This is a genomic window from Streptomyces canus (genome assembly GCF_030815415.1).
GTDB classification, from domain to species: domain Bacteria; phylum Actinomycetota; class Actinomycetes; order Streptomycetales; family Streptomycetaceae; genus Streptomyces; species Streptomyces canus_F.
In genome coordinates, this window is the sequence record NZ_JAUSWW010000001.1 from 7,915,891 (window position 1) to 7,973,178 (window position 57,288).

The following is a 57,288-nucleotide window of genomic DNA, read 5'->3' on the forward strand; positions in this document are numbered from 1 at the left end:
TTGACGGCCGCGGGAGCGGCGCGGCGGGCCCGCCAGCGGTCGCGCAGATCGAAGAGGGCGGTCTCGGCGCGGGTGATGAGGGGCTCGCACCAGGGCAGGGCCAGCAGGATTAGCAGACCCGCAATCCAGCCGAGCAGCACGTCGCTCAGCCAGTGCGTACCGAGATAGACGGTGGAGAGGCCAACGCCCAGAGACGTGACGGCGGAGATCGCGGACAGCCAGCGGCGGGCCCTTGGAGTCGAAGCCAGATAGGCCAGGATCCCCCAGGTCACCACGGCGTTCGCGGTGTGGCCGCTGGGAAATATATCGCCGCCCATACCCATCTCGTTCGCGCCGATGGTGACCGCGTAGTGCGGTCCCAGGCGTCCCATGCCGAGTTTGGCGGCGCCGACAGTGATGTTGAGCAGCAACAGTGAGGTGGCCAGGGTGAGCAGCGGGCGAAGCGTGTGCTGTCGCCAGGCGCGCCAGCCCAACCAAGCCGCGATCATCACCGCGGTGGGGCCACGCTGGCCGAGCACGACGTAGTAGTCCACGAACCAGTGGATCTCCGACCACTGCTGGTACGGCCGGAAGAACATGACCTGCCAGTCCAGCCGGACCAGCCACGAGGTAGTCACCACGGCCCACACGATCGCCAGGTAAAACGCCAGGGTTCCGGCCAGCAGCGCCATCCGGTGCCGACTCATCTTCGGCACATCGATGTGCGCCGGTCGTTCCGGCTCCCTGTCGAGTCTGGCGAACACCCGGTCTAGACGGGTGAGGTTTCGTTCAGTACGCACTCGATCGACGTTACAGCGAGTGAGCTGTACTCCAGCCCGAAGCAGTGCCTTTGTGATGACGATGTAATGTGGCGTGGATCGCAGTCAAGGGTTTATCTCTGCCGTACGAGCTCGCTCGAACTGGATATATTTTACCCCTTTGGTCTCCATCAGGGCTTGTCGTTTTCCATCTTTTATAGAGCTTCACCCGAGCGTCATGTGGATTTTCCTGGGTGATCGCATAGGCGAGTCCAGGCCGGACAGTGGTGGGTGCATTTTTGCCTATTTACCTGGATTTAAGGTAATCACAGTGGCTGTGCCGATGGAGCCATGGGTGGGGATCGTTCGCACGGTGACATCCCGATCGCCGATCAAGCGCTTCAGCGAGGCCGGCCCCGGCTGCAGCCTGCCGCGTTCGAAGATGATGAGGCTGACCCTGATGTTCGTCGGGGGGGTCAGGGCTCGGAATTGGGTGTAAGTCATCGCATCGCAGCCGGAGTACCACCCCATGGTCGGCTCGTAGCCGGTGACGAGGAGGCATGGGTCCTCGCTTCTTAGCGCACGAGCCACTGGCACCGTCGAGTCGTTCAGGCGATTCGGTGACGGCATGGCGCCGTGGGCGATCACCTGGGCGGTACCTGGGATGGTGACTGCGGCCAGCACGGTCACCACCGCGAGCGTCGGCGAGCCCCACTGGGTGGCCAGCTTGGCCAGTCCTGATACCCCGAGCATGGTGAGGAGGATCACCGGAAGGAAGACAAAACGCGGCTCACCATCGGTAGCTACGCCGAGCACTACGAAGATGAGTAACGACGACATCCCAAGAAACACACGTCGGCGATCGTCCATTCCGGAGTTTTCGCCGCCGAGTTGATGACGCAGCCGCTGTGCCGCGCGACCCGCGACCAAGATTCCTACGGTCATGACGACGGCGCCGAGATCGCCCGCCAAACGGTAGGGAAAGATCGCTAGATAGTAAACCAGTCCGTCGCCCATATACGCGCGCTCTGCTTGGTCAGTTGCTGAGAGGATGATCCCCAGAGGCGATCCTGTCGTCTGTGCGGCGTACCAAAAATGAGGGAGAAGTCCGAACAGTAGGACCGTCCCGGCGATTGCGATATGGAGTCGATGAGCAGCCCATGCACGCGGGCCGTAGGAGATCACTGCCGCGACAGCGACGGCCAGTAGATTCCCTACAACTCCGTAGCGCAGATAGAACGCCGCGAGCACGAAGAGGGGAAGCACCAAAAGGGCCTTGGAATTTTCCTTCTCCTGTACCCGGACTACCAAGAAGACGACCACTAGTAGGAGACCAGTGGCTCCTATGTCGTTGAGGTATTCCGGCGTTCGGCGGAGGAACCCAATTCCGCTTAGCAGGAGCAGCAGCACCAGGATGGCTTGTCGTGGAGACAGCCAATTGGAGGCAGCGATGTGGACCGTGGTGAGGGTGAAGAGAAGTAGCACGAGCGCCACGCATCGCAGAGCTCCGACATCGCTGTGCACGGAGAGCGCAATGCGCCCCAGGACGGGGAGGCCAATGGGGCGGTAGATGCCCCAACCTGCGTCGGGCGTGACGTCCAGTAAGGACCGGGCTTTGTTGGCGTATACGGCTTCCTCGTGCGCCATGTGCGGTTCTTTGGGCTGGAACCAGGCCCAGAGGGCTGTGGCAAGGACGAGTATGGCCCCGAAACAGACGCCTGGTGGCATGACGTGCAGTATCTCGGCCACCGGGCGACGGGCATGTGCTCGGAGCCGTCGTCGTGAGAGGAACCAGGCGGGTGCGGCGATGAGCAGAAAGGGCCACGGTTGCCAGCCTGGTAGAAGGTACCCGTAGCCGCCGATGAGTAGAATCTGCTGAATGAAGGAAGCCGTGGTAAATGTCACGGCCAGGATGAATGCAGTGCGAGAGAGTTTAGGTAGTGCCGGTCTGGCCGATTGCTTTGCCCATGGCCTGGTTAATTTGCTGTGCACTGCCCTGGCCCCGATATTTCGCTGCGTACGCGATTCAGTGTTGCCGCTTCGATGCAAGAAGCGGCAACACTGTGCTGCTAGAAAATTCCGCCGACTACTGGATTCCGGCGGGCGATACCGCTATGCGGTCTGCCAGCCGGAGGCGTCATCGCAGTACGCGTCCTCGTTTTCCTTGTGCAGACAGACCCTCACCTTGAGCGTCTTTCCCTCGGGTAGATTGTGCGAACCGCCGTCAGACGCCCGCGCGGTGTCGGTGTTTCCGTTGCCGCCGGCCTGCAGGGTGTACTGGAGGTTTCCGTCAATCCAGACCCACGCTTTTACGCCCCAGCCATCGGCCTCCTGGTCCTTGACGGTCATGATGTCACCGTCGGACACGAAGGAAAGCTTTCCTCCGGGGTCGCCGTCGTCGGTCTGGACCGAGTAGTCGGCAGCAAACGCGTTGGTCGACAGGGAAAGGGCAAGTGCAACGGCTCCGGCGGAGACGCCGAGAATTCTGCGAACCTTCACGAAGTTTCTCCAGTTGTTTGGTTCTTCTTCGTTCAACCTGCGGTCGTAACCGTAATCGATAGGTGAACAAAGTTGCGTGTCCTTTTGCGGGTTGGCCGAAAATGTGGCGTGCCGAATGGAAGCTTTTAGGTGCTTGATTCTGACTGCCCCTAAGAGGGTGCTTGTTGATCTTGTGGCGATATGTCCATGGTGGCTTAAGTCTGCATTTGTTAAATTATGTAGGCCTTGGTATTCCGGAGGGTGAAATCGGAACCTGATGTTCCCGCCGGGCCTCGGCGAGCTGTGAGCTAGGACACGGCAGGGTGGTTGTGGCGAAAGAGACAGGCCACTTCACTCGCGCGCGAACTCGCGTACGCTGACGTGTCACTCGCCTTCGTTGCGCGGGCCGGAGATCACCGCTCCTCTCCGGCCGAGATCACGGGGAGTCCCCACCCCGTGTGCCCGCCGACCGCGAGGGAACATCTGGGAGGTACGTGCATGTCCGGGACGACCACGGCCGCCGCTGCGCTGCGCCGTCGGGCGGCCGGGGCCGGTGCCAACCGCTGGGTCGTCCTCGTCGTCCTCTGTGTGAGCCTGCTGCTGGTCGCGGTCGACGCGACCGTGCTGCACGTGGCGGTCCCCGCCGTCACCGAGGACCTCAAGCCCGGCGCGATAGAACTGCTCTGGATCGTCGATGTCTACCCCCTCGTCTGCGCCTCGCTGCTGATCCTGTTCGGCACGCTCGGCGACCGCGTCGGCCGCAGACGGGTCCTCCTTCTCGGCTACGCCCTGTTCGGCGTCGCCTCCGGCATGGCAGCCCTCGCGGACACCGCCCAGGTGCTGATCGTGGCGCGGGCCCTGCTCGGCGTCGGCGGCGCGATGATCATGCCCGCCACGCTCTCGATCCTCCGCCAGGTCTTCCCCGACCGGCGTGAACGCGCCCTCGCCATCGGCATCTGGAGCGCGGTGGCCGCCGTGGGCGCCGCGGTCGGGCCGCTGCTCGGCGGCTTCCTCCTCGAGCACTTCTGGTGGGGCTCGGTCTTCCTCGTCAATATCCCGCTGATGCTGGTCAGCCTGCCGGTGGGCCGCCTCCTGCTGCCCGAGTCGAAGGGCACCGCCGACGGTCCCTGGGACGTGGTCGGCGCGCTGATGGCCGCGGCCGCACTGTTCGGCCTGGTCCTCGGCGTGAAGCGGCTCGGCAGCGGGGAACTCGACGGGATCACGGTGCTGCCGCTGGTGGTGGGCGCCGTACTGCTGGTGCTCTTCGTACGACGGCAAAGGCGCCGCACACATCCGCTCGTCGACCTGCGGATGTTCTCGCGCCCCGCCTTCAGCACGTCCGTCGGCTGCATCGTGCTGGCCATGCTCGCGCTGGTGGGCCTGGAGCTGATCGCGGCGCAGTATCTGCAACTGGTGCTGGGGCTCTCCCCGCTGGAGACCGGGCTGCGACTGCTGCCGCTCACCATCGCGGCGATGGCCTCCGGGCTCGCCGGCGCCCGGCTGCTGCGGCGCTTCGGACCGCGTCGGATGGTCTGCTTCGGGTTCGTGCTGACGGCGGTCGCCGTCCTGACCCTCATGGCGATGGGCGGTGAGGACAACGCGCCGCTGCTGCTCTTCGGCTTCGTCCTGCTGGGCTTCGGCCTGGAGACCACGCTCTTCGGGGCGTACGAGTCGATGCTGAGCGAGGCGCCGCCGGAGCAGGCGGGCGGGGCAGCGGCGATCGGCGAGACCTCGTACCAGCTGGGCGCCGGCATCGGCATCGCTCTCCTCGGCAGCGTGATGAACGCGGCGTACGCGCCCGGCCTGTCGTCGGTGCAGGGTGTTCCGGCGTCCGACTCGGCCGCGGCGGGACATTCGCTGGGCGAGGCCTACGAGATCGCCGACCGGCTCGGCGGCCCGGCCGGGGAGGCCCTGCGCCGCACCGCGCGGGACTGCTTCGTGCACGGGCTGCATATGACGCTGCTGGTCAGCGCCGGTCTGCTGCTGCTCGGCGCGGCGATGGCGCTGCGGCTGCCGCGGACCATGCGGTGCGAGCCGATGGCGGTCGAGGTGCCCGCACCCCGGGAAGTCGCCGAGGCCCGCGTCTCCGCCTGAGGTACTGGACGTGCGCGACACTGCACCCGTAACGTCGGCCGGAGAGTCGTAACTAGCGCTGCTAGTTTTCAGTTGCCGGAGGGTGCCCCATGTCCGCGTCCGCGAAGCTGCCCCCGTTCGATCCGGCCGACCCGCTCGGCCTCGACGACCTGCTGGACCCGGAGGACCTCGCTGTCCGGGACACCGTGCGGTCGTGGGCGGCGGACCGGGTGCTGCCCCACATCGCCGGGTGGTACGAGAGCGGCGAACTGCCCGGCATCCGTGAACTCGCCCGTGAGCTGGGCGGGATCGGGGCGCTCGGGATGTCGCTCGACGGGTACGGGTGCGCCGGGGCCAGCGCCGTGCAGTACGGGCTCGCCTGTCTGGAGCTGGAGGCCGCCGACTCCGGGATCCGCTCCCTCGTCTCCGTGCAGGGCTCTCTCGCCATGTACGCCGTCCACCGGTTCGGCTCCGAGGAGCAGAAGCAGACCTGGCTGCCGCGGATGGCCGCCGGCGAGGTCATCGGGTGCTTCGGACTGACCGAGCCCGACCACGGGTCCGACCCCGCGGCGATGCGGACCTTCGCCAAGCGGGACGGCGCGGACTGGGTGCTCAACGGGCGCAAGATGTGGATCACCAACGGGTCCGTCGCCGGGGTAGCCGTCGTGTGGGCGCAGACCGACGAGGGGATCCGCGGGTTCGTCGTACCGACCGACGCGGCCGGCTTCTCGGCACCCGAGATCAAGCACAAGTGGTCGCTGCGCGCCTCCGTCACCAGCGAACTCGTCCTCGACGACGTGCGGCTGCCCGCGGACGCGGTGCTGCCGGAGGTCGTCGGGCTCAAGGGGCCGCTCAGCTGTCTGTCGCACGCCCGCTACGGCATCGTCTGGGGTGCGATGGGGGCGGCGCGGTCCTGCTTCGAGGCGGCCGTCGACTACGCGAAGTCGCGGGAGCAGTTCGGGCGGCCCATCGGGGGCTTCCAGCTCACCCAGGCCAAACTCGCCGACATGGCGGTCGAACTGCACAAGGGGATTCTGCTCGCCCACCATCTGGGGCGGCGCATGGACGCCGGGCGCCTGCGTCCCGAGCAGGTCAGCTTCGGCAAGCTGAACAACGTACGGGAGGCGATCGAGATCTGCCGTACGTCGCGCACCATCCTGGGGGCCAACGGGATCTCCCTCGAATATCCCGTCATGCGGCACGCGACCAACCTTGAGTCGGTGCTCACCTACGAGGGCACCGTCGAGATGCATCAGCTGGTACTGGGCAAGGCGCTCACCGGGCTCGACGCCTTCCGGTGAAAACCCTGCGCGGGGGCAGGGCCGGTGAGCGGCCCTGCCTCAGCTCTGGTTGAAGAAGCCGTCCGTGCGGTGCGCGGCCGGGTCGCCGTTCACGATCTCCGTGTTGGCGGGGGTCAGCAGGAACACGCGTGTGGACACGCGCTCGATCGAACCGCGCAGCCCGAAGATCAGGCCCGCGGCGAAGTCGACGACCCGCTTGGCGTCGCCTGCCTCCATGGCGGTGAGGTTCATGATGACGGGCACCCCGTCCCGGAAGAGCTCGCCGATGGCGCGCGCGTCCCGGAAGCTGTCCGGAGTGACCGTGCCGATGCGACGGCCCTTCTCCTCGGCGACGTCCGAGGCCACCTTGACCCGCGGGTCGGTGACCCAGGCATCCCCGGGCTCGGTTCCTTCGGAGTAGCCGTCGTCGTCGTAGTAACGCTCGTCATCGTTGTCGTCAACGAGTCCCAGCCAGGCACTCGCCTTGCGCACCGATCCCATGGACGCCTCCTCTCACAGCGGTCTTTCTCGCTATTACGTATCCCTATGGTCATCCATGATGCGGATGACGCGCCATGTGGATAGACGCCGCGCGGGGGGTTTGTGACGGTACTGGTGCACAGCGCATTCGTCGAGAGCCCGGGTTTCACAAGGGTCGTTCCCCATACGGCTGCTGACTGTGAGTGAAATATGATTCTTCACGGCGTATGGGTGACGACCGGGGCGTACGGGTGAACGGCAGGGTCGATACGATGCCGCCGCTCAATGTCGCACTGACCACGGGGGATCGTCGTGTTCGGAATCGTCAGGCCCTGCCGCCATCGGCTCGGTGAAAGTCTCAAGACCCAGTGGATGGCGCATTTGTGCGGGCTGTGTCTCGCGCTGCGCAAGGATCACGGGCAGTTCGCTCGCATCGTCACCAACTACGACGGCTTGCTCATATCGGTTCTGACGGAGGCTCAGGCCGAGCCGGGGGCTTCGGGGCGTCGTACGGCGGGCCCATGCCCGTTGCGCGGAATGCGCACCGCCTCGGTCGCCGACGGCGAGGGCGCACGGCTCTCGGCCGCCGTCTCGCTGGTGCTCGCCTCCGCCAAGGTCCGTGACCATGTCGCCGACGGAGACGGACTGCTGGCCCGCAGGCCGGTGGCGCTCGCCGCCCGCCGGGTCGCGTCGAGCTGGGGTGCGGCGGGGGCCCGTAGCGGGTCCGCGGTCGGGTTCGACACCGCCGTGCTCGTCGACGCGGTGGACCGGCAGCTCGGCATCGAGACCCTCGCCGGACCCGGGACGCCGATCCTGACCGTCACCGAGCCGACCGAGACGGCCACCGCGGCGGCCTTCGCGCACACCGCGGTCCTCGCCGGGCGGCCGGGCAACGCCGAGCCGCTCGCCGAGGCGGGGCGGCTCTTCGGGCGGCTCGCGCATCTGCTGGACGCCGTGGAGGACCGCGAGACCGACGCCGCGTCCGGGGCGTGGAACCCGCTGACGGCCACCGGGACGCCCCTGGCGGAGGCGCGGCGGCTCGCGGATGACGCGGTGCACGGAATACGGCTCGCGCTGCGGGAAGCCGAGTTCGGCGACCAGAAGCTGGCGCATGTGCTGCTCGTGCATGAGCTGCGGACGTCCGTGGACCGGGTCTTCGGTTCGTCGTCCTGCGGGCACGGGGCCGGGTCGGCCGGGTTGTCGCACCCTTACGCGCCTCCCGGGCCGGGCGGGCCGGGTGTTCCGCCGCCCCCGGAGCCGCCTCGCCGGGACCGGCGTGGGCTGCTCGCGGGGTGTGCGGTGTGGATGGGGCTGGCCTGTACGTGCCAGATGTGTTGCGGGGAGTTCGAGGACCCCTGGAGCGGGCAGCGTCGGGAAGGTCTGTGCAACCAGTGCGACTGCAGCGGGTGCAGTGACTGCTGCAGCTGCTGTGACTGTTGCGGGAACTGTTGCGGGAACTGCTGCGATGGGTGCGACTGCGGATGCGACTGCTGATTCGCCGTAGGGCAAAGGGGGTTATGAAAACGCGAGGTGAGGGGAGGCGCGTGTGAAGGCGGGGGAGGAGAACGTGAAAGGGCGCCCGGGAATCAGGGCGCGCAGGGGGTCAGCTCAACAGGAGGAGGACCACACGCGACCGAAGTCGATGTGGGAGCGCTTGACCAGCCACTGCTGTGGATGCATGGGGCAAGTGGAACAGGCATCCGGTTGTGCGTCAACCGACTTGAGACGTACGGCTCACAGTATGGACAGCCTTGACAGTGCGGGGAAACGCCCCCGTAGTCTCAAGGGGCGGCCCTGCTGAGGGGCTCGGCCGCGATCCGCGCCGCGCGGCGCGCTTGTGTGAAGGCACTCGTCCGAGTTCGAACGACTCGCTGCCACGGAGCCTTCACATGTCCTCCGACACCCTCTCCCCAACCGCCGCCCGCCGGGACCCGGCTGACCGGCACCCTCATCAGGGGCACCTCCGATGACCCGGCACTCGCTGGTGATCGTCGGCGCCGGGCCGCGGGGGGCCGGTCTGATCGAACGGATCGCGGCCAACGCGCCCGAGCTGCACGACGGCTCGGGCCTCGACATCCATCTCGTGGACCCGCATGCGCCGGGTGCCGGGCGCATCTGGCGCGAGGCGCAGTCGCCGCTGCTGTGGATGAACTCGCACGCCGAGGACGTCACCATGTTCACCGACGAGACGGTGGACATGGCCGGGCCGGTGCGTCCCGGACCCACGCTGCACGAGTGGGCCGGCATCGACGGCACCACCTTCGCGGACCGGCAGCTCCAGGGCGGGTATCTGCGGTGGGTGCACGAGCAGGCGGTGGCCGCGCTGCCTCCGTCGGTGCGAGTGCACCATCATCCGCGGCGTGCCCTGCGGGTCAGCGGGTCGCGCGAGGGGCGCCAGCAGGTGTGGCTGGAGGGCCGCCCGGCCCCGCTCCTCGCCGACCTGGTCGTCCTCGCGCTCGGCCACCTCGACGCCGAACTCGACGACGAGCAAGGGTCGTTGGCGACCTACGCGGCGGAGCACGGCCTCGCCCACCTCCCGCCGGACTTCACCGCCGACAGTGACCTGTCCGCGCTCATGCCCGGCTCGCACGTCATCGTCCGCGGCTTCGGTCTCGCCTTCGTCGATCTGATGGTGCTGCTGACGGAGGGGCGGGGCGGACGGTACGAGGGCGACACCTACGTACCGTCCGGACGCGAGCCGGTGCTGTACGTCGGGTCGCGGCGCGGAGTGCCGTACCACTCGAAGATCGGCTACGACTGGACCGGTGAACGGCCGCCGCTGCCCCGGTTCTTCGGACCCGCCGAGGTCGACGAACTGCTCGCCCGGCCTGCGGGGTTCGACTTCCGGCGGGACGTGTGGCCGCTGGTGGAGAAGGAGTTGGGGTTCGCGCACTACCACCGGTTGTTCACGGTGCACGGCGAGCGGACCACGATGTCCTGGGCCGACTTCGAGGAGAAGTACGCGGTCGGCGACCGCACGGATGTCGAGGCCCTCGTGGAGGCCGCCGTGCCCGACCCGGCCGACCGGCTGGACCTGGGCGCGCTGGACCGGCCGCTGGAAGGGGTGCGGTACGGGTCGTTCGAGGAGCTCCAGGAGGGGCTGCGCGGGTATGTCGAGCAGGATCTGAGCCGACGGCACGACCCTTCGTACAGCCAGGACCTGTCGGTCTTCCTCGGACTGCTGTCCGTCTACGGCCAGTTGGTCCGGCTCGGGGGCACCGGGCCCTGGTGGCACGGCTTCTTCAGCTATCTCGCCTCCGGGCCCCCCGGGCCCCGGCTGCGGCAGCTGCAGGCTCTCTCGCGGGCCGGTGTCGTCAGGTTTCTCGGCGCGGACGTCTCGGTGGAGGCCCAGGACGGAGTCTTCCGGGCCACGAGCGCGAGTCTGCCCGGGGTCTTTGTCGAGACGCGCGCGCTGGTCGAGGCGCGATTGCCCGAGCCGACAGTCGGGCGGGCCCGTGACGCCCTGCTGCGCGAGCTGCGGGAGGACGGGGCCGCCGAGACCCCGGACGGGCTGCTCCGGGTGGACCCCGGCGACGGGCGGATCCTGGACCTGGCCGGCCGGCCGCATCCCCGGCGCTTCGCGCTCGGGCCCTTCACCGACGCCCGTACCTCCGGCGCCTTCACCCGGCCCCGCACCGGCGGCCCGGCGTTCCGGCAGAACGACGCCACGGCCAGGGCGGCACTGGGGTTCCTCGCCGCCCTCGCCGGGCGCGCGGCCGCGTGAGCGCTCCGCTGTGCCAGCCGTCTTATCCGCGGGCCGGTGGGGGCTGGTCGCGCCCACGCGGCGGTAGCCGCATATCGACACAGCCTTGCGCCCCTTACGGGGCGCGCCCCCGAATCCCCACGATTACAAGGGATCCCATGTTGCATCTCTCCGCCGCTGTCGACCAGCCGTCGGCCCATGACGCCGGCTCCTACGTCGAACTGGCCCGGCTCGCCGAACACGGTGTCCTCGACTTCGTGACCCTGGACGACACCTTCGCCCGCCCCGGGCTCGACGCGCTCGCCGTCCTGTCCCGGGTGGCCCCGGCCACCGGCCGGATCGGTCTCGTGCCGACCGTCACGACCACCCACACCGAGCCCTTCCACGTCCAGGCGGCCGTCGCGACCCTCGACTGGGTCAGCCGGGGCCGGGCGGGCTGGCGGCTCGACGTGTCGACCACCGAGGGCGAGGCCCGCCTCTTCGGCCGCCGGCACGCCGCCCCCGCCGACGCGCTGTGGCGGGAGGCCGGTGAAGTGGCCGACGTGGCCGCGAAGTTGTGGGACAGCTGGGAGGACGACGCCGAGATACGGGACGAGTCGACCGGCCGTTTCATCGACCGGGACAAGCTGCACCACGTCGACTTCCATGGGACGGAGTTCTCGGTGCGGGGCCCCTCGATCGTGCCGCGCCCTCCGCAGGGCCACCCGGTCCGAGTGGTCGACGCCTCCGAGGGGCAGGCCCGGGACATCGCCGCCCGGTACGCGGACGTGGCCCTCGTACGGTCCGTGAGCGCCGCGCAGACCCGTGCCGTACGGGATCAACTGCGCGCCGCCGCAGTGAGGTTCGGGCGCGACCCCGACGCACTGCGGGTCCTCGCAAGCCTCGTCGTCGACCTCGGCGACGGGGAGCACGCGGCCGAGCCGGGCCACGGCGGGGGTGGCCCCCGGCAGACCGCGCAGGGCCCGCTGTACCGCGGCGGGCCCGTCGACCTCGCGGACCTGATCGCCTCCTGGCACGGGGAGGGCGCCGTCGACGGCTTCCACCTCACGCCCGCCGAGCCACGCCGTGACCTGGAGCGGCTCGTCAACGGCACGGTGGCGCTCCTCCAGCACCGCGGACTGTTCCGCACCTTCTACCCGGGCAGCACGCTCCGGGAGCATCTGGGTCTGGCCCGGCCCGTCAACCAATACGCGGGGGAAGCGTCATGACCGTACGACCGCTCAAACAGATCCGTCTCGCGGCGCACTTCCCGGGCGTCAACAACGCCACCGTCTGGGCCGATCCGCGCTCGCGGTCCCAGATCGAGTTCTCCTCCTTCGAGCACCTGGCCCGCACGGCCGAACGCGGCCTGTTCGACTTCTTCTTCCTCGCCGAGGGGCTGCGGCTGCGCGAGCACAAGGGCCGCATCCACGACCTGGACGTGGTGGGGCGCCCGGAGTCGATCACCGTGCTCAACGCGCTCGCCGCCGTCACGGAGCACCTGGGGCTCGCCGCCACCGTCAACGCGACCTTCAACGAGCCGTACGAACTCGCCCGCAGGCTCGCCACGTTGGACCACCTCAGCGGGGGCCGGGCCGCCTGGAACGTGGTGACCTCCTCCGACTCCTTCACCGGGGAGAACTTCCGGCGCGGCGGCTTCCTCGACCGGGTCGACCGGTACACACGGGCGGCCGAATTCGTCTCCACCGCACGGGAGTTGTGGGACTCCTGGACACCGGACGGGCTGTCCCGGCCGTTCGCCCACCGCGGGCAGCACTTCGACATCGCGGGCGAGTTCACCGTGCCGCGCTCCCCGCAGGGGCATCCGGTCGTCATCCAGGCCGGGGACTCGGACGAGGGACGGGAGTTCGCCGCCGCCACGGCCGATGTGGTCTTCACGCGGCAGGCCTCGCTGGAGGGCGGTCGCGCCTTCTACGCCGATGTGAAGGGGCGCCTGGCGAAATACGGCCGTACCTTCGAGGACCTGAAGATCATGCCGGGGGTCAGTGTCGTCCTCGGCGACACCGCCGCGGAGGCACAGGAGAAGGCCGCCGAGATCCGCCGGCAGCAGACCTCCCCGCAGACCGCGATCCTCACGCTGGAGCAGATCTGGGGCGTCGACCTCTCCTCGTACGACCCGGACGGCCCGCTGCCCGACATCGACCCGGTGGCCGAGCCGACGCTCACCCAGGGCCGGACCCGGCGCGGGAACACCCTAGAGATCGCCGGGAAGTGGAGGGCGCTGTCGAAGGAGAAGGGGCTGTCCATCCGGGAGACCGTGATCGAGGCGGGCGGCAGGCAGTCCTTCGTCGGGACTCCGCAGGCGGTCGCCGCCGAGCTCGACGAGTTCGTGCAGCGCGATGCCGCCGACGGCTTCATCCTCGTCCCGCATCTCACCCCGGCCGGACTCGACGAGTTCGTGGACCGGGTGGTGCCGCTGCTCCAGGAGCGCGGGGTGTTCCGTACCGAGTACAAGGGCACCACGCTCCGCTCCCACCTCGGGCTCTCCGAACCGGTATGGAAGGGTTGATCACATGACGTCGGACGCGTTCGACGAGTGGAAGAAGTGGCATGAACAGCGCGTCGAGACGGTCTCCGCGCCCTACGGACCGCTCTCGCTCACCGGTACGTACTGGCTGGAGGACTTTTCGGACGGGCGGATTCCGGACACTCCCGGGACCTGGTCGGCCGACGGTGACGCGGTGCTGCTCCGGGCCACCGAGGAGGACGGGCTGACCGTCGACGGGCGGCCCTTCGGCGGTGCGGTACGGCTCGGCGCCGACCCCGGACCGGTGGGTGCCGGCCGGGTCGCGCACGGCGAGCGGCGGCTGGTCGTGCTGGTGCGCGAGGGAGCGTGGGGCGTACGGGACTTCGACCCGGCGTCCGAGGCGCGCCGTGCGTTCCGCGGTATCGCGGCCACGCCCCACGAGCCGCGCTGGTCGGTGCCGGGGCGCTTCACGCCGTACGACGAACCGCGCAGCGTCCGCGTGGAGAACGCGGACGGACGGCGGCGCGGCCTCGGGCTGGGCGGAGAGCTGGCGTTCACCCTCGACGGACAGGAGTTCACGCCCCAGGTGACGGTCGAGGCGGACGGCTCGCTGTGGGCGGTTTTCGGCGATGCGACGAGCGGATCCGGCAGCCACCGCTTCCGGTTCCTGCGGCCCGCCGCACCCGACACCGAGGGGCGCACGACGGTCGACTTCAACCGCGCTCTGCTTCCGCCGTGTGCGTTCGCCGACCACTTCATCTGCCCCTTCCCGCCGCCGGGCAATACGCTGGGCATCGCCATCGAGGCGGGGGAGCGCACCCTGCTCTGAGGAGCGGTCGGCTCACGGGGAACGCATGGATGGTTCAAAGCTTGACGGCCGAAAGGCGCCCTTGCGGCTACCGGTCGTTCGGCCGAATACTCCCCCTCAGCGCTTGTCAGGGGCACGGCGTGTTCGGAATCCGGACACACGGGCCGCTGGCTGCGCCTCACGGGCCCCGACCCCACGCGGGCCCCCAACCTCCCTGGGAGGGAACGAAAAGTGAGGATCAAGCGCACCACCCCCCGCAGCGGTATCACGAGACGGACCCGGCTGATCGCCGTATCCACCGGACTCGTGGCCGCCGCCGCGATCGCGATCCCCAACGCGAACGCCTCGGACGCGACCACCTTCAGCGCCAACGAGCTGAAGAGCGCCAACAGTTCGGTGCTCAAGGCCGATGTCCCCGGCACCGCCTGGGCCGTCGACAGCAAGACCAACCGTGTCGTCGTCACCGTCGACAGCACGGTCTCCAAGGCGGAGATCGCGAAGATCAAGCGGCAGGCCGGCGCCAACGCCGACGCGCTGACGATCAAGCGGACCCCGGGCAAGTTCAACAAGCTGATCTCCGGCGGCGACGCAATCTATGCGAGTAGTTGGCGTTGCTCCCTGGGCTTCAACGTCCGCAGCGGCAGTACCTACTACTTCCTGACCGCCGGTCACTGCACCGACGGTGCGGGCAACTGGTGGTCCAACTCCGGTCGTACGTCGCTGCTCGGCGCGACCGCCGGGTCCAGCTTCCCGACCAACGACTACGGCATCGTCCGGTACTCGTCCACTTACCCCGTGTCCTCGATCTCGGGCACCGTGGGCAGCCAGGACATCACCAGTGCCGCCACGCCCTCCGTCGGCACCACGGTGTACCGCCGCGGCTCCACCACCGGCACGCACAGCGGCCGGGTCACCGCCCTCAACGCAACCGTCAACTACGGTGGCGGCGACGTCGTGTACGGCATGATCCAGACCACGGTCTGCGCCGAGCCCGGCGACTCCGGCGGCCCGCTGTACGGCGGCACCGTCGCCTACGGTCTGACCTCCGGCGGCAGCGGCAACTGCTCCTCCGGCGGCACGACCTTCTTCCAGCCCGTCACCGAGGCCCTGAGCGCGTACGGCGTCAGCGTCTTCTAGGTCCCCGGAACGGCCTGTATCGCAGCCAGCACCTGTGGTGAGCCCCCGCATACGCCTGCCGTGCGGGGGCTCGCTATTGTCGCCGTCAACACGGGGGAGAGGACCAGGGGTTGGAGTTCGACGACCGGCAACGGCGGGTGCGGCGCAGTCCGTTGTTGTTCGTGGCGCCGCTGGTGCTGCTGATCCTGCTGACGCTGGTGCTGCTGTGGGAGATCGTGCGGTGGAACATCACCGGCGACCTGGCCCGGCAGTGGCCCTGGCGGCTGCGGCTCATGGACATGAACCCGCTGGGCGCGCTGCTCGCGGTGGCGCTCGCCGCGGTGTTCGGGCGAGCCCAGTACGCGCGGACGGTACGGCCCGCACTGGGCTGGAGTTCCTCCTGGACGGTCGGCGACCTCGGCCCGGACGAGCCCGGCTGGCATGTGGAAGTGGTGAACGGCGGCTCGCAGCACTCGGTGGTGGAGCGGGTGGACTACTGCTTCGTCCCGCGCGGCGGGGAGCCCACCGCATGGACCGACCATGCCGGGGTGCTGGAGGAGCTCGCCGACCGGGGGTTCGTCCAGGGCAAGGACTACTACCTGCGGCTGACCGGCGCCGGGTTCCCCCTGGGCAACGGGGGGATGCGGGCGGGGGCGTACGGCCGTCGGTTCGTCGGCGAGATCGACCAGCTGCGCCTGCGGCTGCGCGTCACCGACGCCGTGGGGGACAGCCACGAGCGGGTCATGGACCTGATGCGGGGCGCCCGGATGGAGCGCCCCGGATCATGACGCCGGGCACAGCCAGTCCAGTACGGCGGGCAGCGCCTCGATCGCCCCGAAGTGACCGGTGTCCGGGTCCAGGACGGGACGGGCGCGCGGGACGCGGCCCAGGAGCCACTCGAAGTGGCCCACCGGGGAGAACCGGTCCTGAGCGCCGTGCCACAGCAGGACCGGCCGCGTGATGGCCGCCGGGTCGAAGCCCCAGTGGCTCAGCAGGGCGAGGGCGTCGTCGAGCCAGCCGTACGCCGAAGTGCGCAGCGCCTCGCGGTAGTTGCGCAGCAGCATGTCGCCGACGGCCGGCTGGGAGACGATCCGCCGGTCGGCGTCGGTGAGCCCGTCGCGGATGGTCACGAGCAGCTGGGCGGGGTCCTGGCGGACGGCGGCGGCCCGGGAGGCGAGCCGCTCCGCGAAGGCGAGTGTGTCGGTCAGCGCCAGGGTGTAGTCCTCGACGTTGGAGGCCGCCATGCCGTCGAACCAGCTCAGCCCCTCCGCGTCCGGTGGCGCGAGGGACACCAGCGCCGCCGCCCGCCGTACCCGCGCGGGCATCAGGGCCGCACAGGCCAGGGCGTGCGGGGCGCCGCCGGACCGCCCGAGGACGGAGAACCTCTCCAGCCCGAGGGCGTCGGCCAGATCGGCCACGTCCCGGGCCGCGTCGGCGACCCGGCGTCCCGGGTGCCGGTCCGAGTCGGCGTAGCCGGGACGGTCGTAGGCGATGAACCGCACCCAGGGGTGCGCCTTGACCACGTCCTCTGGCACGACCCCGGACCGGCAGCCCGGGGTGCCGTGCAGCAGCACCACCGGTGTGCCGTCCCGGTCGCCGTACTCCTCGACCGTCAGCCACCTGCCGTCGCGGGTCTGTATGCCGTCGAGCACCTGTGTCCTCCGTCTCCCCATCGTGTACATCGCGGAGTTACCGTCGAAGTACACACCTTGAGCGCCTGATTCGGACCCTGGGGGCCGTCATGGTCGAGGAGCTGGTGGCAGCGGGCGTGACACTCGCCTCCGCCGGAGCGGTGTATGTGATGGCGGCCGCGCGGGTCGTCAAACAGTACGAGCGGGGCGTGGTCCTCCGTCTCGGCAGGCTCCGCCCGGAAGTGCGCGGGCCGGGGTTCACGATGATCGTTCCGGGCATCGACAAGCTCCGGAAGGTCAACATGCAGATCGTGACGATGCCGGTGCCCGGGCAGGAGGGCATCACCCGGGACAACGTCACGGTGCGGGTCGACGCGGTCGTCTACTTCAAGGTGACCGCGCCGGCCGAGGCGATCATCCGGGTGGAGGACTACCGGTTCGCGGTCGCGCAGATGGCCCAGACCTCGCTCAGGTCCATCATCGGCAAGAGCGAGCTGGACGATCTGCTGTCCAACCGCGAGAAGCTCAACCAGGGCCTGGAGTTGATGATCGACAGCCCGGCGGTGGAGTGGGGTGTCACCATCGACCGGGTCGAGATCAAGGACGTCTCCCTGCCCGAGACCATGAAGCGTTCCATGGCCCGGCAGGCCGAGGCCGACCGGGAGCGGCGGGCCCGGGTCATCAATGCCGACGCCGAACTCCAGGCGTCGAAGAAGCTCGCCGAGGCGGCCAAGGAGATGTCCGAGCAGCCGGCCGCGCTGCAACTGCGGCTGCTGCAGACGGTGGTGGCGGTGGCGGCCGAGAAGAACTCGACGCTGGTGCTGCCCTTCCCCGTCGAGCTGCTGCGGTTCCTGGAGAGGGCGGCGCCGGCGCCCGGACCGGTGCAGCAACCGCAGCAACCGGTGCATTCTGTGGAGGAGCAACCGGTGCAGGAGCAACTGCCGTCGCCCCAGCCTCGTCTGGATCCGGGCTCCGAGGGGTCGAATTCAAGACAGGACTAGACCTCACAGGCTGGTCATTGGTTACCCGCACGTAGTGTTTGCGCTGCGAAGCCGCCTGGCGTGACTGTCCACGGTCAATCCGGAAGGGGCGCGCAACCGCGTTCTACGCGCGTCCGGAACTCAACCTTGTGCGCTCCCCGCCGGGTTCGAAAGAGTAAGGGCTCGTCAACCAGCCTTCCGGCCCGCGAGGTCCCCATAACCGACCGGGCCGACCCCCCACAGGAGGACCCGAGTTGCAGCACCGACGCATACCCAAGCGGCGGGCAGCCCTGGCAGGTGCGGGAATCGCCGCACTGGTCGCCGCGGGCATCACCTTCCAGACTGCGAACGCCAGCGAGCCCACGAAGAGCTCCGCACCCGAGACCCTGTCGGTCGCGGCGGCCGGAAAGCTCGCCTCGACGCTCGGCAAGGACCTCGGAACCGCGGCGGCGGGAACGTATTACGACGCGAAGGCCAAGAACCTCGTCGTGAACGTCCTCAGCGAGACCGCGGCCGACACCGTCGAGGCGGCCGGCGCCAAGGCGCGGGTCGTGGCGAACTCCCTCGCCGAGCTGAAGAGCGCCCGCGGCACGCTCAAGCAGGACGCGACGATCCCGGGTACGTCCTGGGCGACCGACCCGACCACCAACAAGGTGGTCGTCACCGCCGACCGCACGGTCTCCGACGCGGAGTGGGCCACGCTCACGAAGGTCGTCGACGGACTCGGCGGCACGGCCGAACTCCAGCGTACGAAGGGGGAGTTCAAGCCCTTCGTCGCCGGCGGTGACGCGATCACCGGCGGCAGCGGGCGGTGCTCGCTCGGGTTCAACGTGGTCAAGGGCGGGGAGCCGTACTTCCTCACCGCCGGGCACTGCACCGAGTCCATCTCCACCTGGTCGGACTCGAGCGGGACCCGGATCGGCACGAACGAGGTGTCCAGCTTCCCGGACAACGACTACGGGCTGGTCAAGTACACCGCCGAGGTCGATCACCCGAGCGAGGTGAACCTCTACAACGGGTCCTCGCAGGCGATCACGGGGGCCGCGTCGGCGACGGTCGGGCAGTCGGTCACGCGCAGCGGCTCCACGACGCAGGTGCACTCCGGGAAGGTCACGGGGCTGGACGCGACCGTGAACTACGGGAACGGTGACATCGTCAACGGGCTGATCCAGACGGACGTCTGCGCGGAGCCCGGGGACAGTGGTGGCTCGCTGTTCTCCGGAAGCAGCGCGATCGGGCTCACCTCGGGCGGCAGCGGTGACTGCACCTCCGGTGGGGAGACGTTCTTCCAGCCGGTGACCGAGGCGCTGTCGGCCACGGGGACGTCGATCGGCTGACGGTTCGTGGTCCGTCGGAGTCCCGCCCCTTCGGGGGCGGGACTTCTTTGTTTTCCCACCCGCACCACCCGCACCACCCGCACCACCCGCACCACCCGCACCACCCGCACCGCCCGTGCGGGTTTCGTGGTCGGGTGCGGGTGGCCCCTGTGGGGGTGGAGCGCCGTCGGCGGATGTGGGTTCGGTCGTGGCGGTCTTCTGCCGGTTGCCACCGGGGGGTACTACGGCATCCGAGCCGGCGGCGGTTCGCCCTCGCGCTTCCTCCGCAGCCACGCCATCCCGAGTGTGATCGCGATCCCTGCCGCCGCCCATGCCGACAGCACCAGCAGGGAGGCGGTCGTGTCGTTGCCCTTGAAGTAGGCGATCGAGCGGGCCGTCCAGGTGCCCGCGCCCGGTGGCAGCGCCGGGCCGATCGTCTGCCAGAACGGCGGCAGCATCGGCAGCGGGAAGGCCCCGCCCGCGCTCGGGTTGCCCGCGATCACCACGAGCAGGATCGCGATGCCGATGCCGATGATCCCGAAGATCGCCTGGAGGGCGAGGGGCGCCGCCCCCACCGCGAAGGTGACCAGCGTGCCGAGCCCCCAGAAGGCGAGCACGCTGCCCGGCAGCGCGTCCAGGATCGGCCCCACGATCACCGCGCCGCCCAGTCCGCCGACGATCGACACCAGGGCCATCACGATCAGCCGGATCACCGCGCGGCGCGGGTTGGCGGGCCGGGCGCCGGTGCTGATCGCCAGGATCGAGGCGCACAGATAGCCGCCGACGCACCAGCCGACGACCAGGTAGAAGGCCGACAGACCGTCGAAGTCCTGCGACGAGGCCGGGGCCACGTCCACCGTCTTGACGCCCCGCTTCTGAGGGGCCTCCAGGGCGGTGAGGTACCTCTCCAGGGTGGTGGCGAGGACGGTGCCGCCGCCGCTCGCGGCCAGGAGTGTGTCGGTCGTTCCGGCCGGGTCGATGACCAGTGCCCCGTCGATGTCCCGGTTCAGGATCTGCTTCCGGGCCGTCGCCTCGTCGGCCACCGTGCGCGGGTCCAGGGGCGAGCCGGGCCCGCGGGGTGACCGCGTCCTTCACCTCGGCGAGAAAGCTGTTCTGTGTCATGTCCTCGCAGTCCGAGGTGAGGGGCGTTTTTGCAGGTGGGAGGCGGCCGAACGGTTGTCGTACACATGTTCGGGATAGGGGGTATGGTGGGGGTGAGGCAGTTGGGAACTGATGTTCGAAAATGGAGGCGCGGGTGCCCGGGTTCACGCATCTGCACACCGTCTCCGGGTTCTCCCTGCGCTACGGCGCCTCCCACCCGGAGCGGCTGGCCGAGCGCGCCTACGAGCGGGGCATGGACGCCCTCGCCCTCACCGACCGCGACACCCTCGCGGGCACGGTCCGCTTCGCCAAGGCCTGCGCGAAGGCAGGCGTCCGGCCGGTGTTCGGCGTGGAGCTGGCGGTGGAGGAGCATGCGCCGGAGCCCGTACGGCAGGGTGATTCCGTACGACCCGAAAAGCGCCGCGCGCCCGTGCGCGGAGGTGCCTTCATCGACGAGTCGACCCCCCGCGTCACCTTCCTCGCCCGGGACGGCGCCCACGGCTGGGCCGACCTGTGCCGGCTCGTCACGGCGGCACACTCCGAGAAAGGGGGCAAGGGCGCGGAGGGCACGCCCCTGCTGCCCTGGACCGAGAACCAAGGGGACGGCCTGACCGTCCTGCTCGGCCCCGCCTCCGACGTCGGCCGCGCCCTCGCCGCCGGACGCCCCGACCGGGCGGCCCGGCTTCTGGCCCCCTGGCGCGAGACCTACGGCGACGCCCTCAGGCTGGAGGCCGTCTGGCACGGCCGCGAGGGCACGGGGCCAGGCTCCCTGCGCCTCGCCGCCCGCACCGTCGGCTTCGCCGCGGAACAGCGGGTGCGTCCCGTGCTCAGCAACGCCGTCCGCTACGCCGACCCCGGCCAGGGCCCGGTCGCCGACGTCCTGGACGCCGCTCGTCGCCTGGTCCCCGTCGACCCGACGAAGGAACTGGACTCCGGCGAGGCCTGGCTCAAGGACCCGTCCGCCATGCTGGCGGCGGCCGAGCGGATCGTGGCGGCCGCGGGTTTCAGGCGGGACACCGCCCACCGGCTGCTGGAGCAGACCCGGGCGACGGCCGCCGAGTGTCTGGTCGACCCCGAGGACGACCTCGGCATCGGCACCGTCCACTTCCCCGAACCGCACCTCGTCGGCGCGGGCCACCGCACCGCCCAGCGGACGCTCGCCTCACGGGCGGCGGCGGGGATGGTGCTGAAGGGGTACGCCGGTCAGCGCGCCTACTGGGAGCGGATGCACCGGGAGCTGGACATCATCGCCCACCACGGCTACGCCTCCTACTTCCTGACGGTCGCTCAAGTGGTGGACGACGTAAGGGACATGGGTATCCGGGTGGCCGCACGCGGCTCCGGTGCCGGTTCCCTCGTCAACCACCTCCTCGGCATCGCCCACGCCGACCCGGTCGAACACGGGCTGCTGATGGAGCGGTTCCTGTCCGAGCGCCGGCTCGTGCTGCCCGACATCGACATCGACGTGGAGTCCGCCCGTCGCCTGGAGGTCTACCGGGCGATCATCGGCCGGTTCGGCACCGAGCGGGTGGCGACGGTCGCGATGCCGGAGACGTACCGGGTGCGGCACGCGATCCGGGACGTGGGCGCGGCCCTGTCCATGGACCCCGCCGACATCGACCGCATCGCCAAGTCCTTCCCGCACATCCGCGCCCGCGACGCCCGCGCGGCGCTGGAGGAGCTGCCCGAACTGCGCGCGCTGGCAGGGGAGAAGGAGCGGTACGGACGGCTCTGGGAACTGACCGAGGCCCTCGACGCCCTCCCGCGCGGAGTCGCCATGCACCCGTGCGGGGTGCTCCTCTCCGACGCCTCCCTCCTCGCCCGTACGCCGGTCATGCCGACCAGTGGCGAGGGTCTGCCCATGTCGCAGTTCGACAAGGACGACGTCGAGGATCTCGGGCTGCTCAAGCTCGATGTGCTGGGCGTGCGGATGCAGTCGGCGATGGCGCACGCGGTCGCGGAGGTGGAGCGGGCGACGGGGGACCGGATCGACCTGGACGCCGTACCGCCGGGTGACCCGGCGACGTATCAACTCATCCGTTCCACCGAGACGCTGGGGTGCTTCCAGATCGAGTCGCCGGGCCAGCGGGACCTGGTCGGGCGGCTCCAGCCGGCCACCTTCCACGACCTCGTCGTCGACATCTCGCTCTTCAGGCCGGGTCCGGTCGCCGCCGACATGGTGCGGCCGTTCATCGAGGCGCGGCACGGACGGGCGCCCGTCAGGTATCCGCACCCGGATCTGGAGGAGCCGCTGAAGGGGACGTACGGGGTCGTCGTCTTCCACGAGCAGATCATCGACATCGTCGACATCATGACCGGGTGCGGCCGCGGCGAGGCGGACCGGGTGCGGCGCGGGCTGTCCGACCCGGAGTCGCAGGGGCGGATCCGGTTCTGGTTCGCGCAGCACGCGGCGGTGAACGGGTACGACGCGGAAACGATTCAGCGGACCTGGGAGATCATCGAGGCCTTCGGTTCGTACGGCTTCTGCAAGGCGCACGCGGTCGCCTTCGCCGTACCGACGTACCAGTCGGCGTGGCTGAAGGCGCACCACCCGGCGGCCTTCTACGCGGGGCTGCTCACGCACGACCCCGGGATGTATCCGAAGCGGCTGCTGCTGGCGGACGCACGGCGCCGTGGGGTGCCGATCCTGCCGTTGGACGTGAACCGGTCGGCGGTCGCCCATCGTATCGAACTGGTATCTGAATCCCCTGTGGTGTGGGGGCTCCGGCTCGCCCTCTCCGACGTGTACGGCATCAGCGAGGCCGAGGCGGCGCGGATCGCGGACGGGCAGCCGTACGACTCGCTGCTGGACTTCTGGGAGCGGGCGCGCCCGAGCCGACCGCTCGCCCAAAGGCTGGCCCAGGTGGGCGCATTGGACTCCTTCGGCGCCAACAGGCGTGACCTTCAACTGCACCTGACCGAGCTGCACCGGGGAGCGCGAGGTGCGGGTGGCGGACAACTGCCCCTGGCCGGCGGACGGAAGACCGCGCCCGCCGGGCTGCCGGACCTGTCCTCCGCCGAGAAGCTCAGCGCCGAGCTGGGTGTCCTGTCGATGGACGCCTCACGCAACCTGATGGACGACCACCGGGAGTTCCTGGGGGAGTTGGGCGTGGTCGACGCACGGCGGCTGCGGGACGCGCGGCACGGTGAGACGGTCCTCGTCGCGGGCGCCAAGGCGGCCACCCAGACCCCGCCGATCCGGTCCGGCAAACGGGTCATCTTCAGCACCCTCGACGACGGCACCGGCCTGGTCGACCTCGCCTTCTTCGACGACTCGCACGACGCCTGCGCCCACACCGTCTTCCACTCCTGGCTGCTGCTGGTGCGCGGGGTGGTGCAGCGCCGCGGCCCGCGCAGCCTCAGCGTGGTCGGCGCCGCCGCCTGGAACCTCGCCGAACTGGTCGAACTGCGCGCTGAGCACGGCCTCGACGCGGTCTCCGCCCGGCTGGCGGAGCCCATGCCGGAAGAGGTCGGCGATTCGACCGGCGGCCGGCGCATCCAGATGCCGACGGGATACGAACTGCATCCGTGGGCGGATCTGCGACCTGCGGGTCAAGAGCCTTCACAGATACGGAAGTTGTGGCACCAGAGTCCGGGGAGTGCGGGATGACCATCCTCTGCGTACGTTTCCAGCTGCCGCCGACGGGTGAGGCGGCCCTGCCGGGTCTGCTCGGGTTGCTGGAGGAGTTCACACCGGTCGTCGAGGCGCTGCCACCGGACGCGGCCCTGGCCGATCTGCGGGGCGCCGAACGGTACTTCGGGCGGGACGCCGTCGAACTGGCCTCGGTGATCCGGGTCCGCGCCCTCGCGCTGTACGGGGTCGACTGCGTGATCGGCGCGGGACCGGGCCGGATGCTGGCCCGGATGGCGATGAAGGACGCGCGGCCCGGACTGACCTGCGCGGTGACCGAGGAGGAGGGCGCGGACTTCCTCGCCGGGAAGCCCGTCGCCGCGCTCCCCGGCGTCGGTACGGCCACCGCCCGCACCCTGTGCGAGTACGGCCTCGACACCCTCGGCCTGGTCGCCGCCGCCCCGCTGTCCACGCTCCAGCGTCTGGTGGGTGCGCGGGTCGGCCGCGAACTGCGGGAGAAGGCGAGCGGAGTCGACCGCGGCCGGGTCGTCCCGAACGCGGTCTCCCGTTCCCTGGCCGCTGAACGCCCCTTCACCCGCGACGAGTTGGACCCGGACCGGCATCGCCGCAGCCTGCTCTCCGCCGCCGACGAACTGGGCGCCCGACTGCGCGCCCTGGACAAGATCTGCGGCGCCCTCACCCTCACCGTCCGTTACGCCGACCGATCGGCGACCACCCGCACCCGCACCCTGAAGGAACCCACCGCACACTCGGCCGCGCTGACCAGGGCGGCCTACGAGATGTACGAGGCGCTCGGCCTCCAGCGCGCCCGGGTCCGCTCGCTGTCCCTGCGCGCCGAGAGCCTCGGCCCCGCCGAACAGGCCTCCCACCAGCTCACCTTCGACCCCGCCGACGAGAAGCTCCGCCGCATCGAGGAGGTCGCGGACCGCGTGCGGGCCAAGTTCGGGCCGCACGCGGTGATGCCGGGGTCCCTGGCGGCGTGACATAGGGTGCCCGCATGACATGGCGGGGGCCGACGTATCGGACGGTGGGCGGGGAGAAGGTCGACGGGGTCTGGTGCCATGTGTGGCGCAGGCACCAGCCGGCGGACGTGTACAACGTGCACGATCTCGTCGTGTACGCGGACGGCGCGATCAAGTGCGAGGGGCGCGACCTCGTCGACCTCGCCGGGCTGGAGCGCAGGCTGGCCAAGGGGACCATCGCGGTGCGGGATCCCGAGGTGCCGCCGCCTCCCGAGCCGCCGTCCAGGTGGGGCGCCCGGAACCCCGAGCCGCTCACCCCGGAGAGCCTTCTCCTCGAAGTCGCCGACCGCATCGACGAGTTGAGCGGCAGACCGACGACGGCCCAGCGCTGCCACGAGGCGATCCGGCACTACCGGCAGGAGCCGACCGAGCTCAGCCGTGCGGCCCTCCGTAAGGCGTACCTGGCGATTCCGGCGCACCTTCGCGTCTACATCCTGGGCGACATGGAGCGCCAGGACCGCCCCCTGCGGATCCTGCTCACCGACGTGGGCGAGCCCGTGGACGGGGACGGCCCGGTGGTGACGGAGGAGATGCACCGGGACGTTCTCGATTTCTTCGACGAGTACGACCACGGAGTCACGGAGCGGCCGCGACCGGTGTACGCGGACGACCCTGTCGATGCCGTCCCACCGCCCGTTGTCCTGCGCGACGTCATCTACCCCCGAGGCTGGCCCGAGGAACCCGACCTCTTCGTGCTGCGGAACAACTACCCCGCCGAGATCCACTTCGCCGGCGGCACCCATCCCTCCGTGCACGAGGGCTACCGGGCCCTGGCCGAGAGCCACCGGGGCGACGACTGGCCCGACGTACGCCTCGCCGTCATGGCCGGCCTCCTGCGTGCGAAGTTCACCCAGCACCCCGACCTCGCCGAGATCCTCCTCGCCACCGGCGACGCGACGATCAGTTACACCGGCCACAAGGAGTCCCCGTACTGGCGGGAGGCCGGTTCCCGCGGCGGCCGCAACTGGATCGGCCGGCTCCTGGAGTTGGTCCGCTCCGAGCTCAGTTGGCCCACGGGGGAGTGATGACCGTGCCGTCGGCCAGCGTCGCCTGAAGGCCGATGGACGTGGTGACCCAGGAGATCGCGGTCCGATCGGTCGGGTTCTCGACGCTCAGGGTCGCGCCGGGATTGATGATCAGGGTGTCACCTGCCGTGATGCGGTGGGTTTCGTCGTCGAGGGTGATCAGGAGTTCGCCGTCGAGGAGGTGGAAGATCTCCTCGCGGTTGACCGTGTGAGCGGGGGCTTTCGTCCCCGCCGGGATCTCGCCGCGCCAGGCGCACAGCTCCTTGCTGCCGGTCAGGGGAGTGGCGTAGGAGACGAAGCGGGCGCCGTGGATCTCGTGCGTGACGGCTTCGGACGAGCGGATGACGGGCATGGGGTGCCTCCGGATCGGATATCGGTAATTGGTCAAGCTGCTTGACTATGTGGCTCTATGGTCAAGCTGCTTGACCAACCTGTCAAGGGTGTTTCAATGCATCCGTGCAGAACTCCGAAGCCCTCGCCCTGTCCGCCGCCCTGCTCGCCGCCGCGGGTGAACTGACGCATCGCATCAATGACGGTGTCGTCGCGCGGGGGTTCGAGGCGCGGCCCATGTACGGGTTCGCCTTCACCCGGCTCGCCCCGGACGGGGCCACGGTCACCGACCTCGCCGTGCATCTGGGAGTGACGAAGCAGGCCGCCAGCCAGCTCGTCGAGGACCTCGTGCGGAAGGGGTACGTCGAGCGGCGGCCGCATCCCGATGACGCGCGGGCCAGGCTCGTCGTGCTGACCGAGCAGGGGTGGGCGTGCACCCGGGCCGCGGAGGAGGCGGCGGCGGAGGCCGTTCGGGTGTGGGTCGAACTGATCGGTGAGGGTGAAGTGCGGGCGTTGCGTGATCAATTGGCGCGCATCGCCCCCTATGGGCCCATCAGGCCTGCCTGGTGATGGTTCATCAGGGAACGCACTTGAGTCGCACTCGCCTCCGGTTAGCACTGGAAGTTTTTACTGACGCGTAACTTCACAAGTGCACTACCCGTTCGTAACTTGACGAGTGAACAGCATCCTCGTGATCCGGATCACAGGGCGTAAGGCCATCGCAACTCCCTTGAGCCGCAAGGAGATCGCTCGATGCTGCCCTGGAAACGACTGCTCAGACCCCTGACCGCGCTGCTGCTGACCGCATCGGTCGCCCTCGTCCCCGCCGCCACCAGCGCCCATGCCGCCGACGCTCCCAGCCGAGGGTGGAACGACTTCTCCTGCAAGCCGTCCGCCGCCCACCCCCACCCCGTCGTCCTCGTGCACGGCACCTTCGGCAACTCCGTCGACAACTGGCTGGGCCTCGCGCCGTACCTGAAGAACCGCGGGTACTGCGTCTACTCCTTCGACTACGGCCAACTGTCCGGCGTCCCCGTCTTTTACGGACTCGGCCCCATCGACAAGTCGGCCGGGCAGCTGTCCGCCTTCGTCGACAAGGTGCTCGGCTCCACCGGCGCCGCCGAGACCGACCTCGTCGGTCACTCGCAGGGCGGCATGATGCCCCGCTACTACCTCAAGTTCCTCGGCGGAGCCGCGAAGGTGGACGCCCTCGTCGGCATCGCCCCCAGCAATCACGGCACCACGCTGAACGGCCTCACTCAGCTGCTGGACTACTTCCCCGGAGCCGGCGACCTGCTCTCGCAGAACACCCCGGCCCTCGCCGACCAGACCGCCGGATCGCCCTTCCTCACCAAGCTCAACGAAGGCGGCGACACCGTCCCCGGCGTGACGTACACGGTCCTCGCCACCAAGTACGACGAGGTGGTCACGCCGTACCGGAGCCAGTTCCTCAGCGGATCCGGCGTCAACAACGTGGTCATCCAGGACCTGTGCCCGCTCGACCTCTCCGAACACGCGGCGATCGGACTGTTCGACCTGATCGCCTTCCACGAGGTCACCAACGCGCTCGACCCCGCGCACGCCACTCCGACCACCTGTGCGTCCGTCCTCGGATGACACCCGACCGGGGGCTGTCCGGCCTGAGCCGCCGGACAGCCCCCGCCCCTCGTGGTGGCCTCAGCGGCCCCGGCCACCGCTCGTCGCGCGCCGGCGGACCGATCCGAAGAGGATCGCCGCACCCGTCGCGAGGACGGCCGCGCCGCCCATGGCGACATACGCCGTACTGCTGTCGCCACCGGTCTCGGCGAGGTCCTCCGTGGCACCGGCCGCCCTCACCTCGTTCGCGGGCACGGCGGCGGTCGACTCCGACTCCGTCGCGGTGGGCTCCGCCGAGGTGTCGGCGTCCTGGTCGCCGTGGCCGTGGTGCTCGACCGTCGACTCGTCCTCGCCCTCCTCGATCTGCTCCTCGGAAGGGGCGGACGCGCTCGGGGCCGGGGACGCGCTGCTCTCCGAGCCGACCCCGGAGGAGCCGCCGCTGCCGCCGAACGTCACGTCCGAGCAGGAGTAGAACGCCTCCGGACTGTCCGAGCGCTGCCAGATCCCGTACAGCAGTTGCGCGCCGGAGCGTTCCGGGAGGGTGCCGGAGAACGTGTAGTAGCCGCCGGTCGCGGTCGGGTCGGTGGCCGTCGCCACCGGGTGGTCCAGGTCCAGGTCGTCCCAGGCCAGCGGCTGCGCCGGGTCGTAGCCCTCCTTGGTGAGGTACACCTTGAAGGTGCCCTTGTGCGGGGCGGTGACGCGGTACTTGAAGGTGTACGGGCCACTGCTCACGCTCGTCGTCGGCCAGTCCACGCGGGCCAGGTCGAGGCCCTTGAACTCGTCGCTGTTCGCGCTGCACAGCTTGCCGTCCGGGATCAGCGACCGGTGCCGTCCGTTCGCGTCGCCGATGCGGGTGCCGTTCCAGTCGTAGAGCGCCTGCGTGCCGCCATCTGCGACCGCCGCCTTGCACGCGGCGGACCTCGGGCTCTCGGGGCCCTCCGCGTAGCACTGCGCGACCCGGCTGACCGGGTCACCCATCGTGCCGTGCGCCGACGCGGGCGCGGCGGCCAGCGCGGTGAGGGCGAGCGGGGTCAGGCCGAGGGCGGCGACGACGGCGGCCTTACGGCGTGCAGGCATGGGAGAACTCCTCGCAGCGGTTCCTGGGAATCCCGTGGGGGCGATCAGCAAGCTAGCCCCAAGAAACCGTGGAATCGCCTGCTGGAAGCGGCTGACGGAGATCCTTATGGTGCCGTTAAGGGAGTGCTCAGACTGCGATCAGGTAGGTAACGTCGCGGCATGACCGACGAGGAGATCCGGCAGGCCGTCGCCGCCGACGTGGCAGCCGTGAAGAGCGTGACCGACGCGGCGTACCGCCACTACATCGAGCGCATCGGAGTGGTGCCGCAGCCCATGGAGCGGGACCACGCGGCGAACGTCGCCGCGGGGCAGGTGTTCGTCACGGGGGAGCCCGTGAACGGGCTGGTGGTCGTCGAGGCGCGTGCGGATCATCTGTACCTCGACAACATCGCCGTCCACCCCGACGCCCAGGGCACCGGCGTCGGCGGACGGCTGCTGCGGTTCGTGGACGCACACGCGCGTGCGCTGGGCCTGTCCGAGGTCAGGCTCTACACGAACGCGATGATGTGGGAGAACCAGAAGATCTATCCGAAGTACGGATACGAGGTCCTGGAACGGCGAGTGGACGGGCCCTATGACCGCATCCACTACCGCAAGCGACTGGACTGACACATCTCATGCGCCGGGTCATGTCGGCGTCAGCCGTCCGGCCACCAGGTGCGCGCGATGTCCTTTCGCACCTCGGGGCGTCCGGCGGGGCTCTCTTCGGCCTCCTCGCGGATCCGACGGCTGTCCGACTTCTTCAGGGGCTTCTGCACGGTTACGCGGCGCATGGCTGCCTCCTTCAGTGCCTACCGTGTTCCGCGTTCTCGCGGAGGTAGACCCTTTTGGGGAGAGTTACTCATCGGAGCGAATCTGTCAGTGGCGACCATCACGATTTCGACTGGCTTTCGAGCGGCGTTCCACCGCCGTGTGATTGTCAGTGCCGGGTGGCACGCTGTGGACCATGGCGAATCACAGGGAATTCGACACCGACGCCCGCATGGATTGGGACGCGGAAGCCGCTTCTTTCGACGACGAACCGGACCACGGCCTGCGTGACCCCGAGGTGCGCGCCGCCTGGGCCGACCGGCTGCGTTCCTGGCTGCCCGGCCGCGCCTGCGACATCCTCGACCTGGGCTGCGGCACCGGCAGCCTGTCGCTCCTCGCGGCCGAGCAGGGACACCGCGTCACCGGCGTGGACAGCGCCCCGGCGATGGTGGACCTCGCCCGCGCCAAGCTCGCCGGACGTGACGCGGCGTTCCTGGTCGGTGTCGCCGCGACACCGCCGGTGGGGGAGCAGCGCTTCGACGTCGTTCTCGTACGGCATGTGCTGTGGGCCCTCCCGGACCCCGGCCGCGCCCTGCGCCACTGGCGCGAGCTGCTGCGGCCGGGAGGCCGGCTGGTGATGATCGAGGGCGTCTGGGGTGCGGTGAGCCCGGTCGGGATACCGGCCGAGCGGCTGACCGCCCTCCTGGAGTCCGTCGCCGCCCACGTGCGGGTCGAGCGGCTGTCCGGCGATCCGCTGCTGTGGGGCAGGGCTGTGGCGGACGAGCGGTACGCGGTGGTGGCGGCCGTCTAGACCAGCAGCGATTCCAGACCGCCGTCGACGGAGGCGAACGCCTCCAGTTCGTCCAGGGCCGTCGCCGCGGCGCCCGCCGCCTCGGGATCCCTCTCCGCCAGACCGCTCTCGGCGAACTCGTCCTCGTCCAGGCGCAGCACGTCCGTCCCGTCGGCGGAGCGCCACAGGTCCAGGTCGAGATCCTCCACGACGAGTTCGGCGCCGGAGCGGACGGCGGGGCGGGTGACGTCGCAGTACCAGCCCTTGAGCGTGCCGTCGCCGGCGCGGACCTCCTTCACGGCGTACCAGCGGTCCCGCCAGTAGTGCTCCGTGAAGACGTCCCCGGGCTCGAAGCGGACGAAGCCGAAGTCACGGACGCCGCCGCCCGCCCAGGCGGCGCGGACCGTGACGTGGTTGCCGTCGTCGCCGACCAGCTCGGCCGGGTAACGGATCTTCGTGCGGCCTGCCTTGACCAGCACCACGTCCAACTGCTCCGTCGTCTCAGCCGATTTCGCGGACATACCGAACCTCCGTGGCGCAGATCTCGTATCCGAACCATGTGTTGATGGCGATCATCGGGCCGTTCCCGGCGTCGTTGCCGGTGAACGCCTGGGTGAACCCCGCGGCGCGGGCGCGGTGCAGGGAGTCGTTCTTGGCGAGCTTGGCCAGGCCCTTGCCGCGGTGGGCCCGGGCCGTGCCGGTCATGGCGGTGCCATAGCGGGTGCCGCCGTCGGTGCGGGCCAGGCTGAAGGCGGCGGGGCGGCCGTCGACCACGGCGACCGAGGTCAGCTCGGGGCTCATCAGCGGCTGCTGCCAGGTCTCCCGGAGCCACGCCTCGTAGTCCGTGAACTCGTAGTCGACATCGCTCGGTTCGTCCGCCAGCGTCTCCGAGTCCAGCTCGAACAGCGGGCGCGGGTCGTCCGCGAAGTCGGCGCCGGTGCGCAGCTCGACACCCGGCGGCGGGTCCTGGAGCGGAGGCAGGGTGCCGTTCGCCAGGTCCAGGCGGAGGAAGTGCGCGGAGCGGCTCGCGCGATAGCCGTGCCGTTCGGCGAAGGCGCGGTTGCCCGGCTCGTCCAGGACCCAGGCGAACAGCTTCGTCGCACCGTGGGCCGCGAGATGCTCCTCGGCCGCGCGGACCAGCAGCGCGCCCGCGCCTCGGCGCGTCCGCTCCGGGTGGACGTACACATTCACGTAGCCCTGACCGGGCTCCGGACTGTCGTACACCAGGCCGACCTGGGCCGTGCCGATCACCTCGCCGTCAGCCTCCGCGAGGAGGGGACGGTAGTGGGCGTCGGGGTGCATCCGGGCGACGTCGTAGGCGAGGCCGTCGGGGGTCGACAGGACGAAGGGCATGGCGAGGTCGCGGACCCGGACGAAGCCCTCGAAGTCGGCCCGTACGCCGGGACGCAGGTCGCGCACGATCACAGTCATGTGGTCGGACGCTACGGGGCGGATGTGTTCCGCTGCCTCTCATTTTCCGGCGGGTGCGGGACAATCGACCCCGTGACCTTGAAGATCCACATCGACGACAGCGCGCCGCCGTACGAGCAGGTGCGGGCGCAGATCTCCGGACAGGCGCGGTCGGGGGTGCTGCCGGTCGGCTACCGGCTGCCGACGGTGCGCGGCCTGGCCGACACGCTGGGGCTCGCCGCGAACACCGTCGCCAAGGCGTACCGGGCGCTGGAGACGGACGGGGTGATCGAGACGCGGGGGCGCAACGGCACGTTCGTCGCGGCGGCGGGCTCCGCGGCGGAACGCGAACTGGCGTCGGCCGCGCAGGCCTACGCCGAGCGGGCTCGGCGCCTGGGGACGGGCGAACAGGCGGCACTCGACGCCGTACGGGACGCTCTGCGGGCCGTCCACCAGGGCTGAGATCAGGACTGGCAGGGCTGAGAAGGGGCGGAGAGGGGTCAGCGGAGGAGCTTCTCGAACGTCCTCGCGTTCTCCACCGCGGCCCCGTTCGGGTCGTTGTTGAAGTACGCGTACACGTCCTCGCCCTCGGCCCACGTGTCCCTCACCCGCCCCGCCCATGTCTCCAGCGACCGCCTGCCGTACCGCGGCCACTCCTTCGCGCGCCCCTCGTGGAAGCGGACGTACCCCCAGTCCGCCGTCCGCCACAGCGGTGTCACCGGGCGGGCGCGGACGTCCGCCCAGCACAGGGCCGCACCCCGGGACTCCAGGACCCCGCGGGTCCGCGGCGTCCACCAGGACTCGTGCCGGGGCTCCACCGCCACCCGCGTCGACGAGGGGAAGCAGGCCAGGCAGGCGTCCAGCAGATCCGGGTCCGCCCGGAGCGTCGGAGGCAGTTGGAGGAGGACCGGGCCCAGGCGGCTGCCCAGGCCCTCGGCGTGGGCCAGCAGACGGTGCACCGGCTCCTCGGGTTCCCGCAGACGCTTGATGTGGGTGAGGAAGCGGCTCGCCTTGACCGCGACCACGAAGTCCCGCGGCACCCGGCCGCGCCACGACGCGAAGGTCTCCCGCGCCGGCAGCCGGTAGAAGGCATTGTTGATCTCGACCGTCGAGAACTGTCCCGCGTACTCCTCCAGCCAGAGGCGCATCGGGCACCCGGAGGGATACAGGACACCCCGCCAGTCCTTGTACTGCCACCCCGATGTACCGACAAACACGGTCATACATCCATCAAAGCACTACAGATACAGCCCCGCGTCCGCGTCACCCCGGGGCTCCGGCAATGCCGTCGGCGACGTGCCACGGCGCAGCGCGTACAGCTCCGCCAGCGTCGCCCCCTCGCGGCCCACGCCCTCCTCCGTGCCCAGCCAGTCGATCGCCTCGCGGCGGGTCAGCGGGCCCACCTCGATGCGGGCCAGACAGCGGCCGGGGCGGACGACGGCCGGGTGCAGACGCTCCAGGTCCTCGTTGGTGGTGACACCGACCAGGACGTTGCGACCCTGGCCCAGCAGGCCGTCGGTCAGGTTCAGCAGCCGTGACAGGGCCTGGCCCGCCGTGTGCTTGGCCTCGCCGCGGATCAGTTCGTCGCAGTCCTCCAGGAGCAGCAGCCGCCAGCGGCCCTTGCCCGTCGAGTCGTCCTCGCCGATCGCGATGTCCATCAGATAGCCGACGTCGGTGAAGAGCCGCTCGGGGTCCAGTACGCAGTCCACCTGGCACCAGTCCCGCCAGGACCGGGCCAGGGTCCGCAGCGCCGACGTCTTGCCGGTGCCCGGCGGACCGTGCAGCAGGAGCAGCCGGCCCGCGATGCCCTCCGGGGTCGTGCCCATCAGGCTCTGCATCGCCTCCGCCACCGGCGCCGTGTAGTTCTCCCGCACCTCGTCCCAGGTGCCGGCCGCGATCTGCCGGGTCGTGCGGTGCGGGCCGCGGCGCGGTGAGTAGTACCAGAAGCCCATGTTCACGTTCTCGGGCTGCGGCTCGGGCTCGTCGGAGGCGCCCTCGGTGGCCTGGTCGAGGACCTTCTGCGCGAGCTCGGCGCTGGTCGCCGTGACGGTGACGTCCGCGCCGCGGTTCCAGCGGGAGACCAGCAGGGTCCAGCCGTCGCCCTCCGCCAGGGTCGCGCTGCGGTCGTCGTCGCGGGCGATGCGCAACACCCGGGCGTTGTCCGGGAGCAACGTCGCCCCGGACCGGACCCGGTCGATGTTCGCCGCGTGCGAGTACGGCTGCTCGCCCGTCGCGAAGCGGCCGAGGAACAGCGCGTCGACGACGTCGGACGGCGAGTCGCTGTCGTCGACGTTGAGCCGGATCGGCAGAGCGTCGTGAAGGTTGGCAGACATGCCCGCCATGATCCGGCACGAAGGCGTCGCATGCATCCGGTTTCCGCGTTGCGTCCGGTGTGTCGGGTGAGACCGTTTACGGGGCCTCCGTCCTGTTACAGAGCTGTACATCTCAAAGCTCTGCCGTAGCTGTGGCCCCCCGATTACTGTTGCCCTCGATGGGACGTCATGGGTGGAATTCGGGGGCACGGCGGTGGCGGCTCACCGCACTGCTCGGAGTGGGTGCGGCGGCGCTGGCCCTGGTCGTGACCCTCCTCAACACGCTTCCCGGGAACAGCGCGAACACCGACGGCACCACACGCAACGGCAGCAAGGCGCACGGCACCCCCACCAGCACGCCGGACGCGGAGCACCCTGAGGTGGGGTGGGGCTTCACCCACACCCAGTTCAGCGCCGACGAGGGCGCCGCCACCGCGGTCGAGCGGGTCGAGGGGCGGCTCGCGGACCTCGGCGGGCTGCCGCAGAACCAGCACGTCATGGGCTGGGGAGCGGACAACCCCGAGCCGGTCAAGGGGCGTTACGACTTCGAGGACATGGACCGCCGGATCGACTTCATCCGCGCCTCCGGCTCCACCCCGGTCGTCACCCTGTGCTGCGCCCCGGACTGGATGAAGGGCGGTGAGTCCGGCGTCGGCAACACCGACTGGAGTCAGTCCTCGCTGGAGACCGCGCCGGAACCCGCGCACTTCGAGGACTACGCCGCGCTCGCCGCCACGGTCGCCAAGCGCTACCCGGACGTCCGGCACTTCGTCGTCTGGAACGAGTTCAAGGGCTTCTGGAACGATGCCGAGGTCCGCTGGGACTACGAGGGCTACACCCGGCTCTACAACCTCGTCCACCGGGCGTTGAAGAAGGTCGACCCGCAGATCATGGTCGGCGGGCCGTATCTCGTGATGGACAGTCTCGACCCGCGCTCCGAGGACGCCTCGAAGACCTTCAAGGGCCCGTGGGGCGCCATGGACCAGCGGGTCCTCGACGCCTTCGACTACTGGAACAAGAACAAGGCCGGCGCCGACTTCGTGGTCGTGGACGGCTCCAGCTACACCAACGACGACGAGCTGCTGCCGGACGAGTTCGCGGCGACCGACAAGTTCACGTCGGTCAGCCGGTGGGTGCGCGAGCAGACCGGCGATCTGCCGCTGTGGTGGGCCGAGTACTACGTCGAACCCGCCGACAGCAGGGACGAGCGCGAGGGCTGGTCCGAGAATCGTCGCGTCGCCGTGCAGGCCGCCGGGATGATCGCGCTGGCCAAGGGCGGCACCACCTCCGCCTTCTACTGGAACCCGGAGAACGAGAACGGCACGGACTGCGCGGGCTGTCTCTGGACGCCGACCAGCGGCAAGGACGGCGGGCAGAAGCTGCCGATGTTCGATCTGGTCAGCCGGTTCAGCAAGGAGTTCCCGCCGGGCACGTCGTACCGGACGGTGTCCGTCGCCGCCGACGACGTGCCCCATGTGCGGATCCTCGCCACCGACGACACGGTCCTGGTGGTCAATACCCTCGACCGGCAGATCAGCGCGAAGGTGGACGGCAAGACCTTCGACATGGCGGCCTACGAGGTCAAGTGGCTCAGCCGCTGAGCCACGCTGAGGTCGAGTGGCTCAGCCTCTAAGTCACACACGGAGTCGAGTGGCTCACCCACTGAGCCACTCGACCACCGGCACCGCAACCGCCCTCACTTCATCGTCATGAACCGCTGCACCAGCGAGGCCAGCAGTACCGCCAGCAGCGGCAGCGAGAACCAGAAGCTGCTCTGCAGCCACCGCAGTTGGCGCACGCTCGGCCGGACCGCGACCCGGACCACCTCGCGTGCCGTCAGCAGCACGATCAGCGCCAGCGCCGCGAGACCCCCGACCACCGACCAGGGCGTCCATGTCACCTGCGGCCCGATCGCCCCCGGATCCGCCTTCGGCGCCTTGCCCGCGGGCTGCTTGGCCAGCGCGTACATGGTCACGTCCGCGTTGACGAAGACCTTCTTCAGCTCCGCCCGCTTGTCCAGGTTCCGGATCAGCCGTGGCTCCCACGTCTTGGAGTAGCCGACGTCCAGCTCCAGATACGTCACCTGGCTGCGGTTGATCATCAGATACGAGTTCGGCCCCGCGTCACTGAGCGCCTTGACCAGGCTGGACACCAGCACCGGGTCGGTCGGCGCCAGGGTCGGCACATACTCGATCTTCTCCATGTCCCGGGCGCCCCACGGCATCGCCGGCGTCACGTTGTCGACCGTGTCGTTGCTCAGCCACAGCAGCCGTACCGTCGGATCGTCATGGGCGTACACGTAGTCCATGGCGGCGACCTCGCCGGGCCGGATCCGCTCGAACGGCTCGTTGCCCCAACGGGCGATCAGGAAGCCGCCCATGAGGAGCAGACCCGCCATGAGGGCGGCCAGGGGAGCCAGGCTCACCCGGTCCTTGTCGCGTTCCTTCGCCGTGATCCCGGTGCGCGGGAACAGGGCGAGACCCATCAGCAGGGCGGCGCCGGGCAGGGCGAACATGAAGACCCGCAGCGCCATCTCACCGCCGTAGGACTGCATGCCGAAGCCCAGGAACGGCACGAAGGTCAGGACGAGCAGCGAGCGCTCCCGGTAGTGGTGGTCGCGCCGGCGCCACCAGCCCCAGCAGGCGAACGCCATCACACCGCCGGCCAGCAGCACGCGGGTGTAGAGGACGAGCTTGTGCGTCGAACTGCCGCCCTCGATCCGGCCGCCCACCGACGACTGCACATTGCCGCCGACGCCGCCGACCCCGCCGAACAGTTCGTCGAAGTGCCCGGACCAGTACGGCTCGGCCATGAAGCCCACCCACACGGCCACCATGACGGCGAACAGGATGGGCAGGCCGCGCAGTTCGGACTTGCCGATCATCACGAGGGCCGCCAGCAGGCCCAGCATCACGAACGGGGTGAGCTGGTGCGCCGGGACGCTCGCCGCGAACAGCCCTATGACGACCATCAGCAGCACGGCCCGCTGGCGCCGGTTCGTCGGCTCGACCTCCGCCTCGCCGGGCCGCTTCTTCGTCCAGAGCACGCGCGGGGCGCGGAAGTAGACCAGCAGGAGCGCCGCGAACACCAGATAGAGGAGATACGTGAAGCCCTGCGGGGAGAAGTAGTCCTGGCCGACCCAGCCGCTGAGCACGAACGCCCACAGGCCGGTCCACTTGGCCCGCCAGCCCGCCCGCATCGAGCGGACCAGCAGGAACATCGGGGCCAGATAGAGGAGTTGGATGGCCAGCGGCCACCAGCGGATCACCTCGGTGAAGTCCGTGACCCCGCAGGCCTCGGCGACGAACGCGGCCGCCGCGAAGAAGCCCGGCCAGCTCCAGCGCGCGTCCAGGTCGGGCACGGCGGAGCCGGTCCGGTCGATGTAGTCGAGGAAGCCGAGATGCTGCCAGGCGGTCGCGAACCGGGGTTCCGTCTCGATCACCGCGGGCAGGGCGTGCAGCGACACCACCGTCGCCAGCAGGGTGATCAGCAGCAGCGCCCTGTGCTCACGGGCCGGCCACAGCAGCGAGGCGAAGGCCACGGCCAGCAGCGCGGCGCCGACCAGTGTGGGCAGCGGCAGCACGGAGATCAGCCCGAGCCCGCCCATCTCGTCGAGGTCCGCCTCGCCGAGGCGCAGCGCGGGCACCCAGTACAGCAGCAGCGCGGCGGTCAGCAGACAGCCCAGCACCACTCCGACCCGGCTGGGCTGAAGGCGCTCGCGCCACGACAGGAGCGGCGGCTCCTCGGAGACCGGCACCTCTTCCCGTACGGGTGGCTCCTCCCGTACGACCGGACGGGCCGCCTCGAACGGAGCGTCCACCTCCACCTCGGACGACGCCTCGGACGGCACCCCGGACGACGTCTGGACCGGCCCCAGCGACGCCTCGGACCCCGGTTCCCGCGCCTCCACCGGCAGTCCCACCGCGGGCAGCTTCGCCCAGGTCGGCCGGTGCGGCTCGGCATGCGGCCGGGAACGCACCACGGGCGTGCCCGTGGGCGGGGTGCCCGGACCCGGCCGCACATCCGGCCGGCGTTCCAGGTGGTCGAAGTCGACGTGGATGCCGAGGCCGAGCGTGTCCTGGTCGAGTGCCCAGGCGGGCCCGCGCCTGCGGACGCCCAGCGGGACGGTGGCCTCGCGCGTCCCCAGGTCGGCGAGGTCTCCGTCGGGCGCCGCGTCCTCGGGGACGGCCCCCGCGGGCGAGGCCTTGAGGATCTTGTACAGCTTGGGTGCGGCGATCGCCACGATCACCGCGAGCGAGGAGATCTCCGCGACACCGGCGCCGGTCAGCCCCATACGGGGCAGCAGCACCAGGGTCAGTCCGAGCACCAGGGCGCACAACAGGCCCTGGAGCCACGCCAGTCCGGCGGTACGGCTCTGTGCGCGCAGCACCGCGAAGTACGTCTCCATGACGACCCGCAGTACCGCGCCGACCGCGAACCAGCGCAGCAGCGGGGTCGCCGCGTCGGCGTAGCCCGAGCCGAAGACACCGAGGATCCAGGGCGCGCCGAAGAACAGGACCGCGCACACCGGCAGCATGATCCGGGCCATGCGCCTGAGCGCCGCGCGGGTGTTGGAGGCGAGCCGGCCCGGGTCGTGGGAGCCCTCGACCGTGAGGGAGGCGCCCATGTTGATGGCGAGCAGGTTGACCGTGCCGCCGATCGTGGTGGTGATGTAGAAGTACGCGTTGTCCTCGGAGCTGACCTGCGAGGCGACGAGCACCGGGACGAGGTAGACCACGGCGAGCGAGAACAGGGAGCCGGTGTAGTCGCCCGCGAGGAAGTGCCCGATCTCCTTCACCGACGGCGGTCGCGCGTGGTTCTCGGTCGCCTTCACATGCCGGGCCACCAGCCGCCGGAACACCAGCCAGCCCAGCGGCAGCACCGACACCGCGATGGCCGCGACCCACGACACGAACACACCCATGGTGGGGATCGCGGTGGCGAAGGCGACCAGCAGCACCAGCTTCACCGCGGAGAACACGGTGTTGCCGACCGGCACCCACAGCGCGCTGCGCAGCCCGGTCAGCACCCCGTCCTGGAGGGTCAGCACGGACCAGGCGACCACCGCGAGCACGAAGAACAGGGCGTGCGAGGGGTCGTTGAGGAATCCGTACGACGGCCCCCACAGGCCCAGCGTGAGCAGGAAGACGCCCGCGGCCAGCGCCACGATCACCGAACTGCCCGCGTAGGTACGGAAGATGAGCCGACCGGTGGCCCGGCCCGCGACCGGTATGAAGCGGGCCAGGGCACCGGTCAGGGTCACCGCGGTCAGTCCCGCGAGGAGCTTCATCGCGGCGATGGCGGCGGAGCCCTGGCCGACCGCGGACTCGGAGTAGTAGCGGGCCGCGGCCAGCCAGAAGCCGAGGCCGAGCACGGCGGAGATCCCCGTGTTCAGCATCAGGGCGTAGGCGTTGCGGAACAGCTGGCTGCCGCCCGGCGACCGGCCGAGCCCGGGCAGCCGGAAGCGGCGCCCCGGCTGCTCGGGAGCCTTGGTCGCGGGCTCGGTGGCCTCAGGGGTGGTCTTCGTGTCAGACACGGGAACGGATGGCCTTCCGGCGGACCTGTCGTGCTCTGCGGACCATGGCGTACCCCTTGGTGAACGCGCGGTCCCGGGCGAAGTTGCGGGCGATGGCCCGGCCTTCGATCAGCCGACGGAACTCCTCGGCGTCCGTGCCGCGGCGCACGGTGACCCGCAGCAGCGCGTACGGCCCCTGGCGGCGGCGGGCGAGCCCGTTGCCGACGGCGAGGGCCTGGGCGTACCCCGTCTCGCGGACCTTCTCGCGCACCCGGCGGCTGGAGTAGCCGTACGGGTAGGCGAACGAGGCCGGGACGAGGCCGAGTTGGTCCGTCACGATCTCCTTGCAGAGGATCAGCTCACGGCGCAGCGCGTCGTCGTCGAGCTGGTCCAGCTGCGGGTGGGTGTGGCTGTGCCCGCCGATCTCGACGCCCTGCGCGGCGAGTTCGCGGACCTGCGGCCAGTCCAGCATGGTGTCCAGGGCGTGGCCGTTGTCGTGCGGGCCGCGCAGCCACCCCGTGGACACGAACAGCGTGGCCGCGAAGCCGTGCTTGGCGAGCACGGGCAGGGCGTGCCGGTGCACACCCTCGTAGCCGTCGTCGAAGGTGACCAGGACGGGCCGCTCGGGCAGCGGACGGCCCGAGCGCCAGCTCGCCGCCAGTTGCGCGGTGGTGATCGGGGTGTGCCCCAGGTCGCCGACGATCTCCATTTGCCGGGCGAACGCCTCGGGCGTCACGGACAGTTCGCGGGTCGCCTCGTTCGGGTCGGCCGCGATCGCGTGGTACATGAGAATCGGCACACGTGCGTCATCCATGCGCGTCCCCCTCGATCCGCGCCACCTGGAACGTGGCGCCGCCCCTGCGGGCCCGGACACTGCCCACCACGTACCCACCGGCAGCCGTCAGCACCCCCGCGACGATCGCGCCCGCGCGGCCCGCGCCCCCCGACCGGGCCAGCGCGGCGTCGCGCAGTCCGCGCACCACCCCCGCGGGCAGCACCCGGGTGGTGTACCGGCGTTCGGACTCGAGGCCCTTGTCCGCGCCGACACTGCGCGCCACCAGCGCCTTCGACAGTCCCTCGGCGTAGGAACGCGTGCGGAAGTACCCGAAGTGCTCACGCGCCTCGGGCACCCGGTGGTGGATCACCGCCCGGTCGTCGATCAGCAGGACCGCGTCCGGTCTGGCCCGGGTGAGCCGGATGCACAGCTCGGTCTCCTCGCAGCCCAGCGGCCGCTTGTCGCCGTCCCGCCCGATACCGGTGGCGAAACCGCCGGCCGCGTCGAACGCCGTACGGCGGAACGAGGCGTTGCCGCCGAGCACGTTGCGCACGCGGACCAGACCCGGCGGCAGCCCCTTGTACGTGCAGCCCACCACCCAGTCGAACTCCTCGGGGAACCAGGCGGGACGGCGCCCCGACGCCCAGATCGGCACCGTACGGCCGCCCACGGCCATCACCCGCGGATCGGCGTACCCCGCGGCGAAGTGGCGCAGCCAGTCCCGTTCGGCGACGGCGTCGTCGTCGAGGAAGGCGATCACCTCGCCGCGTGAGGCGGCGATCCCGGTGTTGCGGCCCGCGGACAGGCCGCGGGGACCCGCGTTGGCGAGCACCCGCACCTCGTCGGCTTCCTTGTACTCCTTGGCCAGCCGGTCCAGGAGCGCCGCGTTGTGGTCGACGACCAGCAGCGTCTCCCGCGCCGGGTACGACTGCGCCGCGACCGAGGAGACCGCCGCGAGGATGTCCTCCCAGCGGTCCTCGGTGTAGACGCAGATCACGACGGAGATGTCGGGACCGCTCAAGACACCTCTCCCCGGACCGAGTCGAGCATCGGGGAGTGATGGGCCTGGCGGCGCAGCTCACGCCGGTTGGAGCGCTCGCCGAGGATCACCTTGAGCACCCGCAACCCGTCGCGCACGGCACGCAGATTGCTCGTGCCGTGGATGCGCAGGTACTCGTGGCTGGGTATCTCCTGGACCTTGAGGCCGGCCTTGACCACCCGGATGTTGATCAGGGTCTCGATCTCGAAGCCCGTGCAGTCGAGGTCGATCTTGTCGAGGCAGTGCCGCCAGAACGCGTTGTATCCGTAGCAGAGATCCGTGTAGCGGGCGCCGAACTTGCGGTTGACGATCGTGCACAGCGCCCAGTTGCCGAGCTTGCGGATGAAGGTCATGTCGTCCGTGCCGCCGCCGTTGGCGAACCGGGACCCCTTCGCGAAGTCCGCGCCCGAGAGCAGGGCGGAGACATAGCTGAGGATTTCGTTGCCGTCGGCCGAGCCGTCCGCGTCGACCATCACGATGATGTCGCCGGTGCACGCCTCGAACCCGGTGATCAGCGCGTCGCCCTTGCCCTTGCCGCGCTGCTTGACGACTTTGACCTCGGGCCACAGCCCGCGGGCCACTTCGACGGTGTCGTCGGTGGAGTTCCCGTCCACCAGGATCACTTCGTGGATCCAGTCGGGCAGGGTCTTGAAGACGTACGGAAGATTCTCCGCCTCGTTCATGGCGGGAATCACGACACTCACCGGTGGCGCGATGGCCAGGTGAGTGGAGACGGGCCGGTACTTCGCGGCCGTGGACAGATCCTGGCCCGTGCTTGCCGAGCGCAGAACAGAGCTCATGAGTCTGGTTCCCTCTCGTCCGGCTGGACCGCCCGCCCCTGGGCGGCCCGGCTGTTGTCCGGTTCGAAAGGGGGGTTTGTTTCACCTACGGCATGCCGAAAGGGATCTCCGAGCACGCCCGGGTGAGCTGGCAAAGCCGGCCGACGGCCGAAACGGCCGCCGGTCGCGCGGCACGACTCGGTCACCAGTGCGGTCACCGAGCACGGCACCCCCCTACCGCGCCCCGCCCCGGTCCGTCGCGGTCCTTGAGCCCTCCCCTAGTACCGCTGAGTGACATTCCGATGCGGGTGAGATGTACGACGGTATTGACGATTGAACCCGTATGGCAAGACCTGGAACCAGGCCTCACGTTTTTGATGGTTTGACCGTTACGGAACCTATTGGCTCCGCGAGCGGATCCTTCCCATCCTCTTGAGGATCCGGTCCGCCGGCTCGAAGAGCTCCGGCCGTGACTGGACGGTGTTGCGCAGCGCCCGGACCGGGGCGCGGCGCGCCCTGTGCCCGAGTGCGACCGGGTGACGCCGGGTCACCCACCCCTCCGACACGGTGATCTCCCGTGTCTTCAGGGAGTCCTTGTACTCCTTCGGGCCCCGCCCCAGATCCAGGTACGCGATGCCGTCCGCGGCGGCCGCCTCCGCCATCCGCAGATGCAGCACCAGGCCCGGCGAGTACTTCGAGAACGCCGGGTCGTACGCCGGGAACCAGCAGGACAGCACCCGTTCGGTACGCAGTCCGAAGTGCGCCGCGATCGGCTTGCCGCCCGCGTACAGCACCGACAGGATCCCCGCGAACGGATCGGAACGGGTGTGGAACAGCCGCTCCACGAGATGGGTGATCCACTCGTGCGCGAAGCGGTCGCTGCGCCCGGTCCTTCGGTACTGCGCGGACTTCCAGCCCATCAGGGTGCGCAGAGCCGCCGGATCCCGCTCGTCGTGCACGTAGCGCAGCTCGCCGGCGTCCCGGCCGAGCTTGCGCTCCTTGGCGAGCGTGGTCCTGGTGAACTTCGGCGCGTGGGAGCGCAGATGGGCCAGATAGGCCTCGTAGCCCTGGTCGACGTCCATGACCGGCGACGCGAAGCTGCCGGTGGCCCCGACCGCGAACGCCTCCTGGCCCTCCACCAGGTGGTCGAACTCCCATACGGCGAGCCCGCAGGCGCGCAGCAGCTCCTGTGCGTCCCACACGAACCCGGGCCGGTGCACCAGACCCTGTGCGTCCGAGATGCCGAGTCCGACGGCCCGGCCCACGCCGGTGACGCTTCGCTGGAACGGGAAGAACGCGGCGGGCTCCCCGCCCTCGCGCACCACCGCGATCCGCACACCCCGCCGGTACCGGCCCACCGCGAGCGCGAACTCGGGGGACAGGAACGGATTCGCCAGCTCCGGCGATCCCTGCAGATGGGCCTTGGACTGCGACGACGTCCACGCCGCCCGGTCGGCGGCGCTGAGCTCGCCGGGGCGGTACACGCTGATGTCCACGTCAGAGAGTCCGTCCCGTCGTCGTACGGCCGCCTCGCCGCCGTACCCAGACCAGCAGGAGAAGAAGGGCGCTGATCGCGGTCACGGCCACGATCCCGCCGCGCCAGGACCAGCGGTGCGTGGCGAGCATGCCCTGCGCCACCAGCATGTTGACGACGACCGAGCCCGCGAGCGAGGCGAGCACCCGGCCGAGCGGTTCGAGGCCGCGCAGCGCGGCGGCGATCGCCACGGTCGGTGCCATCAGCAGGAAGAACAGGGTGAACGGACCGCGCAGGGGTGAGTCGGAGCCCACGAGCGCGAGGATCGCGCCGAACCCGCCGACAGCCGTCGCGGCGCCCGCGAGCAGTGGCGAGAGGTCCCTCTCCGGTCCTGTCCGCGCCTGCTCGGTGTCCGTTGAAGATCTTTTGGCACGTATCGTCTGCATTGGCGACTTTGCCCCCCGAAGCGCCGGATGCGAGGCTTCAATGTCGCGCAGGGGCGCCGGGGCCGTCAAGACCGAAAAGGGTGCGTATCACGGTTGGTACGGACAAGGGGACAAGTGTTCCCCGGAGGCGGAAGTCGCCTCCGGGGAACGGCCGTTCAGGTGGTGCGGTGCGGGAGCGTCACGGGACGAGCTTCAGGAGCCGGTTCGGCGAACCGGTGCCCGGGCTGGTGACCACGTTGGTGGTGGCGCCACCGGTGAGGGCCGTGGCGACCTGGGCCGGGGTGGACGAGGTGTGGCCCGCCAGGTAGACGGCGGCCGCGCCCGCGACGTGCGGGGTGGCCATCGAGGTGCCGGAGATGGTGTTCGTCGCGGTGTCGCTGGTGTACCAGCCCGCCGTGATCGAGGAGCCCGGCGCGAAGATGTCCAGGACCGAGCCGTAGTTCGAGTAGCTGGCCCGGGCGTCGGTGCTGGTGGTGGCGCCGACGGTGATGGCCTCGGTGACCCGGGCCGGGGAGTACGAGGAGGCGTTGGCGCTGCTGTTGCCGGCCGCCACGGCGTAGGTCACGCCGCTGGCGATGGAGTTGCGCACAGCCGTGTCCAGGGCGGTCGAGGCGCCGCCGCCGAGCGACATGTTGGCGACGGAGGGGCCCGAGTGGTTGGCGGTCACCCAGTCGATGCCCGCGACCACGCCCGCCGTGGTGCCGGAGCCGGCGTTGTCGAGCACCCGGACCGCCACGATCTTCGCCTTCTTGGCGACACCGTAGGTGGAACCCGCGATCGTGGTGGCCACATGGGTGCCGTGACCGTTGCCGTCGGAGGCGGTGGTGTCGCCGTCGACCGCGTCGTAGCCGTACGAGGCACGGCCGCTGATCTGCGCGTGGGTGATGCGCACACCGGTGTCGATGACGTACGCCGTCACGCCGCTGCCCGCGGTGTCCGGGTAGGTGTAGGTGCCCGAAAGCGGAAGCGCGGCCTGGTCGATGCGGTCGAGGCCCCAGGGGGCGCTGGACTGGGTGGCGTCCACGTGGACGCGCTGGTTCTGCTCGACGGAGGCGACGGCCGGGTCGGCCGCGAGTCTCTTCGCCTCGGCTGCGGAGAGGGTGGCGGAGTAGCCGTTCAGGGCGGTGTCGAAGGTCTTCTTGACCGCGCCGCCGTACTCCTTGACGAGGTTCTTTCCGGCGGCCGAGGTCGACTTGAAGCCGGTGGAGCCCTTCTTCAGGGTGACGATGTAGCTGTCCTTGATCGCCGTGGGGGAGTCGGCGGCAAGGACCTTGCCCTCGGCCGGAGCGGCCTCGGCGGGGAGGGTGGTGAGCCCGCCCACGAGGGCGGCGGTCGCCAGGCTGGTTATCGCGGCGATCCGGAACTTACGCAGTTGTGCCATGCGAGGGGGTCCTCCTCTTAGGCGACGCGCGTTTCGTGTGGGGCGCGCGTCCGTGGGGGGTGCGCGCGTGATCGCGCACACGACCCGGAACGTCGCGTTCCCGTCCCGGGCTGGAGTAAAGACTGGGTGATCTACGGGGGTAGATCAAGGGAGTTGAGGGGCTGTCAACAAATCTGTCATGTACGCGAAATCAAACACGCCATGAACATATGCGGACGCGGTGAGTAAGGACGGAAAAGTCTTGGCATGGACACTTCCCGTCAACACGCGTAGTTGCTACGACGGTTGAGGCAGAGATCCTGCTAAAGGGAGGTTCCATGAGACGTTCCCGATTTGCCGCTTACGTCACCACGCTCCTCCTCGCCGTCGGCGCCGCACTGGCGGGGGCACCCCCCGCGCAGGCCGCCACAGGCCCGTACGTGGCCCTCGGCGACTCCTACTCCTCGGGAGTGGGCGCCGGTAGCTACATCTCCTCCAGCGGCGACTGCAAGCGCAGCACGAAGGCGCACCCCTACCTCTGGGCCGCCGCCAACTCACCCTCGTCGTTCGCCTTCACGGCTTGCTCGGGCGCTCGAACGGGTGATGTTCTGGCGAACCAGCTGGCCCCGCTGAACAGTGCCACCGCTCTGGTCTCCATCAGCATCGGCGGCAACGACGCCGGGTTCTCCGACGTCATGACCACCTGTGTGCTCCAGTCCGACAGCTCCTGCCTGTCCCGCATCAACACCGCGAAGGCCTACGTCGACGCGACGCTGCCCGGCCGACTGGACAACGTCTACTCGGCGATCAGCACCCGCGCCCCGAACGCCCACGTCGTCGTCCTCGGCTACCCCCGCTTCTACAAGCTCGGCACCACCTGCGCCGGCCTCTCCGAGACCAAGCGGAAGGCGATCAACGACGCCGCCGACTACCTCGACACCGCCATCCAGAAACGCGCCGCGAACCACGGCTTCACCTGGGGCGACGTCCGCTCCACCGTCACCGGCCACGAGCTCTGCTCCGGCAGCGCCTGGCTGCACAGCCTCAACTGGCTCAACATCGGCGAGTCGTACCACCCCACCGCGGCCGGCCAGTCCGGCGGCTATCTGCCCGTACTGAACAGCGCGGCCTGACCCGTCACTCGGTAGGCGAAGGAGAAGGGGAGGAGGCCCCGTCCGTCGGGGTCTCCGTCTCGCACGTCACCGAGAACGGCACCGAGTTGGACGTCACGTGCTGCGGGTCCTGGACCTCGACACTGATGTCGCTCTCGAACGTCCCGCTGTCGTTGTTCGTCGTCGCGACCACCTTGTCCTGCTTGGAGGTGCCGCCGCCCGCCGGGAACGACAGCGTCTTCCAGCCGTTGTCCATGACATCGCCGTCCGACGACACCCAGCGGTAGCGGACCTCCGCCGGCACCCGGCTCACCGTGATCGTCGCCGTGAAGGCGGGCGCCCCGGCGTTCGGCGGCGGACAGGTCCCCTTGTACTCGGTGTTCGCCCCCGCGAGCGTGGCCTGGACGGTCACCGGCGGTGGAGCGCTCGTCGTGGTCCTGGCCGGGGTGGAAGGAGGCGGCGGCTCCTCGCTGTCCTCGTCCGTCTCGGTGGGCGTGCTCTCACCCGTCGACCGGCTCGTCTCGTTGTTCCCCTGGTTCCCCTCGTTGCCGTCGCCGTTCAGCAGGGCGTACGTCAGCCCCGCGATCGCGAACGCCAGAGCGGCGAGGCCCGCGATCAGAACCACCGCGGCACGGCGGTTGCGGTCGGGAGGCCCGGAGGACGCCCTGGTCGTCGCAGCGGCCGACGTGGGGGAGGTGGGCGCCGTCGGGAAGGGTGACGTCGGCGGTTCCTCCCGGTACCCGGCGACCGTCGGTGCGTACGGGACCGGCGGGACGGGTTCGGCGCGCGTGGTGCCCCCCGCCGCGATGAGCCGCAGGTCCTGCTCGGCACGGTCGGCAGCCAGCCGCTCCGCCGGGTCCTTGCGCAGCAGGCCCTCGATGACGGGGGTGAGCGGACCGGCCCGGTACGGGGTCGGCAGCTCCTCGTCGACGATCGCGCGCAGGGTGCTCAGCGGGGTGTTCTGGCGGAACGGCGAGTTGCCCTCGACCGCCGCGTACAGCAGCACGCCCAGCGACCACAGGTCGGACTCGGGGCCCGGGGTGCGGCCCAACGCCCGTTCCGGGGCAAGGAATTCGGGCGAGCCGATGACCTCGCCGGTCATCGTGAGCGCCGAGCTGCCCTCCACCTGGGCGATGCCGAAGTCGGTGAGCACGACGCGGCCGTCGTTCGACAGCAGCACGTTGGCCGGCTTCACGTCCCGGTGCAGCACCCCCGCCTCGTGCGCGGCCCGCAGCGCGGAGAGGACCTCGGCGCCGATGTGCGCGGCCCGCTGCGGGGGCAACGGGCCCTCCGCGTCCAGCACGTCGGCCAGCGAGACACCGCGGACCAGCTCCATGACGATCCACGGGCGACCGTCCTGCGTGGCCACGTCGTACACCGTCACGACGTTGCGGTTGGAGACCCGGGCCGCGGCCCACGCCTCGCGCTCCAGCCGGGCGTACAACCGCTCGATGTCCGAGCCCGCGAGGCCCGAGGGCGCGCGCACCTCCTTGACCGCGACCTCACGGTGCAGCACCTCGTCGCGGGCGCGCCACACGGTCCCCATGCCGCCCTCGCCGAGCGGGGACAGGAGGCGATAGCGGCCCGCGATCAGCCGTTCACTGCCCGGATCTTCGGACACGGGCGTCCCCCATTCGCAATTCCGCGTGACTTCGCGTCATTTCTCCCCAAAAGTAGCTCAGCCGAGTGCGGATGCCGCCCCCTTGAGCACCAATCCGGCCCCGAGCGTCACGACGAGGAGAGCCGACATCAGGGGTGCGGACCTGCGCACCAGCGCCGTCACCGGATGCGTGGTCCAGCGGGGACGCCGCTCCAGCAGCCGATTCATCCCGGTACCCAGCTTCACGACGGCGAACCCCGCCGCGGTGAGAGTGAGCGCGAGACCGACGCCGTACGCGACGACCAGGAGGAAGCCGAACCACGCCTGGCCGAGCGCCATGGCGCCGACGAGGACGACGACCGCGGAGGGGCTGGGGACCAGACCACCGGCGAAGCCGAGGAGGATCGTGCCGCGCAGGGTGGGGGCGGTGGAGTGGGTGTGGGTGAAGCCGCCGTGGGTGTGCTCGACGGTGTGCGAAGGGGCGTGGGGGTGGGGGTGCGGGTGGCTGTGGTCGTCGTCGTGGCCATGGTCGTGCGAGTGATGCGGGTCATCGTGCGGGTGGCCGTGCGTGTCGGTGGCGGCACGGCTGTGCGCGGCGGCCAGGGCCAGCTGACGCGCGGGGGCCGGGGCGGGCTCGTGCGTATGGTCGTGCCCGTGCCCGCCGTCGTCGCCGTGCCCGTGGTCATGTCCGTGGTCATGCTCAGGGGAGGGCCCGTGCGTGTGCCCGTGGCCCCGCTCATGCCTGCGGTGGTGCCAAGCCCGTCGTACGAGCGTCAGCCCCGCCCCCGTCACCAGCACCCCGCTCGCTATGCCCAGCCAGGTGATCACCGAGGGCGCCGCCCCCGAGCCCGCCGTGACCAGCAGGCCCAGGGCGACCACGCCGAGCGTGTGGGTCACCGTGACCGACGCGGCCAGCGGCATGACGTCCTTGAGGCGGGCCTTGCCGCCGCGCGCCGTCGCCACCGCCGCCATCAGGGTCTTGCCGTGGCCGGGGGCGAGCGCGTGCAGCGCGCCCAGGGCGATGGCGATGAACAGGGCCAGCGCGGCGAAGCCGAAGGTGAGGTCGTGGCGGGCCACCAGGGAGTCCAGCGCCCGGGTCCAGCGGTCGGCGCCGCGGGGCAGGACGGAGGCCGCCGGGGCGTCCGCCCGCTCCTCGGACAGGGCCGGGCCGCCGGGGCGTACGCGCAGGTCCGCCGTCGTGGTGTCGGCGGGGGAGGAGAGCAGCTCCTGCGGGTACTCGGTCAGTTCGCGGGAGAGTGACTTCGCCGGTACGTCCGACACCGTCAGCGTCATCCGGTCGCCGCGCGCGGTGATCTCCCGCCAGCCGGGCCCGGAGTCCGTGCCCGCGCTGCGGAAGCCGAGGGCGACCGTGGAGCCCTCGGGGAGCGGTGCCGTCAGCTCGCACTCCACACGCAGGGTGTCGAGCCCCGCCTGACCGGGCCGCACACGTGCCTTGCTCTCCCGGACCGTCAGGGCGGCCGTACGGCCGTCGACGGTGACCTCGCTGTCCTGCGCTGCCGTGTCGCACCGCTGTGCGGCCCAGCCGGCCATGCCCAGCTTCTCGATGTCCGGCTTCGCCTGGGTCGCCGGGATCTCGGCGAGGTCCTCGACGTGGTCGACGCGCAACTGTCCCGGGGCGGCGACGAGACCGTCGTAGCGGTTGACGGTGAAGTTGCCGAGGGGGTGCGCGCTCGCAGCTCCGGAGGGGAGGAGCACCAGCGCGCATGCGGCCGTGAGCACGGCCGCGCCGGAGGCGAACAGACGACGGGACCTCACTTGGCCGCCTCCAGGTTCTTGAGCGCCTTGCGGGCCTCGCCGGCACCCAGGGTCGAGAACCCGGGGTTCAGTTTCAGGGCCGCCTCGAGATGGGTGCGGGCGTCCTTCTCGTGGCCCGTCGCGCGTTCGATGACGCCCCGGTGGTAGAGGAACGAGGCGTTGCGGTAGCCGGTCGCGGTGGCCCGGCGGGCGTACGGCAGGGCCTCCTCGTCCTCGCCGTTGACGTGCAGGGCCCAGGCCAGCGCGTCCGCCGTGTGCACGGTGTGCCGGCGGTCCCACTCGGCGCGGGCCGCGCGCAGCGCCGCCTTCTTGTCGCCGTGGTCGGCGGCGGCGAGCGCGGTGTCCAGGTCGGCGTTGACGCCGTTGGCGCGGGCGAGTGCCGTCCAGGCGTCGACCAGGGCGAACTGGTCGTCGGCCCTGTCCTGGTCGCCGCGCTCGGCGTACAGCTCGCCGAGCTCGACGAGCGGGCCGGGCAGCGGATAGCGGGCGACGACGTTCTCGAGCCCGCGGACCGCTTCCTTCTCGTCGCCGCTCGCGGCCTGCGCGCGGGCGCGGCCCTCGAGGGCGGGGAGGTAGTCCTCGTCGGCGGCCAGGGCCCGCGCGTAGTGATTCAGGGCCTCCTTGTACTCGCCCTGGTTCCAGGCGAGCTGGCCGAGCTGTGTGGCGACGTACGCCACGTCACCGGGGGTGGAGGCCGAGGCGAAGGCCTGCTTCAGCACCCGCTTCGCCGTGGTCACGTCGCCGCGCAGCTCATGGACGTAGGCGTACCGCGTGAAGACGGGGATGCCCGGCTTGCGGGAGTCCGCCGTGTCGGCTGCCTTCGCGGCGTCGGCGTAGCGGCCGAGCTCGACGAGGGCGTCGATACGGGAGGACAGGGCGCGTTCGTTGTAGGGGTTCTGCTTCAGCGTCCGGTCGGCGTACTTCAGGGCGTCCGCGAAGTCGTGCCGGGCCGCCGCGAGGGCGGCACGCCCGGCGAGGGCCTGCTCGTTGCCGGCCTTCAGCTCCAGCGACCGCTTCAGAGCCTTGTCGGCCTGCGGGTAGCGCGAGGGGTCGCCTTTGGTGCGGGCCTGCTCGACATAGGCGAGCCCGAGGGTGGCCCAGCCGCCGAAGTCCTTCGGCTGGGAACGGAGATGGGCCTGGAGCGAGGAGATGCTCGCGTCCAGGTCCCCGCTGGAGAGCAACGCCGGCGACATGGCACTCGGCGCGGCCGCGACGGTTGTCCCGCCATCGTCGCGCAGGGCACCGACGGCGAGGGAACCGGCGGTCAGGGCAATGGCCAACAGAACGGCGGAACCGCCGAGTTGCACGACACGCAGCCGCCCTCCGGTGGCTGTCGTCTCACCGTCGTTCGTACCCGGGACCATTGCCCTCTCCTAGGGATCGGTTACTCGGATGTGCGGCGCGGCCCGCGCCGTGGGGGATGAGTACGAGCGGGCCGCGCCAGTTCAAAGCGGACGGTGGGAGCAGCGCCCCTCCAGGGGCGCGGGGAACTGCGCGACAAGCCCCCACCGGCCCGCGCTGTGAATTCGGCCTAGTACGCCCGAGTCCGCATCCGACGCCACCACATGAGACCCGCACCGATCAGAGCGATACCGGCAGCCCCGGCACCGGCCGACGCGGCGACCAGAGTGGTGTCGTCCATCCCGGTGGAGGAGCCGGCAGGCTGCAACGCGTCGCCCAGCTGGTTACGGACGTCGTTCCCACCGCTCGTGCCCTTGGCCAGCTTCCCGCGGGACCCCGCGGTCGGGTTGGCCAGGTACGGGAAGGACTTGCCGAACTTCTTGTCGTTCTTGTCGACCGCGTCGCCCAAGTCGTTCTTGGCACCGAGGAGTTCACCCTCGACGACCTGGAGCGCGGCGTCGAGCACGTCGTCGGAGAGCCGACGCCCGTTCGGGAAGCCCGCGTTGTCGCCGTCCAGCACACCGAGCCGCTTGGGATCGTGGGTCGGCTTGATGGACGTGTTGAGCCGCAGCTCCTCCGCCGCCCGCACGTGCGGCGGCTGGTTGAGGCCCTCGACGCCCTTCAGGAAGACGTCGACGAGGTCGTTGCGCGGCTCGTCGGGCGCGTCGATCTTGTAGATCGCCTCGATGAGCTTCGGCAGCTCCGGGTTGGTCACGTTCTGCAGGAACTGGCCGTCCTCCCAGGGCGCGGACGCGTTGAACTTGTCCTTGTCCTTGATGGGGTTGACGACCTCGTTGACCAGCGGCATGCCCAGGCGCGAGACCTGCGAGTAGTAGCCCTGCGCGTTCTTGCGCTGGGTCGTCGACCAGATGCCGACGATCGGCTGGTCCTTGGACTCCGTGATCATGTCCGTCGGCACCTGGAGGGCGACCGAGTTGACGTTGTAGCCCTTGAGGGTGTCACGGCCGACCTCGGAGAGGTTTCCGCCGTACAGCAGGTCGAAGACGCGCAGGTCCAGGAAGAACGGGTCGTCGGCCTGGCCGGCGAAGGTCGTCGAGCCGCCCGGCAGCTCGTGGATCGCTTCCTTGCGCAGCTTGTTGTAGTCCGGCATCGACGCCTTGCCGACGTTAGACGGTGCCACGGGCACGTCGTCGGCGACCTTGGTCTTCGACACCTCATGCTGGTTCTTCAGCTTGATGAGTTCGATGTCGTAGGTCTGCGTGACGTTGAGGTCGGGGTCGTCGAGGGACTCGACGGGGCCCGTGTTGTACAGGAACGTCTTGTCGTTCTTCACATGGGTCTTGAAGGTGTAGCGGAAGAGCAGCTCGCCCTGCGCGTCACCGTTGTTGTCGATGTGGATGTCGTACTGGGCGTCCTCGGCGAACGTGAAGAAGTTCGGTCCGCCGGCCGGATCCTCGAAGGGGATCCAGTTCGCGATGAGCGTCGTCGTGTCCGGCTTGTCCGGGCTGACGAAGGCGTACACGTCCGTGTTGTCGTACTGCGGGTCCCCGGAGATGAGCGGGGCCTCCCGGTGACTGGAGGCGCTGGCCGCCCCCGGTTCCAGCGCGGCCACAGCGGCGGCTGTGAGCCCCCCGGCGGCCAGCGAAGCGCATATGAGGGTCGCGACGCTCCTGCGCCCCGCACCGCTCCTGGAGATAGGTGTCATGCCGTCCGTCCTCAGTCCCAACTTGCCTGACGAACGCTGATTCGGAGCGGTCGGCAGTGCGGATTGGTCGAATCCCAAACGTTCTTACGGCGGAACCGGGATCATGTTTCATCGAACGGTGACCCGCGTTTTCGGCCCGCCGATCCGTAACCCCATCCGGAGGTGGGTTCGTTGCGAATACCTCGGGGGGCCGGACGGCCCAGATGCGGTTTTGCGGGAGGGGGAGGCGACTTGGAGGCGGACGAGCTTCTGGTGCTCGTTGCGGGCGGGGACCAGAAGGCATTCGAGGAGCTGTACGGACTGGTCTCCGGGCCGGTGTTCGGGCTGGTGCGCCGGGTGGTGCGGGATCCGGCGCAGTCGGAGGAGGTGGCCCAGGAGGTGCTGCTCGAAATCTGGCGGTCCGCCGCGCGGTTCGACCCCGGCCGGGGTAGCGCCCTGTCCTGGGTCCTCACCCTCGCCCACCGCCGGGCCGTCGACCGGGTGCGCAGCGCCCGCGCCGCCGGCGAGCGCGAGCTGCGGGTGGCCCGGCGGGCGAACGGCCCCGCCTTCGACCACGTCACCGAGGAGGTCGAGGCCGGACTCGAACGCGAGTGGGTGCGCCGCTGTCTGGAACGGCTCACCGAGCTCCAGCGCCAGTCCGTCACCCTCGCCTACTACGACGGCTACACGTACCGTGAAGTGGCCGAGCGGCTCTCGCTGCCGCTGGGCACCGTCAAGACCCGTATGCGCGACGGACTCACCCGGATGCGCGAGTGCATGGGAGGTGTGGCGTGAGCCTCCTCGACAAACTGCTCCGCCGCGACGACCCGCACTCCCTGGCCGCGCCCTACGCGCTCGATGCCCTGGAGCCCGCCGAGCGTGTCCGCTTCGAGAAGCACGTGAGGGACTGTCCGGTCTGCGCCGCTGAGGTCCGCGCCCTGACCGAGGACGCCGTACGCCTCGCCTGGTCGATGGCCGTCCCGGCGCCGGCCGCGATGCGCGACCGGGTCCTGGCCGCCGTACGCACCACCGCGCAGGAACCGGTGCGCGCGCAACCCCGGCGGGTGCACGAGCCACAGCTGCCGCCGCACGTCTGGGGCACACAGGCACCACCCGCGCGCACCCGTGCGCCCCGGGAGCGCCGCCCCCTGTTCGTGCCGTTCGCCACCGCCACGGCCGCCGCGGCCCTCGTGGTCGCCTCCCTGTTCGCCGTGCAGGCGAACGAGACCCGGGACCAGCTGAACGCCGAGCGGGGTCGGTCGAGTGAGATCGCCCACGTTCTCGCAGCTCCCGACGCCCGGGCGAGCACCGGCAAGGACGCGCGGGGTCGCAGTATCGGAGTTGTGGCGTCCGCATCGGAGGGGAAGGCGGTCGTCACCCTCAGCGGATACGACGACATCCCGACCGGTCGCGTGAACCAGTTGTGGCTCATGCGCCCCGGCGCGCAACCGCGCTCCCTCGGGCTCTTCGATGCCGACACGCCCTTGGTCACGTCCGGTCTCGACAAGTCCGCCACGTCACTGGCTGTAACCGTCGAACCTGACGGGGGGTCGGCGCAGCCCACTACCCAGCCGGTTGTCCAACTCGCCCTGAAATCGGTTGGATTCGGAGAGTAACCGCGGAGGGGTCGTCAACGCCCTTACGGGGAAGGTGAATCCTGTGACCGCGATACACGAGTGCCCCCAGGGGGCGATAGGGTTACCCTGCCCGGGCCGGGTGGACTCGTACGGGTGGGGAGTGACATGGAACAGATAACAGTGCGCAGCAGGGCGAGGGTCCCTGCGATCACCTGCGGGAGCAGCGCGACCAGTTCGCGCCTCGACCGCCATCTCTCGGTGCTGGGCGGCCCTGTCGTCCCGCAGCGCGAGGCGGCCGAGGCGACATCACTGATGCGTGAGCTGACCGCCCGTGAGCCCGCGCAAGGCCGCAGCGACAGGGGTGCGCGCGTCCGTCGCGTCTCGCTCTTCGCTCCGCTGCGTCGACTGCGCCGGTCGCTGTTCGGCGGGCGCTAGCCCGCACGCTCAGGCGTTCTTGACCCGCGCCCGGCCGGCCGTACCGCCCTGCCGCGACCCCGTCGTCCGTCATCCCCACGGCACGCGGCAGCGCCAGGTACGTCCATCGGGCGCGGGTACACCCTCCACCCCACCCCGCTCGAACCCACCGGCAGCGCCCGTCAGTCGGCTCGCGAACGCTCCCAAGTCACGCCCTGGGTGGGCTACAGCAGCCCCAACTGGCCTTCTGGTCCTTCCTCGTGGTGGTCCAGCACCGAGGCCGGTCTGCGTGCTGCCTCCGGTACCGGGAACACCCCCGCCTTGCGCAGGTCCGTCGCTGTGATCCGTGCCGTCACCGTCAACTCGGCCTGCCGCTGGGTCACTTCCGCGGTCAGTGCCAGGATTGTGATCAGTTCCAGCAGCTCCGACGTCCAGGTCTGGGGCCAGGTCGCCGGGCGGATCGCCGACAGGGTGCCGGGCTCCGGTTCCGCCGTCCTCACCGTGAACCACTCCTCCAGGACGCGTACGCCGTTGACCTCGAAGTCCCAGGCTTCCGGGGGCACGGGGGAGATGCGGCCCTCGTCGAGGTGGAGGGTCTCCTCGTCGCGGTCGTAGTGGAGGCCGAGGGGGCGGGACGGCAGCGGGGCGCGGACGTAGGGGCGGCGGCCGCCGGGGAGCTTGGGACGGTCGCCGTCGCGGCGCATGAGCCACAGGAGACGGTGGCCCAGTTCGGTGCCCCGCGCCCAGAGCCCGGGGTCGTCGGTGAGGGGGACGGCGAGGTCCGGGCGTACGGCCGTCAGGGTCCAGGCGAGGACGTCCGACGGCGTCACGGAGCGTCCCAGCCGTTCGCCCAGATACTCCGGCAGACCCGGTGCCAGGTTGGGTTCCACCCCGCCGGGCCGCCGGTACAGGGGGCGGACGCGACCGGGGCGGAGCAGCGGGAGCAAGGGCGTGGCGATCAGCATCGGACCGGGACCCCCGGCGGTCTCCGCGACGAAGACCTGGTGCTCGTCCGCCACCCGCCACAACTCGGGCCGGGCCGTGTCGATCAGCCGGTGGTCGGGGATCAGCCAGTGCTCGTCGAAGGGGGCGTGCAGGACGCGTACCGGCTCGGCGCAGGGCCCGGCCGCGCGGGCGAGCTTCTCCGTGCCGCCCGTCTGCCCCGGCAGCTGCCCCACCGCGGAGCGCAGGGTGCGCGAGCGCGTCGGCTCGAACAGGGCCTCCCTGTCGGGGCCCTCGGCCTTCAGCAGGGCGTCCCAGCGGGCTTTCAGGGATGCCGGGTCGGGGCCCGTCGGCCACCCCCGGCCGAGCCGCGGCGGTGCGACGGACCACGGCAGGAGGTCCGCGAGCAGCGGAGCGTCGTCGTGCGTCACGCTGGGCATCGTACGACGTTCGGCCGACAGGCAGTGGGGGTCACACGGGTCAGTTGGCTTCCAGGGTCACCGTGAAGGAGAAGCGGTCGCCGCGGTAGTGGATCACCGCCACGTCCAGCACCCGTCCCTCCCCGTCGTACGTCACGCCCGTGTAGTGCAGGATCGGGCTCAGCAGCGGCACTTGGAGCAGCCGAGCCGTCTCCGGGTCCGCGAGACGCGCCTCCACCGTGTCCGTGATGCGGCTGATGTCCGCCCCGACGACGTCGCGCAGCACCTTGGTCATCGGCCAGCGGACCAGGTCGTGCAGGTCGACGCGCGCGCCGAGTTCGGGGCGGATCCAGTTGCGGGCGTGGTTGGTCGGCTCGCCCGTCTTCTCGTCGCCCCGCAGGCGGTGGTACGTCGCCACCTCGCCCAGGTCCGGGAAGTACTCGGCGAGTTCCGCCGGAACGGGACCCCCGCCGTGGTCGAGCAGTTCTGTGACCATGCCCGACTGCTGGGCCACGATCGCGTCCACCGAGCCGAGCAGCCGGACCGGGGCGCCGCGCAGCGCATCCGGCTCGATGAACGTGCCGCGCCTGCGATGGCGCGAGATCAGCCCCTCGTCCTCCAGCTCCTTCAGCGCCTGCCGCATGGTCAGCACGCTCACCCCGTAATGGCCCGCCAACTGCTCCTCGGTGGGCAGCCGCAGCGGATCCTGGGGCGAGCGGCCGAGTATCGAGGCACGCAGTGACTGCGAGACCTGGTACCAGAGCGGCAGCTTGCGGTTCAGGACGATCGAGTCCGGCGCGAAGGAGGTCACGGGGCTATCCGTACCGGTCGCCGACGATCAGTGCAACGGAGTGAGCCGAAGGGGCGCGCCGGTGTCGAGAGCGCGAGCGCGCGGAGGCCCGAAGGGTCGAGCACGGTCGTGGTCTCGACACCGGCTTTG

Annotated in this window: 49 protein-coding genes and 1 pseudogene (1 of these 50 only partly in view); 24 read left to right on the forward strand and 26 right to left on the reverse strand. The window is 70.3% G+C overall.

Annotation, left to right across the window (positions count from 1 at the left end):
- The 3 genes from QF037_RS36630 to QF037_RS36640 form a co-directional block, all read right to left on the reverse strand.
- Positions 1–779 carry the 5' portion of a phosphatase PAP2 family protein gene (locus QF037_RS36630; protein WP_307032709.1) on the reverse strand. 217 nt of this gene lie to the left of the window's left edge, so 779 of the gene's 996 nt are visible here — the first part of the coding sequence; its start codon is at positions 777–779; its stop codon lies beyond the left edge, outside the window.
- Positions 780–1,040: 261 nt separating this feature from the next.
- Positions 1,041–2,486, reverse strand: coding sequence for a glycosyltransferase (locus QF037_RS36635; protein WP_307032711.1), 1,446 nt, complete (start codon positions 2,484–2,486; stop codon positions 1,041–1,043).
- Between the two features lie 363 nt (positions 2,487–2,849).
- Complete coding sequence (locus QF037_RS36640; protein ID WP_307032713.1) at positions 2,850–3,272, reverse strand: hypothetical protein; 423 nt, start codon at positions 3,270–3,272, stop codon at positions 2,850–2,852.
- Positions 3,273–3,713: 441 nt separating this feature from the next.
- Between QF037_RS36640 and QF037_RS36645 the strand changes: the two genes are divergently transcribed.
- Together QF037_RS36645 and QF037_RS36650 are read left to right on the forward strand one after the other, a co-directional pair.
- The gene (locus QF037_RS36645; protein WP_307032715.1) at positions 3,714–5,309 is read left to right on the forward strand and encodes an MFS transporter; all 1,596 of its coding nucleotides are present in this window, start codon (positions 3,714–3,716) and stop codon (positions 5,307–5,309) included.
- Between the two features lie 89 nt (positions 5,310–5,398).
- A complete protein-coding gene (locus tag QF037_RS36650) occupies positions 5,399–6,589 on the forward strand; it encodes an acyl-CoA dehydrogenase family protein (RefSeq protein ID WP_307032717.1) in 1,191 nt (396 codons plus the stop codon).
- Positions 6,590–6,628: 39 nt separating this feature from the next.
- Here the strand turns inward: QF037_RS36650 and QF037_RS36655 are convergent, their stop codons facing one another.
- The gene (locus QF037_RS36655; protein WP_037715589.1) at positions 6,629–7,069 is read right to left on the reverse strand and encodes a cell division protein SepF; all 441 of its coding nucleotides are present in this window, start codon (positions 7,067–7,069) and stop codon (positions 6,629–6,631) included.
- A 291-nt stretch (positions 7,070–7,360) separates the two neighbouring features.
- Between QF037_RS36655 and QF037_RS36660 the strand changes: the two genes are divergently transcribed.
- From QF037_RS36660 to QF037_RS36690, 7 genes are all read left to right on the forward strand, one after another.
- Positions 7,361–8,542, forward strand: a complete 1,182-nt coding sequence (locus QF037_RS36660) for a DUF5685 family protein (RefSeq protein ID WP_307032719.1) — start codon at positions 7,361–7,363, stop codon at positions 8,540–8,542.
- Positions 8,543–9,014: 472 nt separating this feature from the next.
- Positions 9,015–10,772, forward strand: a complete 1,758-nt coding sequence (locus QF037_RS36665; RefSeq protein ID WP_307032721.1) for an FAD/NAD(P)-binding protein — start codon at positions 9,015–9,017, stop codon at positions 10,770–10,772.
- Positions 10,773–10,909: 137 nt separating this feature from the next.
- Complete coding sequence (locus QF037_RS36670; protein ID WP_307032723.1) at positions 10,910–11,959, forward strand: LLM class flavin-dependent oxidoreductase; 1,050 nt, start codon at positions 10,910–10,912, stop codon at positions 11,957–11,959.
- A complete protein-coding gene (locus QF037_RS36675; RefSeq protein WP_307032725.1) occupies positions 11,956–13,260 on the forward strand; it encodes an NtaA/DmoA family FMN-dependent monooxygenase in 1,305 nt (434 codons plus the stop codon). Before QF037_RS36670 ends, QF037_RS36675 begins: the two co-directional genes overlap by 4 nt.
- A gap of 4 nt (positions 13,261–13,264) precedes the next feature.
- The gene (locus tag QF037_RS36680) at positions 13,265–14,047 is read left to right on the forward strand and encodes a DUF1684 domain-containing protein (RefSeq protein ID WP_307032727.1); all 783 of its coding nucleotides are present in this window, start codon (positions 13,265–13,267) and stop codon (positions 14,045–14,047) included.
- 210 nt (positions 14,048–14,257) lie between these two features.
- Positions 14,258–15,163 carry a S1 family peptidase gene (locus QF037_RS36685; protein WP_307032729.1) on the forward strand — a complete coding sequence of 302 codons (906 nt, stop codon included), beginning with the start codon at positions 14,258–14,260 and terminating at the stop codon, positions 15,161–15,163.
- A 110-nt stretch (positions 15,164–15,273) separates the two neighbouring features.
- A complete protein-coding gene (locus QF037_RS36690; RefSeq protein WP_307032732.1) occupies positions 15,274–15,930 on the forward strand; it encodes a hypothetical protein in 657 nt (218 codons plus the stop codon).
- Here QF037_RS36690 and QF037_RS36695 read toward each other — a convergent pair.
- Positions 15,925–16,794 (reverse strand): alpha/beta fold hydrolase, encoded by an 870-nt coding sequence (locus QF037_RS36695; protein ID WP_307032733.1) that lies wholly within the window; start codon positions 16,792–16,794, stop codon positions 15,925–15,927. The two genes, QF037_RS36690 and QF037_RS36695, sit on opposite strands and share 6 nt — an antisense overlap.
- Before the next feature lie 89 nt (positions 16,795–16,883).
- On the opposite strand from QF037_RS36695, the gene QF037_RS36700 reads away from it, so the two are divergent.
- Positions 16,884–17,774, forward strand: coding sequence for a slipin family protein (locus QF037_RS36700; protein WP_307032735.1), 891 nt, complete (start codon positions 16,884–16,886; stop codon positions 17,772–17,774).
- Between the two features lie 233 nt (positions 17,775–18,007).
- A complete protein-coding gene (locus tag QF037_RS36705; protein ID WP_307032737.1) occupies positions 18,008–19,090 on the forward strand; it encodes a S1 family peptidase in 1,083 nt (360 codons plus the stop codon).
- A 221-nt stretch (positions 19,091–19,311) separates the two neighbouring features.
- Here the strand turns inward: QF037_RS36705 and QF037_RS36710 are convergent.
- Positions 19,312–20,139, reverse strand: a pseudogene (locus tag QF037_RS36710) (DUF3533 domain-containing protein); the annotation flags it as partial.
- A gap of 185 nt (positions 20,140–20,324) precedes the next feature.
- Here QF037_RS36710 and QF037_RS36715 point away from each other — a divergent pair.
- From QF037_RS36715 to QF037_RS36725, 3 genes are read left to right on the forward strand one after another with little or no spacing between them, the layout of a single operon-like run.
- Complete coding sequence (locus QF037_RS36715; protein WP_307032740.1) at positions 20,325–23,780, forward strand: DNA polymerase III subunit alpha; 3,456 nt, start codon at positions 20,325–20,327, stop codon at positions 23,778–23,780.
- Positions 23,777–24,745, forward strand: coding sequence for a DNA polymerase Y family protein (locus QF037_RS36720; RefSeq protein ID WP_307032742.1), 969 nt, complete (start codon positions 23,777–23,779; stop codon positions 24,743–24,745). Before QF037_RS36715 ends, QF037_RS36720 begins: the two co-directional genes overlap by 4 nt.
- Positions 24,746–24,759: 14 nt before the next feature.
- Positions 24,760–25,809 (forward strand): NADAR family protein, encoded by a 1,050-nt coding sequence (locus QF037_RS36725; protein WP_307032744.1) that lies wholly within the window; start codon positions 24,760–24,762, stop codon positions 25,807–25,809.
- Here QF037_RS36725 and QF037_RS36730 read toward each other — a convergent pair.
- Complete coding sequence (locus QF037_RS36730; RefSeq protein WP_307032746.1) at positions 25,787–26,161, reverse strand: cupin domain-containing protein; 375 nt, start codon at positions 26,159–26,161, stop codon at positions 25,787–25,789. The genes QF037_RS36725 and QF037_RS36730 overlap by 23 nt on opposite strands.
- A gap of 104 nt (positions 26,162–26,265) precedes the next feature.
- Here QF037_RS36730 and QF037_RS36735 point away from each other — a divergent pair, with 104 nt between their 5' ends.
- Positions 26,266–26,709 carry a MarR family winged helix-turn-helix transcriptional regulator gene (locus QF037_RS36735; RefSeq protein WP_307032748.1) on the forward strand — a complete coding sequence of 148 codons (444 nt, stop codon included), beginning with the start codon at positions 26,266–26,268 and terminating at the stop codon, positions 26,707–26,709.
- Between the two features lie 183 nt (positions 26,710–26,892).
- Entirely contained in the window at positions 26,893–27,756 is an 864-nt protein-coding gene (locus QF037_RS36740) for an esterase/lipase family protein (protein WP_307032750.1), read from the forward strand.
- Positions 27,757–27,816: 60 nt separating this feature from the next.
- On the opposite strand, the gene QF037_RS36745 is transcribed toward QF037_RS36740, so the two are convergent.
- Entirely contained in the window at positions 27,817–28,812 is a 996-nt protein-coding gene (locus QF037_RS36745) for a lytic polysaccharide monooxygenase (protein ID WP_307032751.1), read from the reverse strand.
- Between the two features lie 159 nt (positions 28,813–28,971).
- On the opposite strand from QF037_RS36745, the gene QF037_RS36750 reads away from it, so the two are divergent.
- Complete coding sequence (locus tag QF037_RS36750) at positions 28,972–29,421, forward strand: GNAT family N-acetyltransferase (RefSeq protein WP_307032752.1); 450 nt, start codon at positions 28,972–28,974, stop codon at positions 29,419–29,421.
- Positions 29,422–29,450: 29 nt separating this feature from the next.
- Here the strand turns inward: QF037_RS36750 and QF037_RS36755 are convergent, their stop codons facing one another.
- Positions 29,451–29,585, reverse strand: a complete 135-nt coding sequence (locus QF037_RS36755; protein WP_307032754.1) for a hypothetical protein — start codon at positions 29,583–29,585, stop codon at positions 29,451–29,453.
- Between the two features lie 173 nt (positions 29,586–29,758).
- Between QF037_RS36755 and QF037_RS36760 the strand changes: the two genes are divergently transcribed.
- Positions 29,759–30,373, forward strand: coding sequence for a class I SAM-dependent methyltransferase (locus tag QF037_RS36760; RefSeq protein WP_307032756.1), 615 nt, complete (start codon positions 29,759–29,761; stop codon positions 30,371–30,373).
- Here QF037_RS36760 and QF037_RS36765 read toward each other — a convergent pair.
- Positions 30,370–30,873, reverse strand: a complete 504-nt coding sequence (locus QF037_RS36765) for a DUF402 domain-containing protein (protein WP_307032758.1) — start codon at positions 30,871–30,873, stop codon at positions 30,370–30,372. The genes QF037_RS36760 and QF037_RS36765 overlap by 4 nt on opposite strands.
- The gene (locus QF037_RS36770; RefSeq protein ID WP_307032759.1) at positions 30,854–31,783 is read right to left on the reverse strand and encodes a GNAT family N-acetyltransferase; all 930 of its coding nucleotides are present in this window, start codon (positions 31,781–31,783) and stop codon (positions 30,854–30,856) included. The genes QF037_RS36765 and QF037_RS36770 overlap by 20 nt, the downstream gene beginning before the upstream one ends.
- 72 nt (positions 31,784–31,855) lie before the next feature.
- On the opposite strand from QF037_RS36770, the gene QF037_RS36775 reads away from it, so the two are divergent.
- A complete protein-coding gene (locus QF037_RS36775; RefSeq protein WP_307032762.1) occupies positions 31,856–32,224 on the forward strand; it encodes a GntR family transcriptional regulator in 369 nt (122 codons plus the stop codon).
- A 38-nt stretch (positions 32,225–32,262) separates the two neighbouring features.
- Here QF037_RS36775 and QF037_RS36780 read toward each other — a convergent pair whose 3' ends face one another.
- Together QF037_RS36780 and QF037_RS36785 are read right to left on the reverse strand one after the other, a co-directional pair.
- Positions 32,263–32,985, reverse strand: a complete 723-nt coding sequence (locus QF037_RS36780) for a DUF72 domain-containing protein (RefSeq protein WP_307032764.1) — start codon at positions 32,983–32,985, stop codon at positions 32,263–32,265.
- A 15-nt stretch (positions 32,986–33,000) separates the two neighbouring features.
- On the reverse strand, positions 33,001–34,095 hold the full coding sequence (locus QF037_RS36785) for a DUF5925 domain-containing protein (protein ID WP_307032766.1): 1,095 nt from the start codon (positions 34,093–34,095) through the stop codon (positions 33,001–33,003).
- A 158-nt stretch (positions 34,096–34,253) separates the two neighbouring features.
- Between QF037_RS36785 and QF037_RS36790 the strand changes: the two genes are divergently transcribed.
- Positions 34,254–35,675 carry a GH39 family glycosyl hydrolase gene (locus QF037_RS36790; RefSeq protein WP_307032768.1) on the forward strand — a complete coding sequence of 474 codons (1,422 nt, stop codon included), beginning with the start codon at positions 34,254–34,256 and terminating at the stop codon, positions 35,673–35,675.
- 95 nt (positions 35,676–35,770) lie between these two features.
- Here QF037_RS36790 and QF037_RS36795 read toward each other — a convergent pair whose 3' ends face one another.
- The 7 genes from QF037_RS36795 to QF037_RS36825 all read right to left on the reverse strand — a co-directional run bounded on the left by QF037_RS36795 (position 35,771) and on the right by QF037_RS36825 (position 45,483).
- A complete protein-coding gene (locus QF037_RS36795; protein WP_307032771.1) occupies positions 35,771–39,610 on the reverse strand; it encodes a lipopolysaccharide biosynthesis protein in 3,840 nt (1,279 codons plus the stop codon).
- The gene (locus QF037_RS36800; RefSeq protein WP_307032773.1) at positions 39,603–40,403 is read right to left on the reverse strand and encodes a polysaccharide deacetylase family protein; all 801 of its coding nucleotides are present in this window, start codon (positions 40,401–40,403) and stop codon (positions 39,603–39,605) included. The genes QF037_RS36795 and QF037_RS36800 overlap by 8 nt, the downstream gene beginning before the upstream one ends.
- Positions 40,396–41,385, reverse strand: a complete 990-nt coding sequence (locus tag QF037_RS36805; protein ID WP_307032776.1) for a glycosyltransferase — start codon at positions 41,383–41,385, stop codon at positions 40,396–40,398. The genes QF037_RS36800 and QF037_RS36805 overlap by 8 nt, the downstream gene beginning before the upstream one ends.
- Positions 41,382–42,203 (reverse strand): glycosyltransferase family 2 protein, encoded by an 822-nt coding sequence (locus QF037_RS36810; protein ID WP_307032778.1) that lies wholly within the window; start codon positions 42,201–42,203, stop codon positions 41,382–41,384. The genes QF037_RS36805 and QF037_RS36810 overlap by 4 nt, the downstream gene beginning before the upstream one ends.
- A 377-nt stretch (positions 42,204–42,580) precedes the next feature.
- Complete coding sequence (locus QF037_RS36815) at positions 42,581–43,678, reverse strand: GNAT family N-acetyltransferase (RefSeq protein ID WP_307032780.1); 1,098 nt, start codon at positions 43,676–43,678, stop codon at positions 42,581–42,583.
- Position 43,679: 1 nt separating this feature from the next.
- Positions 43,680–44,102: a hypothetical protein gene (locus tag QF037_RS36820; RefSeq protein ID WP_307032782.1), complete on the reverse strand. Its 423-nt coding sequence runs from the start codon at positions 44,100–44,102 to the stop codon at positions 43,680–43,682.
- A 178-nt stretch (positions 44,103–44,280) separates the two neighbouring features.
- Positions 44,281–45,483, reverse strand: a complete 1,203-nt coding sequence (locus QF037_RS36825; protein WP_307032784.1) for a S8 family peptidase — start codon at positions 45,481–45,483, stop codon at positions 44,281–44,283.
- A 317-nt stretch (positions 45,484–45,800) separates the two neighbouring features.
- On the opposite strand from QF037_RS36825, the gene QF037_RS36830 reads away from it, so the two are divergent.
- Positions 45,801–46,595, forward strand: a complete 795-nt coding sequence (locus tag QF037_RS36830; protein ID WP_307032785.1) for an SGNH/GDSL hydrolase family protein — start codon at positions 45,801–45,803, stop codon at positions 46,593–46,595.
- Positions 46,596–46,599: 4 nt separating this feature from the next.
- Here the strand turns inward: QF037_RS36830 and QF037_RS36835 are convergent, their stop codons facing one another.
- The 4 genes from QF037_RS36835 to QF037_RS36850 form a co-directional block, all read right to left on the reverse strand.
- Positions 46,600–48,195 carry a serine/threonine-protein kinase gene (locus QF037_RS36835; RefSeq protein WP_307032787.1) on the reverse strand — a complete coding sequence of 532 codons (1,596 nt, stop codon included), beginning with the start codon at positions 48,193–48,195 and terminating at the stop codon, positions 46,600–46,602.
- Between the two features lie 57 nt (positions 48,196–48,252).
- The gene (locus QF037_RS36840) at positions 48,253–49,950 is read right to left on the reverse strand and encodes an urease accessory protein UreH domain-containing protein (RefSeq protein ID WP_307032789.1); all 1,698 of its coding nucleotides are present in this window, start codon (positions 49,948–49,950) and stop codon (positions 48,253–48,255) included.
- The gene (locus tag QF037_RS36845; RefSeq protein WP_307032791.1) at positions 49,947–51,314 is read right to left on the reverse strand and encodes a tetratricopeptide repeat protein; all 1,368 of its coding nucleotides are present in this window, start codon (positions 51,312–51,314) and stop codon (positions 49,947–49,949) included. The genes QF037_RS36840 and QF037_RS36845 overlap by 4 nt, the downstream gene beginning before the upstream one ends.
- A gap of 167 nt (positions 51,315–51,481) precedes the next feature.
- Positions 51,482–53,017 carry a DUF4331 domain-containing protein gene (locus QF037_RS36850; protein WP_307032793.1) on the reverse strand — a complete coding sequence of 512 codons (1,536 nt, stop codon included), beginning with the start codon at positions 53,015–53,017 and terminating at the stop codon, positions 51,482–51,484.
- A gap of 231 nt (positions 53,018–53,248) precedes the next feature.
- Between QF037_RS36850 and QF037_RS36855 the strand changes: the two genes are divergently transcribed.
- The 3 genes from QF037_RS36855 (at position 53,249) to QF037_RS36865 (ending at position 55,008) form a co-directional block, all read left to right on the forward strand.
- Positions 53,249–53,791, forward strand: coding sequence for a sigma-70 family RNA polymerase sigma factor (locus QF037_RS36855; protein WP_307032795.1), 543 nt, complete (start codon positions 53,249–53,251; stop codon positions 53,789–53,791).
- On the forward strand, positions 53,788–54,612 hold the full coding sequence (locus QF037_RS36860; RefSeq protein ID WP_307032797.1) for an anti-sigma factor: 825 nt from the start codon (positions 53,788–53,790) through the stop codon (positions 54,610–54,612). Before QF037_RS36855 ends, QF037_RS36860 begins: the two co-directional genes overlap by 4 nt.
- Positions 54,613–54,738: 126 nt before the next feature.
- A complete protein-coding gene (locus QF037_RS36865; protein ID WP_307032799.1) occupies positions 54,739–55,008 on the forward strand; it encodes a hypothetical protein in 270 nt (89 codons plus the stop codon).
- Positions 55,009–55,211: 203 nt separating this feature from the next.
- Here QF037_RS36865 and QF037_RS36870 read toward each other — a convergent pair whose 3' ends face one another.
- Both QF037_RS36870 and QF037_RS36875 read right to left on the reverse strand, forming a co-directional pair.
- Positions 55,212–56,369: a type ISP restriction/modification enzyme gene (locus QF037_RS36870; RefSeq protein WP_307032801.1), complete on the reverse strand. Its 1,158-nt coding sequence runs from the start codon at positions 56,367–56,369 to the stop codon at positions 55,212–55,214.
- Positions 56,370–56,409: 40 nt separating this feature from the next.
- A complete protein-coding gene (locus QF037_RS36875; RefSeq protein WP_307032803.1) occupies positions 56,410–57,159 on the reverse strand; it encodes a GntR family transcriptional regulator in 750 nt (249 codons plus the stop codon).
- Positions 57,160–57,288 lie beyond the last annotated feature (129 nt).

What these genes read in the sequence shown, in the direction of transcription:
- QF037_RS36665 (WP_307032721.1), top strand. Translation starts at nt 9,015, where the DNA reads ATGACCCGGCACTCGCTGGTGATCGTCGGCGCCGGGCCGCGGGGGGCC.
- QF037_RS36725 (WP_307032744.1), top strand. Translation starts at nt 24,760, where the DNA reads ATGACATGGCGGGGGCCGACGTATCGGACGGTGGGCGGGGAGAAGGTC.
- QF037_RS36670 (WP_307032723.1), top strand. Translation starts at nt 10,910, where the DNA reads ATGTTGCATCTCTCCGCCGCTGTCGACCAGCCGTCGGCCCATGACGCC.
- QF037_RS36720 (WP_307032742.1), top strand. Translation starts at nt 23,777, where the DNA reads ATGACCATCCTCTGCGTACGTTTCCAGCTGCCGCCGACGGGTGAGGCG.
- QF037_RS36760 (WP_307032756.1), top strand. Translation starts at nt 29,759, where the DNA reads ATGGCGAATCACAGGGAATTCGACACCGACGCCCGCATGGATTGGGAC.
- QF037_RS36645 (WP_307032715.1), top strand. Translation starts at nt 3,714, where the DNA reads ATGTCCGGGACGACCACGGCCGCCGCTGCGCTGCGCCGTCGGGCGGCC.
- QF037_RS36745 (WP_307032751.1), bottom strand. Translation starts at nt 28,812, where the DNA reads ATGCCTGCACGCCGTAAGGCCGCCGTCGTCGCCGCCCTCGGCCTGACC.
- QF037_RS36820 (WP_307032782.1), bottom strand. Translation starts at nt 44,102, where the DNA reads ATGCAGACGATACGTGCCAAAAGATCTTCAACGGACACCGAGCAGGCG.
- QF037_RS36850 (WP_307032793.1), bottom strand. Translation starts at nt 53,017, where the DNA reads ATGACACCTATCTCCAGGAGCGGTGCGGGGCGCAGGAGCGTCGCGACC.
- QF037_RS36740 (WP_307032750.1), top strand. Translation starts at nt 26,893, where the DNA reads ATGCTGCCCTGGAAACGACTGCTCAGACCCCTGACCGCGCTGCTGCTG.
- QF037_RS36825 (WP_307032784.1), bottom strand. Translation starts at nt 45,483, where the DNA reads ATGGCACAACTGCGTAAGTTCCGGATCGCCGCGATAACCAGCCTGGCG.
- QF037_RS36650 (WP_307032717.1), top strand. Translation starts at nt 5,399, where the DNA reads ATGTCCGCGTCCGCGAAGCTGCCCCCGTTCGATCCGGCCGACCCGCTC.
- QF037_RS36780 (WP_307032764.1), bottom strand. Translation starts at nt 32,985, where the DNA reads ATGACCGTGTTTGTCGGTACATCGGGGTGGCAGTACAAGGACTGGCGG.
- QF037_RS36755 (WP_307032754.1), bottom strand. Translation starts at nt 29,585, where the DNA reads ATGCGCCGCGTAACCGTGCAGAAGCCCCTGAAGAAGTCGGACAGCCGT.
- QF037_RS36870 (WP_307032801.1), bottom strand. Translation starts at nt 56,369, where the DNA reads ATGCCCAGCGTGACGCACGACGACGCTCCGCTGCTCGCGGACCTCCTG.
- QF037_RS36750 (WP_307032752.1), top strand. Translation starts at nt 28,972, where the DNA reads ATGACCGACGAGGAGATCCGGCAGGCCGTCGCCGCCGACGTGGCAGCC.
- QF037_RS36730 (WP_307032746.1), bottom strand. Translation starts at nt 26,161, where the DNA reads ATGCCCGTCATCCGCTCGTCCGAAGCCGTCACGCACGAGATCCACGGC.
- QF037_RS36765 (WP_307032758.1), bottom strand. Translation starts at nt 30,873, where the DNA reads ATGTCCGCGAAATCGGCTGAGACGACGGAGCAGTTGGACGTGGTGCTG.
- QF037_RS36675 (WP_307032725.1), top strand. Translation starts at nt 11,956, where the DNA reads ATGACCGTACGACCGCTCAAACAGATCCGTCTCGCGGCGCACTTCCCG.
- QF037_RS36770 (WP_307032759.1), bottom strand. Translation starts at nt 31,783, where the DNA reads ATGACTGTGATCGTGCGCGACCTGCGTCCCGGCGTACGGGCCGACTTC.
- QF037_RS36785 (WP_307032766.1), bottom strand. Translation starts at nt 34,095, where the DNA reads ATGTCTGCCAACCTTCACGACGCTCTGCCGATCCGGCTCAACGTCGAC.
- QF037_RS36800 (WP_307032773.1), bottom strand. Translation starts at nt 40,403, where the DNA reads ATGGATGACGCACGTGTGCCGATTCTCATGTACCACGCGATCGCGGCC.
- QF037_RS36655 (WP_037715589.1), bottom strand. Translation starts at nt 7,069, where the DNA reads ATGGGATCGGTGCGCAAGGCGAGTGCCTGGCTGGGACTCGTTGACGAC.
- QF037_RS36865 (WP_307032799.1), top strand. Translation starts at nt 54,739, where the DNA reads ATGGAACAGATAACAGTGCGCAGCAGGGCGAGGGTCCCTGCGATCACC.
- QF037_RS36845 (WP_307032791.1), bottom strand. Translation starts at nt 51,314, where the DNA reads ATGGTCCCGGGTACGAACGACGGTGAGACGACAGCCACCGGAGGGCGG.
- QF037_RS36680 (WP_307032727.1), top strand. Translation starts at nt 13,265, where the DNA reads ATGACGTCGGACGCGTTCGACGAGTGGAAGAAGTGGCATGAACAGCGC.
- QF037_RS36810 (WP_307032778.1), bottom strand. Translation starts at nt 42,203, where the DNA reads ATGAGCTCTGTTCTGCGCTCGGCAAGCACGGGCCAGGATCTGTCCACG.
- QF037_RS36790 (WP_307032768.1), top strand. Translation starts at nt 34,254, where the DNA reads ATGGGACGTCATGGGTGGAATTCGGGGGCACGGCGGTGGCGGCTCACC.
- QF037_RS36700 (WP_307032735.1), top strand. Translation starts at nt 16,884, where the DNA reads ATGGTCGAGGAGCTGGTGGCAGCGGGCGTGACACTCGCCTCCGCCGGA.
- QF037_RS36830 (WP_307032785.1), top strand. Translation starts at nt 45,801, where the DNA reads ATGAGACGTTCCCGATTTGCCGCTTACGTCACCACGCTCCTCCTCGCC.